General features: G+C 40.5%; 56 protein-coding genes. 44 read left to right on the forward strand and 12 right to left on the reverse strand.

Going from position 1 to position 57671, the window contains the following annotated elements; translation table 11 throughout:
* Positions 1-272: 272 nt before the first annotated feature.
* From AOG27_RS05785 to asd, 13 genes are all read left to right on the forward strand, one after another.
* Entirely contained in the window at positions 273-2171 is a 1899-nt protein-coding gene (locus AOG27_RS05785) for a methyl-accepting chemotaxis protein (RefSeq protein ID WP_054552065.1), read from the forward strand.
* Positions 2172-2190: 19 nt separating this feature from the next.
* Complete coding sequence (locus AOG27_RS05790; protein WP_235523677.1) at positions 2191-3270, forward strand: diguanylate cyclase; 1080 nt, start codon at positions 2191-2193, stop codon at positions 3268-3270.
* The gene (locus tag AOG27_RS05795) at positions 3271-3876 is read left to right on the forward strand and encodes a DsbA family protein (RefSeq protein ID WP_054552067.1); all 606 of its coding nucleotides are present in this window, start codon (positions 3271-3273) and stop codon (positions 3874-3876) included.
* A gap of 176 nt (positions 3877-4052) precedes the next feature.
* A complete protein-coding gene (locus tag AOG27_RS05800) occupies positions 4053-4805 on the forward strand; it encodes a DUF3450 domain-containing protein (protein ID WP_054552068.1) in 753 nt (250 codons plus the stop codon).
* Between the two features lie 10 nt (positions 4806-4815).
* Entirely contained in the window at positions 4816-6183 is a 1368-nt protein-coding gene (locus tag AOG27_RS05805) for a MotA/TolQ/ExbB proton channel family protein (RefSeq protein WP_054552069.1), read from the forward strand.
* Positions 6184-6186: 3 nt separating this feature from the next.
* Positions 6187-6714 carry a MotA/TolQ/ExbB proton channel family protein gene (locus tag AOG27_RS05810; protein WP_054552070.1) on the forward strand — a complete coding sequence of 176 codons (528 nt, stop codon included), beginning with the start codon at positions 6187-6189 and terminating at the stop codon, positions 6712-6714.
* 45 nt (positions 6715-6759) lie between these two features.
* Positions 6760-7173 (forward strand): ExbD/TolR family protein, encoded by a 414-nt coding sequence (locus AOG27_RS05815; protein ID WP_036971869.1) that lies wholly within the window; start codon positions 6760-6762, stop codon positions 7171-7173.
* Positions 7174-7185: 12 nt separating this feature from the next.
* Positions 7186-7791: an energy transducer TonB gene (locus AOG27_RS05820; protein WP_054552071.1), complete on the forward strand. Its 606-nt coding sequence runs from the start codon at positions 7186-7188 to the stop codon at positions 7789-7791.
* Positions 7792-7808: 17 nt separating this feature from the next.
* Positions 7809-9116, forward strand: a complete 1308-nt coding sequence (locus AOG27_RS05825; protein ID WP_054552072.1) for a tetratricopeptide repeat protein — start codon at positions 7809-7811, stop codon at positions 9114-9116.
* Positions 9117-9407: 291 nt separating this feature from the next.
* Entirely contained in the window at positions 9408-12161 is a 2754-nt protein-coding gene (locus AOG27_RS05830) for a hypothetical protein (RefSeq protein WP_054552073.1), read from the forward strand.
* Positions 12162-12239: 78 nt separating this feature from the next.
* Positions 12240-14873, forward strand: coding sequence for a TonB-dependent receptor domain-containing protein (locus tag AOG27_RS05835; RefSeq protein WP_054552074.1), 2634 nt, complete (start codon positions 12240-12242; stop codon positions 14871-14873).
* Positions 14874-15261: 388 nt separating this feature from the next.
* Positions 15262-16158 (forward strand): lipid kinase YegS, encoded by an 897-nt coding sequence (yegS, locus tag AOG27_RS05840; RefSeq protein ID WP_054552075.1) that lies wholly within the window; start codon positions 15262-15264, stop codon positions 16156-16158.
* A gap of 129 nt (positions 16159-16287) precedes the next feature.
* Entirely contained in the window at positions 16288-17424 is a 1137-nt protein-coding gene (gene asd / locus AOG27_RS05845) for an aspartate-semialdehyde dehydrogenase (RefSeq protein WP_054552076.1), read from the forward strand.
* Positions 17425-17558: 134 nt separating this feature from the next.
* Here asd and AOG27_RS05850 read toward each other — a convergent pair whose 3' ends face one another.
* Positions 17559-19607, reverse strand: a complete 2049-nt coding sequence (locus AOG27_RS05850) for a TonB-dependent siderophore receptor (RefSeq protein WP_235523678.1) — start codon at positions 19605-19607, stop codon at positions 17559-17561.
* A 608-nt stretch (positions 19608-20215) separates the two neighbouring features.
* Between AOG27_RS05850 and AOG27_RS05855 the strand changes: the two genes are divergently transcribed.
* The 4 genes from AOG27_RS05855 to AOG27_RS05870 all read left to right on the forward strand — a co-directional run bounded on the left by AOG27_RS05855 (position 20216) and on the right by AOG27_RS05870 (position 24294).
* Entirely contained in the window at positions 20216-20827 is a 612-nt protein-coding gene (locus AOG27_RS05855) for an FMN-binding negative transcriptional regulator (RefSeq protein WP_054552078.1), read from the forward strand.
* Between the two features lie 285 nt (positions 20828-21112).
* Complete coding sequence (locus tag AOG27_RS05860; RefSeq protein WP_054552079.1) at positions 21113-23071, forward strand: methyl-accepting chemotaxis protein; 1959 nt, start codon at positions 21113-21115, stop codon at positions 23069-23071.
* Between the two features lie 122 nt (positions 23072-23193).
* Positions 23194-23628, forward strand: a complete 435-nt coding sequence (locus AOG27_RS05865) for a GNAT family N-acetyltransferase (protein WP_054552080.1) — start codon at positions 23194-23196, stop codon at positions 23626-23628.
* Between the two features lie 273 nt (positions 23629-23901).
* Complete coding sequence (locus AOG27_RS05870; protein WP_054552081.1) at positions 23902-24294, forward strand: VOC family protein; 393 nt, start codon at positions 23902-23904, stop codon at positions 24292-24294.
* Between the two features lie 53 nt (positions 24295-24347).
* Here AOG27_RS05870 and AOG27_RS05875 read toward each other — a convergent pair whose 3' ends face one another.
* Entirely contained in the window at positions 24348-25154 is an 807-nt protein-coding gene (locus tag AOG27_RS05875; RefSeq protein ID WP_171041553.1) for an ion transporter, read from the reverse strand.
* Positions 25155-25242: 88 nt separating this feature from the next.
* Here AOG27_RS05875 and AOG27_RS05880 point away from each other — a divergent pair, with 88 nt between their 5' ends.
* The 7 genes from AOG27_RS05880 (at position 25243) to AOG27_RS05910 (ending at position 28001) form a co-directional block, all read left to right on the forward strand.
* Positions 25243-25449: a hypothetical protein gene (locus tag AOG27_RS05880; protein WP_054552083.1), complete on the forward strand. Its 207-nt coding sequence runs from the start codon at positions 25243-25245 to the stop codon at positions 25447-25449.
* Complete coding sequence (locus AOG27_RS05885) at positions 25442-25714, forward strand: hypothetical protein (protein WP_054552084.1); 273 nt, start codon at positions 25442-25444, stop codon at positions 25712-25714. The genes AOG27_RS05880 and AOG27_RS05885 overlap by 8 nt, the downstream gene beginning before the upstream one ends.
* A 2-nt stretch (positions 25715-25716) precedes the next feature.
* Positions 25717-26163, forward strand: coding sequence for a hypothetical protein (locus tag AOG27_RS05890; protein ID WP_054552085.1), 447 nt, complete (start codon positions 25717-25719; stop codon positions 26161-26163).
* A gap of 59 nt (positions 26164-26222) precedes the next feature.
* Positions 26223-26417: a YwbE family protein gene (locus AOG27_RS05895; RefSeq protein WP_036971837.1), complete on the forward strand. Its 195-nt coding sequence runs from the start codon at positions 26223-26225 to the stop codon at positions 26415-26417.
* Positions 26414-26941, forward strand: a complete 528-nt coding sequence (locus AOG27_RS05900; RefSeq protein ID WP_054552086.1) for a DUF4240 domain-containing protein — start codon at positions 26414-26416, stop codon at positions 26939-26941. The genes AOG27_RS05895 and AOG27_RS05900 overlap by 4 nt, the downstream gene beginning before the upstream one ends.
* A gap of 186 nt (positions 26942-27127) precedes the next feature.
* Positions 27128-27544 carry a DUF805 domain-containing protein gene (locus AOG27_RS05905; RefSeq protein ID WP_082389207.1) on the forward strand — a complete coding sequence of 139 codons (417 nt, stop codon included), beginning with the start codon at positions 27128-27130 and terminating at the stop codon, positions 27542-27544.
* Positions 27545-27593: 49 nt separating this feature from the next.
* Entirely contained in the window at positions 27594-28001 is a 408-nt protein-coding gene (locus AOG27_RS05910) for a DoxX-like family protein (protein WP_054552088.1), read from the forward strand.
* On the opposite strand, the gene AOG27_RS05915 is transcribed toward AOG27_RS05910, so the two are convergent.
* A complete protein-coding gene (locus AOG27_RS05915; protein WP_054552089.1) occupies positions 27979-28875 on the reverse strand; it encodes a LysR family transcriptional regulator in 897 nt (298 codons plus the stop codon). The two genes, AOG27_RS05910 and AOG27_RS05915, sit on opposite strands and share 23 nt — an antisense overlap.
* Before the next feature lie 120 nt (positions 28876-28995).
* On the opposite strand from AOG27_RS05915, the gene hutH reads away from it, so the two are divergent.
* Together hutH and AOG27_RS05925 are read left to right on the forward strand one after the other, a co-directional pair.
* Complete coding sequence (gene hutH / locus AOG27_RS05920; protein WP_054552090.1) at positions 28996-30489, forward strand: histidine ammonia-lyase; 1494 nt, start codon at positions 28996-28998, stop codon at positions 30487-30489.
* Positions 30490-30500: 11 nt separating this feature from the next.
* Positions 30501-32501: a urocanate hydratase gene (locus tag AOG27_RS05925; protein ID WP_054552091.1), complete on the forward strand. Its 2001-nt coding sequence runs from the start codon at positions 30501-30503 to the stop codon at positions 32499-32501.
* 289 nt (positions 32502-32790) lie between these two features.
* On the opposite strand, the gene AOG27_RS05930 is transcribed toward AOG27_RS05925, so the two are convergent.
* Entirely contained in the window at positions 32791-33222 is a 432-nt protein-coding gene (locus AOG27_RS05930; RefSeq protein WP_054552092.1) for a hypothetical protein, read from the reverse strand.
* Positions 33223-33403: 181 nt separating this feature from the next.
* Here AOG27_RS05930 and AOG27_RS05935 point away from each other — a divergent pair, with 181 nt between their 5' ends.
* Both AOG27_RS05935 and AOG27_RS05940 read left to right on the forward strand, forming a co-directional pair.
* The gene (locus AOG27_RS05935) at positions 33404-33859 is read left to right on the forward strand and encodes a hypothetical protein (RefSeq protein WP_054552093.1); all 456 of its coding nucleotides are present in this window, start codon (positions 33404-33406) and stop codon (positions 33857-33859) included.
* A gap of 59 nt (positions 33860-33918) precedes the next feature.
* Positions 33919-34392 (forward strand): mechanosensitive ion channel family protein, encoded by a 474-nt coding sequence (locus tag AOG27_RS05940; protein ID WP_054552094.1) that lies wholly within the window; start codon positions 33919-33921, stop codon positions 34390-34392.
* Between the two features lie 57 nt (positions 34393-34449).
* Here the strand turns inward: AOG27_RS05940 and bfr (AOG27_RS05945) are convergent, their stop codons facing one another.
* The 6 genes from bfr (AOG27_RS05945) to AOG27_RS05970 form a co-directional block, all read right to left on the reverse strand.
* Positions 34450-34914 (reverse strand): bacterioferritin, encoded by a 465-nt coding sequence (gene bfr, locus AOG27_RS05945; protein WP_054552095.1) that lies wholly within the window; start codon positions 34912-34914, stop codon positions 34450-34452.
* Positions 34915-34925: 11 nt separating this feature from the next.
* On the reverse strand, positions 34926-35399 hold the full coding sequence (gene bfr / locus AOG27_RS05950) for a bacterioferritin (RefSeq protein WP_054552096.1): 474 nt from the start codon (positions 35397-35399) through the stop codon (positions 34926-34928).
* Positions 35400-35609: 210 nt separating this feature from the next.
* Positions 35610-37745 (reverse strand): TonB-dependent receptor, encoded by a 2136-nt coding sequence (locus tag AOG27_RS05955; RefSeq protein ID WP_054552097.1) that lies wholly within the window; start codon positions 37743-37745, stop codon positions 35610-35612.
* 353 nt (positions 37746-38098) lie between these two features.
* Complete coding sequence (locus tag AOG27_RS05960; RefSeq protein ID WP_054552098.1) at positions 38099-38434, reverse strand: DUF3703 domain-containing protein; 336 nt, start codon at positions 38432-38434, stop codon at positions 38099-38101.
* A 28-nt stretch (positions 38435-38462) separates the two neighbouring features.
* Positions 38463-39533, reverse strand: coding sequence for a PepSY-associated TM helix domain-containing protein (locus tag AOG27_RS05965; protein ID WP_054552233.1), 1071 nt, complete (start codon positions 39531-39533; stop codon positions 38463-38465).
* Between the two features lie 64 nt (positions 39534-39597).
* Positions 39598-40464 carry a cation diffusion facilitator family transporter gene (locus AOG27_RS05970; protein WP_054552099.1) on the reverse strand — a complete coding sequence of 289 codons (867 nt, stop codon included), beginning with the start codon at positions 40462-40464 and terminating at the stop codon, positions 39598-39600.
* A gap of 170 nt (positions 40465-40634) precedes the next feature.
* Between AOG27_RS05970 and AOG27_RS05975 the strand changes: the two genes are divergently transcribed.
* The 10 genes from AOG27_RS05975 to AOG27_RS06020 all read left to right on the forward strand — a co-directional run bounded on the left by AOG27_RS05975 (position 40635) and on the right by AOG27_RS06020 (position 50680).
* Positions 40635-41012 carry a hypothetical protein gene (locus AOG27_RS05975; protein ID WP_054552100.1) on the forward strand — a complete coding sequence of 126 codons (378 nt, stop codon included), beginning with the start codon at positions 40635-40637 and terminating at the stop codon, positions 41010-41012.
* 57 nt (positions 41013-41069) lie between these two features.
* Complete coding sequence (locus tag AOG27_RS05980; RefSeq protein WP_082389208.1) at positions 41070-42197, forward strand: efflux RND transporter periplasmic adaptor subunit; 1128 nt, start codon at positions 41070-41072, stop codon at positions 42195-42197.
* Positions 42198-42206: 9 nt separating this feature from the next.
* Positions 42207-45317, forward strand: a complete 3111-nt coding sequence (locus AOG27_RS05985) for an efflux RND transporter permease subunit (protein WP_054552101.1) — start codon at positions 42207-42209, stop codon at positions 45315-45317.
* Positions 45318-45484: 167 nt separating this feature from the next.
* The gene (locus AOG27_RS05990; protein ID WP_054552102.1) at positions 45485-45970 is read left to right on the forward strand and encodes a GNAT family N-acetyltransferase; all 486 of its coding nucleotides are present in this window, start codon (positions 45485-45487) and stop codon (positions 45968-45970) included.
* A 122-nt stretch (positions 45971-46092) separates the two neighbouring features.
* Positions 46093-46599: a hypothetical protein gene (locus tag AOG27_RS05995; RefSeq protein WP_054552103.1), complete on the forward strand. Its 507-nt coding sequence runs from the start codon at positions 46093-46095 to the stop codon at positions 46597-46599.
* 15 nt (positions 46600-46614) lie between these two features.
* On the forward strand, positions 46615-47226 hold the full coding sequence (locus AOG27_RS06000) for a superoxide dismutase (protein ID WP_054552104.1): 612 nt from the start codon (positions 46615-46617) through the stop codon (positions 47224-47226).
* A gap of 87 nt (positions 47227-47313) precedes the next feature.
* Positions 47314-48663, forward strand: coding sequence for a DNA-3-methyladenine glycosylase 2 family protein (locus AOG27_RS06005; protein ID WP_054552105.1), 1350 nt, complete (start codon positions 47314-47316; stop codon positions 48661-48663).
* Positions 48664-48665: 2 nt separating this feature from the next.
* Positions 48666-49133 (forward strand): methylated-DNA--[protein]-cysteine S-methyltransferase, encoded by a 468-nt coding sequence (locus tag AOG27_RS06010; RefSeq protein ID WP_054552235.1) that lies wholly within the window; start codon positions 48666-48668, stop codon positions 49131-49133.
* A gap of 159 nt (positions 49134-49292) precedes the next feature.
* On the forward strand, positions 49293-50030 hold the full coding sequence (locus tag AOG27_RS06015) for a hypothetical protein (RefSeq protein WP_054552106.1): 738 nt from the start codon (positions 49293-49295) through the stop codon (positions 50028-50030).
* Between the two features lie 65 nt (positions 50031-50095).
* Positions 50096-50680 (forward strand): thymidine kinase, encoded by a 585-nt coding sequence (locus AOG27_RS06020; RefSeq protein WP_054552107.1) that lies wholly within the window; start codon positions 50096-50098, stop codon positions 50678-50680.
* Here the strand turns inward: AOG27_RS06020 and ltaE are convergent.
* Positions 50663-51670, reverse strand: a complete 1008-nt coding sequence (gene ltaE, locus AOG27_RS06025; RefSeq protein ID WP_054552108.1) for a low-specificity L-threonine aldolase — start codon at positions 51668-51670, stop codon at positions 50663-50665. The genes AOG27_RS06020 and ltaE overlap by 18 nt on opposite strands.
* 10 nt (positions 51671-51680) lie before the next feature.
* The gene (rlmF, locus tag AOG27_RS06030) at positions 51681-52586 is read right to left on the reverse strand and encodes a 23S rRNA (adenine(1618)-N(6))-methyltransferase RlmF (RefSeq protein ID WP_054552109.1); all 906 of its coding nucleotides are present in this window, start codon (positions 52584-52586) and stop codon (positions 51681-51683) included.
* Positions 52587-52815: 229 nt separating this feature from the next.
* Here rlmF and AOG27_RS06035 point away from each other — a divergent pair, with 229 nt between their 5' ends.
* The 6 genes from AOG27_RS06035 (at position 52816) to AOG27_RS06055 (ending at position 57284) form a co-directional block, all read left to right on the forward strand.
* Positions 52816-54015, forward strand: a complete 1200-nt coding sequence (locus tag AOG27_RS06035; protein WP_054552110.1) for a DUF642 domain-containing protein — start codon at positions 52816-52818, stop codon at positions 54013-54015.
* A 276-nt stretch (positions 54016-54291) separates the two neighbouring features.
* Complete coding sequence (locus AOG27_RS06040) at positions 54292-54750, forward strand: hypothetical protein (RefSeq protein WP_054552111.1); 459 nt, start codon at positions 54292-54294, stop codon at positions 54748-54750.
* Between the two features lie 64 nt (positions 54751-54814).
* The gene (locus tag AOG27_RS21570; RefSeq protein ID WP_165385119.1) at positions 54815-54982 is read left to right on the forward strand and encodes a hypothetical protein; all 168 of its coding nucleotides are present in this window, start codon (positions 54815-54817) and stop codon (positions 54980-54982) included.
* Between the two features lie 116 nt (positions 54983-55098).
* Entirely contained in the window at positions 55099-55563 is a 465-nt protein-coding gene (locus AOG27_RS06045) for a hypothetical protein (protein WP_054552112.1), read from the forward strand.
* Positions 55564-55832: 269 nt separating this feature from the next.
* Entirely contained in the window at positions 55833-56687 is an 855-nt protein-coding gene (locus tag AOG27_RS06050; RefSeq protein WP_054552113.1) for a DUF6236 family protein, read from the forward strand.
* A 123-nt stretch (positions 56688-56810) separates the two neighbouring features.
* The gene (locus tag AOG27_RS06055; RefSeq protein ID WP_054552114.1) at positions 56811-57284 is read left to right on the forward strand and encodes a hypothetical protein; all 474 of its coding nucleotides are present in this window, start codon (positions 56811-56813) and stop codon (positions 57282-57284) included.
* Positions 57285-57671: the final 387 nt, after the last annotated feature.

The following is a 57671-nucleotide window of genomic DNA, read 5'->3' on the forward strand; positions in this document are numbered from 1 at the left end:
TAGATGACAGAATGATTTAATGAATACGTATTCAGGGGGGATTTAAGCGGTAATTTATAGGAACGTTCCAAAGAGTGTTTTGCTGCTTTTTATTAATGTGGCTTTAGAAGTTGAATGTGCTGCCGTTAATAAAGTAATTGATTTATAAAGAAAGCGTACTTTAATTATAAGTAACGATTTCCTAGTTTTAGCTTAATTTTATAAGACAAATGGCTTTAAATTTGTTAAATATAAAAGTGCTAACAACGAAAAAAATAACAAATAGGTTTGTCATGCAAAGCTCCAAAAGCACTTTGAAATTTACCACCAAGGTAACTGCGGCTGCATCACTGGTTTTAGTGATTGTGCTCGGATTATTTACCGTCAATAACTTCGTCTCTATGCGCAGCCAAACGCAGGAGCAGCTTTCGCTTGTTCTGCAAGAGATTTCTCAATCAGTATCGCAAAATATAGCTAACTGGTTAAACGCTAAATTAGCGATTGTTTCGTCTGTCGCAGACACCTATCAGCTAGGTGATAGTAAAGAGTTAACACTTAAACAACTAAACACAGCCGACAAAGCAGGTGATTTTAAAAATACCTATATTGGTATCACTGATGGCACTTTTGTATTGAATGATCAATCGGTTGTTTTACCACCTGATTACGATGCTACCAAACGTCCATGGTACAAACTTGTTGAAAATAAAAGCAGTACTGCGTTTACAGCCCCTTATATTGATGTAACTACCAATGAACTAACTATTTCTGCTGTAGCGCCAATGCAAGCAAACGGTGTGTTTAGTGGTGTTGCGGGTGCCGACATCGACATGAAAACGATTACCAAAATCGTCAACGAAATTGACTTTTTAGGGTTTGGTTATGGCTTTTTACTTGATAGCGAAGGGCATATTTTAAGCCACCCAGAAACGAAGTTTATCGATAAAAACATGCGTGACTTATTTGGCAAAGACTTATCGCTTCAATCTGAGTTCGTTGAAGTTCAAATTGATGACTCAGACAAATTAGTATCGTTTACCAAGGTTAAAGGTATTCAAAACGTTGATTGGTATTTAGGTGTAGTTATTAACGAGGAAATAGCTTATTCATCGGTTGCCTCATTTAGAAATATGGCAGCTATTTATATGCTGTTAGGTATTGTCGCGATTGTACTGATGATGCAGTTTTTACTTCGCTACTTAATGCGCCCAATGCAGCGCTTGAACGATGCAATTAAGGATATTGCACAAGGCGAGGGGGATTTAACCCGTCGTCTTGAAGTTGAAAATAATGACGAGTTTGGTGAGTTGAGCCATTACTTTAATGCGTTCATCGAGAAGATTCATACATCAATAGAGCAAGTTAAAAATACCACCGTTGAGCTTGAGCGCTTAGTTGAGAGTTTAGTTAATCAAACGCAAGGCACGCTCGACATGTATGCTGACCAAACAAAGCGTACAGATAACGTAGCAACTGCAATCAATGAACTGACATCGAGTGCGGTAGAAATCTCAAATAGTGCAAGTAATGCGTCAACCTTAGCAACCAGTGCTAACAGCCAATCATTACAAAGCCAATCCGCATTAGCTGATAATTTAACGGCAATTAATGCCTTGTCTCGTAATATGGAGCAGGCGCAAAAAACCATTAATAGTTTAGATGCACACACCGTAAGCATCGGCCAAGTGCTTGAAGTGATCAAAGGGGTTAGTGAGCAAACTAATTTACTAGCCCTTAATGCCGCAATTGAAGCTGCCCGTGCGGGTGAAGCGGGTCGAGGCTTTGCGGTTGTCGCCGACGAAGTACGCCAACTTGCGCATCGTACACAGCAATCAACGCAAGAAATCGAAGACACCATTTCGCAATTACAACAAGGCTCTGCGTCTGCGGTTGAAGTAATGACTGCAAGTATTCGCGACAGTGAAAAGAGTGTTGAGCAAGCTCATGTAGCTGGCGATAAAATGGCAGAGGTAACCCGTGCCATTGAGTCAATTGATGAGGTGAACCACAGTGTTGCTAATGCCACTACTGAACAAAACCAAGTCATTCAAAGCCTAGACAGTGACATACACTCAATTAGCGAGCTTTCTAATCAAGGCCAGAGCAATCTGAATAACACCTTAAACGAGTGTACAAAATTAAAAGCCCAGTTCTATGAGCTAGAACAATTGGTACTTAAATTTAAAGTTTAGTTGTTAAGAGACTGCAATTTTGGATCAAAACTGGCTTAATGCCATTACTTTAAACAGTGTCGACACGGCGGATAAACAGCGCCGTGCCTTCACCTTATTTACCATGGCTTTTTTTGCCATTGTTTTAATCACTTCGTTGGTGTTATCTAACTATCAAATTTACGCCTTACCATTAACTATTATGTTGGTTGTGAGTGATGTAACCATCGTGCTGTGCATGCTGTATTACTTTCGCACAGGTGCTCTTGTGCCTGTTAGCTGCATTATTTTATCTATTATCTTATTGCTTTGTATGGCCTTAGTGTACACCGGCGGTAAAGAGAATACCGCTTTATATTGGCTAATGTTTTACCCCATTGTGGCTTATGTCACCTTAGGGTTAAAAGTGGGCAGTGTATTGGTTGCTATTATGTATTTTAGTTCTCTAGCACTGCTGTTTAGCCCTAATTTTGGTCAAGCACACTATGGGCAAGTTGAAACTTCACGCTTTTTAGCGTCCTTTAGTTTAGTAATTTTGTTCGCTGCGATTAGCGAATATTTTAGACAAAAAAGCCATCAAAAAATTGCTGGTATTACCTTAATAGAAAAACGCGATGCATTGACTGACCCACTTACAGGTCTTGCTAATCGTCGTTACATTTATGAACATATTCAACCCCGCCTTGAAGCTGAAGCGGCAAACTACTTACCTATGTCAGTATTATTAATTGATTTAGATAATTTTAAGTCACTCAACGATAGTTATGGCCATGATTTTGGTGATCAAGTACTTATTGCATTTACTTCTATGTTGCACGATAAACTGCGAGGAACCGATATAAAAGCACGCTATGGTGGCGAAGAGTTTATTATTTTGCTACCTAAAACAGGGCTAACAATTGCACACTCTGTAGCTGAAAAGTTGCGCGCTTTTGTTGCTCAAAAACAGATCCCCTATGATGTTGGGCAATCTATATCTATAACTTGCAGTATTGGTATTGCCAGCCTCGAAAGGGGAAGCCAATTTAGTAAAGCAATTAAGCATGCTGATGAAAACTTGTATAAGGCCAAAGCAAAAGGGCGCAATCTAGTTGTGTCAGGTTTAAGTGAGGTTAATTAAATGGCAAAGCTAATTTACGTTTATGACCCAATGTGTAGTTGGTGCTGGGGCTTCAGAGAAACTTGGTTAAAGCTTCAAGCAGCCATTGGCGACAAACTTGCTATTGAATATAAAGTGGGTGGCCTTGCGCCTGATTCAGATGAGCCAATGCGAAAAGAAATGCAGCAGTTTTTACAGCAAACATGGCAGCGCATTGAGCAGCAACTTGGCACACCATTTAATCATGAGTTTTGGCATACCGCGCAACCGCGCCGTTCTACTTACCCAGCATGCCGTGCAGTGCTTGTTGCAAGGCAGCAAAATAAAGAGCAAGAGATGCTTTATGCCATTCAAAAAGCCTACTACCTAGATGCACAAAATCCATCTGACATCAGCACCCTTGCAAGCCTTGCTGAGCAAATAGGGTTAGATAAAAATGCATTTATTCACGAAATAGAAAGTGAAAAAATAAATTCATTACTTATGGACGAAATAAACCAAGCGAGAAGCTTACCTATTCAAGGTTTCCCGTCTTTAGTTCTTGAAAATAAAGGGCTCTATGCTGCTGTCCCTGTTAATTATCAAGACTGGCAAAGTACTTATCAGCAAATCCTATCCCATATTTAGTTCCCGAAACCCTGCAACTTTTGCCTTATCTTTGCACAATATAAACTAATTGTTACAGCTGTCATATTTTTGTATTTTTTGCGCAACATGCTTGTCATTTTTCATCGTTATCCTTTCGCACAATAAAACAACCCAACTAGCAAATTAAGCTAACTTAACGAGTAAAGGTGTATGCGATGAAAGGCGTTAAACCACTGATTTTAGCAGGTATTGTAGCGGCATCTGCAGCAGTACATGCAAACGATCTAGATAAAGTAATTGATAAAAGCAGCGAGATAAACAAATCTGCGGCGCAATCACAAACTAAAATCGACAAGATTGCAGATTCAATGCAAGGTCGTTTACAACAATTCAAAGCCCTTAATAAAGAAATTGACGGCTTAACTGTTTATAACGCGCAACTTACTAAGCAATTAAATAACCAAATTGCAGAAATGGACGCGTTAAACGAGTCAATGGATCAGGTATCGGTTATTGAGCGTCAAATTACGCCGTTAATGATGCGAATGATTACAGGTCTTGAGCAATTCGTTGCACTAGACGTTCCTTTCTTAACTGAAGAACGTAGCAAGCGTATTGCATCATTAAAAGAAATGATGGACCGCGCAGACATCACTTCAAGTGAAAAATTCCGCCGCTTACTTGAAGCTTACCAAGTAGAAGTAGATTACGGTCGCACTATCGAAGCGTACACATCATTACTGAATGTAGATGGCCAAGAGCGCGAAGTAGATTTCTTACGCATCGGTCGTTTAGAACTTATTTATTTAACACGCGACGGCAAAAAAGCAGGTAGCTGGGATAAAGAAACAAAATCGTTTGTTGAATTACCAGATTCTGCAATCAGCCAAATCAACAAAGGTTTACGCATTGCACGTAAGCAACTTGCCCCAGATATGTTAACACTGCCAGTCCACGCTGCTGAATAAGAGGTTTGAGATGAAATTATTAACGAAAATGACAAAAATGGCCGTGTTTGCAGCTGGCCTTGGTTTTGCTGGTAGCAGCCTAGCGGCTGAGCCAATGGATTTAGACTCATTACTAAAAACATTAGAGCAAGGTAAAGCACAGCAAAGCGCCGAAAATAAACAACGTGAACAAGAGTTCATGGCGCGTCAAAACGAACAAGTACAAATGCTTAAAGATACGCAAGCAAAACGTACTGCAATGCTTAACGAGTCTGAGCGTTTAGAAACTCAGTTTGAAGAAAACGAAGTAAAGCTAGCTAACTTAACAGACACGCTTTCAAACCGCATGGGTTCACTTAAAGAGCTATTCGGTGTGTTACAACAAGTAGCGGGTGATTCAAGCAATAAATTTATGACGTCAGTTGTTTCTGCAGAGCTTCCTGGTCGTAGTAACTTCATGGATGAACTAGCACAAAAAATGGGTTCAACGTCAAAGCTTGCTTCAATCGATGATATCGAAAAAGTATGGTTTGAATTACAACGCGAAATGACTGAGCAAGGTAAAGTATCTCGCTTTACAACCGATGTAATCGTTGAAGGTGGCAGCAAAGCACAAAAAGAAGTGGTGCGTGTAGGTGCATTTAACTTAATTGCTGATGGTAAATACCTAGAGTACACACCGGCTACAAATACAATCAGCCAGCTTACACGTCAGCCTAGCAGCCGTTACACAGCAACTGCAGCTGACTTACAACAAGCAAATTCAGGTGTTGTACCGTTCGCACTTGACCCTACAGGTGGTTCAATTTTAGGTCTTTTAGTACAAGCACCAGATACTGAAGAGCAAGTTCACCAAGGTGGTACGGTTGGTTACATCATCTTAGGTGTTGGCTTAATCGCTTTACTAATCGCACTTGAGCGTTTTGTATCTCTGATGATTATGGGTAGCAAAATCCGTCGTCAACTTAAAGACACAGTGGCACGTGATGACAACCCTCTTGGTCGCGTAATGAAAGTGAAAGATCAGTACCCAGATGTAGCGTACGACACGCTTGAGCTTAAATTAAGCGAAGCAATCATTCGTGAAATGCCAAAAATTACTCGTAACCTGACGCTAATTAAGATTATCTCTGTGGTAGCACCACTACTTGGTCTACTAGGTACGGTAACCGGTATGATTAACACCTTCCAAGCAATTACCTTGTTTGGTACAGGTGACCCTAAACTAATGGCGGGTGGTATTTCTCAGGCACTTGTAACAACGGTACTTGGTCTGGTTGTGGCTATCCCTACAGTATTCTTATACACACTTCTTAACACGCGCTCTAAAAACATGCTGTTGATTTTACAAGAGCAAAGCGCAGGTATCATCGCAGAGCGAAGCGAGAAAGGAGCATAAATCATGGTGCTATTGATTGATGCAATCAATGCTCTACGTGATTTCCTCGACACAGGTGGCCAAGTTCTCTTGGTCATCGGGGTCCTCATCTTCGCGATGTGGTTATTGATACTTGAGCGTTTTATGTACTTCTTTGGTGGCTTTAAACGCTACAAGAAAGACGTAAAAAGCACTTGGAGCAATAGAGCAGAGCGTAACAGCTGGAACGCAGAGCAAATTCGCCAAGCGATGATTTCACGCGCTGGCATGCAACTAAATAATAACCTTGCGCTAATCAACGTAATGGTTGCGTTATGTCCACTTTTAGGTCTGTTAGGTACCGTAACCGGCATGATCGAAGTATTTGATGTAATGGCAATCACAGGCACAGGCAGTGCACGTTCGATGGCATCAGGGGTGTCTAAAGCCACTATTCCAACAATGGCCGGTATGGTGGGTGCACTTTCAGGGGTTTTCGCATCAACGTTCTTACAACGTCGTGCAAAACGCGAAGTGCAATTACTTGAAGACAACATGGTCTTAGACCACTAAACGAATTTTAGGGTGATGTGAGCATCACCCACTAGGAGACTAACAATGAGAGCGCCACTAGGTAACCTATTTCAAGAAGACGACGCTGAAGAAATCAACATGACGCCAATGCTAGACGTTGTTTTCATCATGCTTATCTTCTTTATCGTAACAGCATCATTCGTAAAAGAAGCCGGTATTGATGTAAACCGCCCTGAAGCAGCAACAGCAGTGAAAAAAGAGCGTGCCAACATATTAGTTGCTATTTCTGACAAAGGTGAAATTTGGATCAACAAACGCCAAGTAGATGTTCGTGCAGTTCAAGCAAATATCGAGCGCTTAAAAGCTGAAAACCCACAAGGTAGCGTGGTTATTCAAGCTGATAAGAAAGCCACAACCGATGTACTTATTAAAGTAATGGATGCATCGCGTGCTGCAGGCGCATTTGATGTGTCGATTGCTGCGCAAGAAGCATCATAAGGAATGTGAGCAATGCGTTATATAGTTGCATTAATCATCGCTGGTATCGTGACTGTTATGCTGTTTTTAGGCATGCAGGCACTGATCACCGGTGGTGAAGGGGCCATGTCTGAGCCCGTAAAAGGAAACGTACTTGATTTTGTTCGTCTGAAAAAAGAAGAGACAGTGCAAAAGAAAGAACGTAAACCGCAAAAGCCACCAACGCCAAAAGAGCCACCTCCGCCAATGGAATCACCGCAAATGCAAAACAGTGATCCTAACGCGAGTAATGCCAACTTTGACTTTGGTGCCAGTGTTGAAGCCGACGTTAACTTAGCTGGCGGCTTAGCCCTTGAATCAAGCGATGGTGAATACCTACCGATTGTAAAAGTAGCGCCTGTTTACCCGCGCCGAGCTTTATCGCGTGGTATCGAAGGCTATGTGATTGTTGAGTTTACAGTAACCAAGCAAGGCACAGTTCGTGACCCGAAAGTGATTAAAGCTGAACCAGAATCACTGTTTGACCGCGCTGCGATGGATGCAGCACTTAAATTTAAATATAAACCGCGCGTTGTTAACGGTGAAGCTGTTGAAGTAGCGGGCGTACAGAACAAAATTTCTTTCCAAATTAACGGTTAGAAAAGAGGAATGCGATTATGAAACCTTTAAAAGTTGCCGTGATTTGCGCGGCTGCTTTCACAAGCAGCCTTGTAGTCCCAAGCGTTGTTAGCATGTTACCAGGTGTGACACTTGCAACAGTTTACGCTGAGGAGCAAAAAACCAAACGAGTACCTGCACTGCGTGAAAAAGTGTATAGCCAATTAGCACGAGCACAAAAGCTGGCTGATGATGGTGATGCAAAAGCAGGGCTAGAAGCACTTGATAGTATTCAAGAGCGCTCTTCAAGCATGAACTCGTATGAAATTGCCATGATGCATAATTTCTACGGTTTTATTTACTACAACGAAAACGACTTAGATAAAGCAATTGCCTCGTTTGAAAAAGTAGTAAACGAAGATGCGATTCCAGAAACATTACGTGTAAGCACCACCTTTAGCTTAGCGCAACTTGCCATGGCTAATAGCGATTACGAAAAGGTAATCAAATATTTAGCACAGTGGGATGTGATTAACGACAAGCCGAAAACAGATGCTTATTACGTATTAAAATCTCAAGCGTATTATCAGCTTAAAGATTACCAAAAAGGCATTGAGAACATTAACCTAGCTATCGCTGAAGCCGACAGCAAAGGTGAAATGCCAAAAGAAAACTGGTTAATCTTACAGCGTGCTATGTACTACTCACTTAATCAGTCTGACAAAGTGGTCGAGGTACTTGAGCGTTTAGTTAAGCTTTACAACAAGCCTGAGTACTGGGTTCAGTTAGGTGGCATGTACGGTGAAACGGGCGCAGAGAAAAAGCAATTAGCGATTTTGGAAGCGGCATACCAACAAGGTTTCATGAAATCTAAATCAGATTTACGTCAATTATCACAAGTTTATTTATACAACGGCCTGGCTTTTAAAGCGGCGAACGTGATGAGTAAAGCTATGCAAGACGGTGTCGCTGAAAAATCAGCGAAAAACTATGCCTTTGTTGCAGAAGCAATGGTACAAGCAAAAGAGGGTGAAAAGTCACTTGCTTATTTTGCAAAAGCCGCTGATTTAGTGTCGCATGGTCAGTACGAACAACGTATTGCAGAGGTAAGCATTAACCTTGAAAAATATGAAGAAGCAGCGGATGCAGCACGTAAAGCCCTAAATAAAGGTGGCTTAGAGTTTGAATCAAATGTGTATGTTGCCTTAGGTATGGCGCAGTACAATTTACAAAACTTTGATGCCTCGATTCTAGCGTTTGAGCAAGCGGAAAAACACAAAAAGTCGCAGCGTTTAGCTGAGCAATGGATCAAGTATGTGAAGCGTGAAAAAGTGCACGCCGAAACATTACGTACCGCTTTACTCTAAATCGTATTCAACAGGTAAGCGTACAAAAGAACTAATTTATAATCGCAACACCAAAGCTGCCTTCGGGCGGCTTTTTTCCGTTCCTAAAATTTACTAACTTACTCTTTTTTAAATAATTAATATTGTCATTTTATGTTTATTAAAGTGTAACTAGTTTGTCATACAGCTCCCGTAAGGTAGTCGCAGTTTAAAACTCAAGTGACCCAAAAGCATTAAGTTTTAGTGCTTTTTCGGTGACTTGAGTTTATGCGCTAACACAATAATTAAATATCTATCTTAACGGAGTGAACAATGAAATTATCTGGCTTATTCAAGGTTAGTCTTGTAGCTACAGCAATCTCTTTAGCAGGTTGTGGCGGTGGTGACATCAACATCAACGTGGACGAAACAGTTGAGCAACCAACTACACCTACTAACCCAACTACACCACCAACAACTGAAGAGTTACCAGGTGTATACAGCCAAAGCCTTTCGAATGAAGTATCTGCTGCATTAGGTCGTGATGTAACAGTTCAAGTTCTTTCAGGCGTAATTACAGAAGATACAACATTATCAACAGACGCATTCTGGGCACTTGATGGTGCAGTATTTGTTGGTAACGATAAAGCAGACAGTGCAACATTAACAATTGAAGCAGGTGCGGTAGTATTCGGTAACAGCGGCTCTGATTACCTAGTTGTTAGCCGTGACTCTAAAATTGAAGCTACAGGTACTAAAAACGACCCTATCATCTTTACTTCTAAGCAAGATGTAGTGGGTGATGAAACATCTGCAGGCCAATGGGGCGGTATGGTGCTTCTTGGTAATGGTATTTCTAATAAGTGTCCTGCTGAAGGCGATTGTGCTCTTCAAGTTGAAGGTGTTGAATCAGGTGCTGTATTTGGCGGTACGGATAACACAGATAATTCAGGTACACTAAAATATGTTGTTGTTAAAAACGCTGGTTATGAAATTGCACCAGACAACGAACTAAATGGTATTACGTTTGGTGCTGTTGGTTCTGGTACTACAGTTGAATACTTACAAGTTCACAATAATTCAGATGATGGTGTTGAATTCTTCGGTGGTGCAGTAAACCTTAAGCACGTTGTATTAACAAGCATCGATGACGATAGCATCGACTGGGACAATGGTTACCAAGGTAAAATGCAATTCGTTTATGTTGAACAAGATCCTGATTCAACAGATGCAAACCGTGGTATTGAAGCAGATAACGACGGTAGCACACCTTCTAAAGAACCAAAATCATTACCAATCATCTCTAACTTAACAATCATCGGTAACAACTTTGATGGTGAAGATGATGCTGAAGGTATCTACCTTCGTGAAGGTACAGGTTTACACCTTTATAACTCAGTGATCACTGGCTCTGATGAAATGGGTGAGTGTTTAGAGATTGAAGGTGCAGAAGACGGTGCTAGCGAAACAGTAAATAACGCTAACGATGGCACTATCTTAATGCAAAACACGTTTATGTCGTGTACTAATGGCGAAAACTTCAAAAATCCAGTTGATGGTAGCGGCAACACGTTACTTGAGCTTGAAACATGGTTTACAGCACAATCTGGTAACGTAATCAATGACAAGCCAATGCTTGGTGCAAACGGTCAACCAATTGCAGGCTCGCCATTACTAGGTGCTGGCCAAGATGTAGCAAATACTGTTGATGCGTTCTTCGATACAGTTGACTTTGTTGGTGCATTAAATGACTCAGATGACTGGCGTGAAGGTTGGGCATTTGGTTACGGTGGCGGTGAAGTAACGGCACCACCAGCAGTAGCAGGTTGTCCATCAGGTACAACGTCAATTTCTCCAGTTGATGGCAGCACAACAACATGTGAAGTGTCTGGTCGCATTACTGCAGATTTAACACTTACTGCGGGTAACTACTACGCATTAAGCGGTGCAGTATTTGTAGGTGATGATAATGCAGATTCAGCTACTTTAACAATCGAGCCAGGCGTAACAGTATATGGCCGTACAGGTGATGATTACTTAGTAATTAGCCGTGGTTCAAAAATTAATGCTAACGGTACTAAAGATGAGCCAATCTCGTTCACTTCAAGCCAAGATGTTATGGGCGGTACTGCAGCTGCGGGCCAATGGGGTGGTTTAGTTCTTCTTGGTAATGCGCCATCGAACAAGTGTCCAGCAGAAGGCGATTGTGCACTTCAAGTTGAAGGTGTGGAGTCAGGTGCCGTGTTCGGTGGTACTGATACAACTGACAACTCAGGTACGCTGCGTTATGTTCGTGTGATGAATGGTGGTTACGAAATCGCACCAGATAACGAATTAAACGGTATTACGTTCGGTGGTGTTGGTTCTGGTACTACTGTTGAGTATGTGCAAGTTCACCAAAACGCGGATGACGGTGTTGAATTCTTCGGTGGTAACGTACAAGCGAAGTACTTAGTACTAACAAGCATTCAAGATGACAGCATCGACTGGGACAATGGTTTCCAAGGTAAAATGCAGCATATTCTTGTTAAGCAAGCAGCTGATAACTCAGACGCGAACCGTGGTATTGAAGCAGACAACGATGGTACTACACCGTCTAAAACGCCTAAGTCAAACCCAACAATTGCTAACTTAACAATCATTGGTAATACCTTTGACGGTGAAGATGATTCAGAAGGTATGTACTTCCGTGAAGGTACGGGTGCGCAAATCTATAACACAATAGTAACGGGCCCTGAAGGCATGGGCGAATGTCTTGAGATTGAAGGTGCAGCTTCTGGTGAAAGTGAAACAGTGAACAATGCTCAAGATGGCACCTTAATGATTAAATCATCAGTGATTGCATGTTCTGAAAACTTCAAAGACCCAAGTGGTGTAGATTTCAGCGTTGAGAACTGGTGGACAAACACATTAGGTAACTTAGTTGCTACAGGTCAAACGCAAGTTGTAAATGGTATCTTTACTATCGATACAACAACAGCGACAGACGTTAAAGCAATCGACGGTTTCTTCGATACAACAACGCACATTGGTGCAGTATCTGCTGATAACAACTGGACTGAAGGTTGGACGGTAGGTCTGGAATAACACAGTAAGCGAGGTGCTAAACAACGTGTTTAGCACCTTTAAACAACTTTCTGTAACTTATTTCAGATAGAGGTAAACATGAAACAATATTCAAAACAGTTCAGCTTAACAGCACTAAGCGTAGCTATCTTATGCGGCTTGAGTGTCTCAGCACACGCAGCTGAAGCAGACGAAGAAGCTGTTCTTGAAGAAGTTGTTGTTAGTGCAAGTCGTTTAAAAGGCACTGCAACAGCTGTTCTAGAAGAGCGTAAACAGCAAGCATTCGTTGCTGATATTATGGGTGCAGAGCAAATTTCACGAAGTGGTGATAGTGACGCTGCTGCAGCGCTACGCCGTGTAACAGGCTTAACACTTGTTGATGGTAAATTTATTTATGTACGTGGTCTAGGTGAACGATATTCAAGTACACAGTTAAATAATTCTGCTGTACCAAGCCCAGATCCAACGCGTTCTGTATTACCACTGGATTTATTTCCATCAGGTATTATCGAAAGCTTATCAGTACAAAAATCATATTCACCGTCAATGCCAGCATCTTTTGGTGGTGGTAACGTTGATATTCGCTTGAAATCAATTCCTGATCAGTTTGTATTTGATGTGACGGGTCAGCTTGGTTACAACACTAATAACTTTGATGATGGCCTTGAATACAACGGTGGTTCGGACGATTGGTACGGTGTTGATGATGGCACACGCGAAATTCCGCGTGCTATTCTTGATGTGTACCAAAGTGGTCAATCGCTTGATGATTTAACGCCAGAGCAAAGCCGTGCTTTAGCCCTATCGTTAAATCGTGATTATGATCCAAAATCAGCAAAGGTTGACCCGAATACGAAGTTTACTGCCACATTAGGTAACAGCTTCGAATCAGATAAATGGCGCTACGGTTTCTTATCGTCGCTTAGCTACGATAATAAGCATGTTGTTGCAGATGAGTATCAAGGTCAAGGTTTCTTGATTGGTGAAAACTCAACAACCATGATCCGTGGTTATGACCAAGTACTAAGTACAGAACACACGGTTAAGACATCAGGAATGGTTACGGTTGGTGTTGAGTATGACAAAGCGCATAAAATTGACTACACGGCTTTAATATTACGCGATACTGAAGATAAAATTTCAGACCGTTTAGGTATTGACCAAAACAACAACACCTCAGATAACAAGCGTGTACGCTCGTACGATGTTCGTTATGAAGAGCGTGAGCTGATCGTTAATCAATTAAAAGGTATGCATACTTTTGATTGGTTGAATTACGCGGGTTTTGACTGGAAGTATTCAATTGGTCGCTCAAACCGTTACGCACCAGGTAACATGGAAACTCGTTTCATTGTTACTGATGCCAATGAAGATGGGTTTTACGATACAGTAAACGAAAGCGCATTAACCAATGCAACAACAGCTGCACGTTACACTTTCCAAGATTTGGATGATGAAGTAGAGAACTACGGTTTTAACTTTACGTTGCCTATTATGCTAGATGGCGTGGATGTTGAGCTTAAATCAGGTGCTGACTTTATCTCTAAAGAGCGTTCAGCAACTAACCGTCGTTTTGATATCAATACACGTGCATTCTCAGATGTTGACTTAAACGGAAATGAGTTAAACACTATTTTGTCTGATGATGTACTCTCGAACGCGACACTAACGCAACCAATCTTGAACGACACAACGGTTTCAGGCGATGACTATAAGTCAGCGCAGAAAGTGGATGCCTATTACTTCGAAGCAGATTTCTTCTTCAATAATACATGGCGTATTACCGGTGGTTTACGTTGGGAAGATTTCCGTCAAGTATCTGTTCCTCTTGACCCATTTACTGGTGGCCTTGCATCTTCAATTGATTATGATGAGTTAGATCAGCTCGCATTCCGTGAAGACGACGTTTATAGTGCACTTGCTTTAACTTATGTGCAAAACGACGAAACGCAATGGCGTTTAAGCTATGGTGAAACAGTTGTTCGTCCAGATTTACGTGAGATTTCTGATGCAACTTACATCGATCCGCTTACTGAATACCCTGTAGGTGGTACGCCTGGTTTACGTACAACGCAAATCAAAAACTATGATTTCCGCTGGGAAAACTATTTTGATACGGGCGAGAACTTCTCTGTTGGTGTGTTCTATAAAGACATGGTTGACCCAATTGAGTCTGTTCAATCACCTGCACAAGATGGTCCACCATTGGTACGTATTGCTAATGCAGAAGATGGTTATGTTGCGGGTGTTGAATTTGAATACCTGAAAGATTTTGCTTTCTTAGGTGGATTCTGGCAAGACGTGTTCATGACAGGTAACGTGACGTTAAGTGACTCAGAAATCAACATGGACCGTCAGGCGATTGTTGAACAAACAGGAGTTTCTGCAGCGGTTACAAATACAACACGTCGCATGACGGGCCATTCAAAATATGTTGTGAATATGCAGTTAGGCTATGACGCACCTAGTGGGCAGCATGCTTCAACGCTAATCTATAACGTATTTGGTGAGCGAATTATTATTCCTGGCATTGAAGGTCAAGAAGATTGGATGGAGCAACCTTTCCACTCTCTAGACTTTAACTACACCTATTTCCCTGATTTCAACTCAAGCTTGAAGTTCAAAGTGACTAATATCTTGGGCGCAAAATCTGAAATAGAGTCAGCGGGAACTTTAACTCGCTCCAAAGAGAAAGGCACTGAGTTCTCAATTGAGTACAAATACCAGTTCTAATACTCTGACCAAGGAAGGATACAATAATAAATCCTAACGTTGATTTAGCCCTGCACTAGCAGGGCTTTTTTCTATACCCAAACCACCTCAAGATGCAGAATTCAGCGTTTCACAGGTGCTTAATATCAAGGCGTTACTTTGCAAGAATGGCAGTCCCTTTTAAGAAGTAACAACGATGAGAGTAAGTGCCTGTGAAGCGCCCAAAGGGTTGGTTTAAAAGCGATTTATACTGCGTTATTGATTTTAACAATAGAACCACTATTACTTGCAATCAATGCCTTGCCTAAATCGCTTTTAATTCCAACTGAAACTCGCATCTTGAGGTAGTTTGGGTATATTAAACCATTGCGTGTTATGGTAGTTCTAAGTGTTAAAACAGGGATTAAAAATGGACTTACGGTTAATTATAAATGGCAAAAAAGCGGCTGATGAGCAGCTTCGTGACGCCATCGGTCAATTTCGAACTCGTCAGCCACTTGCGGTGCGTGTTACCTATGAAGGCGGTGACATTGAGCGTTTTATTAATGAAGCCGTCGCAGAGGGTGTAAAACGTGTTGTTGTGGCTGGTGGCGATGGCACCGTTAATGAAGCCGTTAATGCATTAATGAAACTGGAAAAGTCACAACGTTTAGAGCTTGCAATTTTACCTATGGGCACAGCAAATGATTTTGCTACAGCCGCTAATATTCCTCACGGGTACTTGCCAGCACTGAAACTTGCCGCACAGGGTCAGCCGCATGCAATTGATACGGTAGAGGTTGATAAGCGTTATTTTGTGAACGTAGCCAGTGCAGGCTTTGGGGCAAAAATTACCGCAACCACACCGCCAGCACTGAAAAACTTACTCGGTGGTGGGGCGTATACCTTGGCTGGTCTTGTACAAGCGCTGAGTTTTGTACCTTACAGTGGCGAGTTAACGCTGCCTGATGGTGAACGTACTTCGGGCGATATTATTGCCGCTGCCGTATGTAATGGCCGCCAAGCGGGCGGTGGCCAGCCACTTGCGCCACATGCCTACATAAATGATGGTTTGGTTGATCTAGTGGCGTTTACATCATTTGCAATCTCAGATGTACCAGCGGTTATCGAAGAGCTAAGTAATTACCCTAACTCTTCACAACAGTGGGTAAAGCGCTATCAAGTGCCTTGGCTTGAATGGCAAACACAAACAGAAATGCCAATAAACTTAGATGGCGAGCCAATCACCTCAAAACAACAACGTTTTGAAGTGCATGCTGGCGCGCTAAACATGGTACTACCAGACGCTTGCCCATTACTTAAATAAGCGATGATGAAAAATTTTGATGTTACTCGGTTTACGCTGGTTTTGCTAAGACCGCAATGCTAGATTACTTCTGTAAAAATTAAATTCTCACGCAATGGACTTTAATTTTTAACAGTTTAGGTAATTTGAATGAATCAAACAGTGGAACAAACAATGAAAAAAGTAGGATTAGTCGGTTGGCGGGGCATGGTTGGCTCTGTGTTATTAGAACGTATGCAGCAAGAAAATGATTTTTCTAATATCGACACGACTTTTTTCACCACCTCACAAACCGGTCAATTAGGCCCTGATCTTGCTGGCCCAGCTAAACCGCTTTTAGATGCTAATGATATCGCTGAGCTTGCGAAGATGGACATTATTGTCACTTGCCAAGGCGGTGACTATACCAAAGCCGTTTACCCGCAATTACGTGAATCAGGTTGGCAAGGTTATTGGATTGATGCGGCATCGGCACTGCGTATGAGTGACGACAGTATTATTGTGCTAGACCCAGTAAACAAAGACGTTATCAGTGCAGGCTTAGAGCAAGGTGTTAAAACCTATGTGGGCGGAAACTGTACCGTATCACTAATGCTATTAGCACTGGGCGGTTTATTTGAGCAAGACTTGATTGAGTGGGTAAGCCCAATGACATATCAAGCGGCTTCTGGCGCAGGCGCACGCAACATGAAAGAGCTAATTGCGCAAATGGGTGCAATTCACGAAACAGTGGCAGACAAACTGGCAGATCCAAATGCTGCGATTCTTGAAATTGATAAGTTAGTCACCGAAAAAATTGCCTCAAGCGATTTACCACAAGACCAGTTTGGTGTTCCTCTAGCTGGTAGCCTTATCCCTTGGATTGATGTACCAATGCCAAGCGGTCAAAGTAAAGAAGAGTGGAAAGCGCAAGTTGAAGCGAACAAGATTTTAGGCAGCAGTGAACAACCTATCCCTGTTGATGGCTTATGTGTTCGCATTGGTGCAATGCGTTGTCACTCACAAGCAATGACAATTAAGCTGCGCAAAGACATTAGCGTTGAGCAAATTGAAGAAATTCTTGCTTCTCACAATGAGTGGGTCAAAGTGATCCCGAATGATCGCGACATTACCGCTACAGATTTAACGCCTGTAAAAGTAACTGGCACGCTGTCTATTCCGGTAGGTCGTATTCGTAAATTAGCGATGGGCCCAGAGTATATCAGTGCGTTTACGGTTGGTGACCAACTGTTATGGGGTGCTGCTGAGCCACTGCGTCGCATGTTACGTATTATTGTCGATGGCTAGAACTGGTTTTACTTGGGTAAAAAAACCTTATTCAACTAACTCAGAGCTTCTGTTGAAAACTCAGCTGATTTTTACTCTGTTTCTAAATTCGCCTCGTATATAGAGGCGAATTTAGTTATTACTCGTGTATGTTATTAAAAACGATATTGAGCAGTGATACTAAAGTTTCTCGGTGCGCCATATTGAAACTGGTTATAAAACCCAATTTGGCTGTAATAACGTTTATCAAATGCGTTCTCTAAATTAGCGCGCAATGTAAGTTGTTCGTTTACGTTGTATCTTGCCATTAGTCGAAAAAGCGCATAACTTTGCTGACTAACCTCAACTGAACTTCTATCAGGCTTAGTGACATTTCTATTGATTTCACTTTGCCAATTAAAACCAGCTCCCAGTTGTAGACCACTTAGTATATTATTTAATTCATAAGTACTGAAAAGCTTTACTTGGTGTTTTGGGCTAGTGGTCGTTATCTTTTCTCCATCAGGGTCTTTTGTTTCAAATTGGCTATATCCAAAATAAACATTCCAATGCTCATTAATTGAACCATTTGCTTCAAATTCGAATCCTTGCGTTTTGGTGCCATCAATACCACGGTAAATAGGCACAGTAGTACCAGGTAATGTTTCTCCTGTTGCTTCGCCAACATTATCTTGACGGATCTTAAACACTGAAAATGAGGTGTCTAGCGCTTCTTCAAATAGGCTTGCTTTAACACCTGCTTCGTAGTTTTTTCCCTTAACAGGATCTAGGTAGCTGCCATCGGATTGAACTCTACTTTGTGGTGTGAAAATATCGGTGTAGTTAGCATACAAAGATACATTTTGCCCAACAGTATAGGTAGCGCCAATATAACTGGTAAATTCATTATCAACTTCGTAATTATGAACGGTTCCGAAATTGTCTTGCTCAGTTTCCCAATTATCAATCCGTCCGCCTATAACCATTGAAAGCGCGTCAGTTACTTCAATATCAGAAGCAAGATATATTGCTTGTTGCTTTGTTTCTCCCCATGAGCCATACAAGATTTCATCACTCCATTGAGGGGTGGGATAAGTAAAGTTTTTATCTCTAAAATCACCCAAAGGCGGTGCTTCATTTAAAGAGCCATAATATGGGTTGGCAAACTCTTGTTTCTGCTGATTTACACCAATTAGAACTTGTTGAGAACGATCGAGTAACATAAAACGGCCCGATAATTTTAAGTCGTATGTATGTTGAGTGCGATTGCCATCAATAAATGCCAGTGAGCCAGGTATCATTCCTTCATTGGTTATTGGGTCTGGGTTACCCGTTGGCCATAACACATCATATTCTAAATCGTTATCGCCATAGATGTAGCTCGCTTTAACTTGCCAGTCATCACTAAAGTTATGTTCAATCGTGGCAAAGCTGTTCAACGCTTTGGTTTTAGATGATGCCCAGCGAGGAGCAGTTGATGTGTGGTGACTGTAATTAGTTCTATTACCTTGGTTGTCAAATAGCGGTAATCCACCAGACATTGAGCCTTCAGGCTTGGTATCTTGATAATCAGTTCCTAAGGTTAGTAATGTGTCACGCCCTAAATCTGCTTCAATAATACCGTAAAGGGTTTGTCTTTGTTGCTCGTAACGATGCTGATAACTTTCGCGATCTTGATATGCTATGACGACTCGACCTCGAACGCTTGCGTCTTGATTCAAGCCTCCCGATAAGTCAACAATACCGCGTAACTGTTGCCATGAACCAATACTTAGACTTACGTTTGCTTGAAATTGTTCTGTCGGACGCTTACGCACTAAATTGATAGCTGCCGATGGACTGCCCGCACCTAACATCAAACCAGTTGCTCCGCGAACAACTTCTATGCGCTGATAAATTGCGCTATCCATTAAGTTGTCACCATAGTTAAAGCGTGTATCGTAGGTTGTCGCCACACCGTCATACAAAATACTACTTACGCCAATACCGCGGGCACTGATTGAGTATCGGTCGTTGTCAGAAGGGCGGGTATTAATCCCCGCTACGCTGTTCATCACTTCAATAACAGAGTTTAGTTGTTGATCTTTTATCGCTTGCTCAGTCACGACTGTGGTTGATTGTGGTGTTTCAAGAAATGATAACTCTAAACCCGTTGCGGTACTCATTTGCTCAACTTTATAGCTTTGAGCATTGTTTTGTTCACCCACGACTGTGAGTACTTCCATATCGTGATGCTTTTTTTGCTCAGCCTGTAAAGATTGACTAAATATCGCTAAACAAGAAAGTGCGACAGGCGTGAGTTTAAAGTAGTTAGTCTTTGTCATTTTTTATCCGTAGTCCTATTACGTCTATAAGTAGTGAGGCCTATGCTTAGGCTATTGTTGTGTCATGTTGAAAGTCATGACGAGTGGAAAATCATGGAGTGGGCTTATGATATCCCCAGCAAAACGGAGATTTTTCTTTTTAGATAGTTGGAATCATTAATCCATAGATATTGCGGCAGTTTAAAAATTTCCATTGTGTATATCCTTTAACATTGATTTAGTAACCAAGAGACAAGAAGAGTTTTTCTTCAGTCTCCAATTAATTAAAATCCGCAACACCCTGTACCGATTAATGGGAATATATCACTTAATAAATGGTAATGTAAATTATTATCATTTATTAAGTGTGCAGTTAAAAGGCCTTTTGATTTGTTAGTTTTTTCGAATTGGTTAAAGGACATAACATTATTTGTGATTTAAGTCGTGGCTAAAGGCTAGTAGAAAACTCTTGATCAATTACAATGTTAGATTCAAGCAATCGGAGCAATTTTTAATAAATTGAGAAAAGCATGCACACACCCAACAAGTGGAAAATGACACCAGAGCGAGTATCGCAGTTTATCAAAACCTACAGCTTTGCATTAATGGTTGATAGTGAGTTTGAGGCAACCCATCTACCATTAGTGTATAAACCCGATGAGGGCGAGTTTGGTACCTTATATGGTCATGTGTCACAGGCTAATCGTCATGGCAAAAGCTTGCAAGATACCCGTGTATTAGTGGTTTTTAATGGCCCACATAGTTATATTTCACCCACTTGGTATAGTGAGAAGCCAGCTGTATCGACCTGGAACTACGCTGCGGTGCATGCCCAAGGCATAGTAGAATACCTTGATGATGACAACACCTTAGCCTGCCTAAATGAGTTAATTAGCCAATACGAGCCAAGTATTTTAAACGACACCAGTTTGTTGCCAGCTGATTATCAAGCCAAATTACTGCGTGGCATAGTGGGTATTAAAATCGAACTTGACTCAATTCAGGCAAAAGAGAAGTTAGGCCAGCATAAGTCGGCGGCGGATCAACAAGGTGTTTTAACAGGGTTAAAAGCAGATAAACACCCTGATGCCCAAGCTTTACTTTGCTATATGCTTAAACATGAAGTAGGAATAGGCAGCTAATTTGCATCCAGCAAATGCTGCCAATTGGTTGGAAAGTATCTAGCAACACTTTGTTAAAAGCATGTTAATTACTAAAACTAAAGTTAGTACATTCCACGTGTCTGTCAACTAAATGTCATATTTTTAACAGGTAAGTTTTGAGTAAAAGCAAGCATAAGGGGTATAAATTTCACGTTAACTTTATGTGGTCAAGCTTGCTTTGCCCCATAAAAATAAACACTTAATTATTTGCTGAACTTCCGAGGTCTCACTATATTTTCTTAAGTGCTTAGTTGGAAGTTGGCTATGAACATTTCAAAAAAATTAAAACTCGCCTTTGCGTCAGCAATTGCGCTGCCGTTGATCATTATTGCTGTGCTTGTAATTACACAAACAAGACAACAAGCCCTCGATAGTTTCGCCGAGCTTAGTCAAAGAGAAGCGAAACAAGTTGATAACGGTATCAGTATGTTTTTTGCTGAAATAGAGAAAAACGTCAATTATCTTGCATCCCATTCCGCTATCTTAGACGCCAAGCAAGGTGTTAAAACCCATATGCAATCACCTAGTGCAGAAAAGCTTGATCATCTAAGTGGTAGTAACATCGAAAAAAACGCCTTTCGTTTATTTGATCACTTTGGTGCCACCCATCCGGGACTTGCTTATATCTACATGGGGAATGAGCAAGGTGGTTATATTCAATGGCCAGAGGGTGAAGTTACAGCGAATTATGACCCAAGAGTAAGGCCTTGGTACGAAACTGGCAAAGCAGCAAATGGTAAAACGGTAAGAACCAATGCCTATTATTGGGCAGCAGATGACATGGTAATTGTTTCTACTGTTAAAGCGATTAAGGAAGCGGGGGAGCTTATTGGTGTACAGGGCATGGATGTATCCTTGCAGGGCCTTACCGATATTATTGCGAACATTAAACTTGGTGAAACTGGCTATTTAATGTTGATTGAAGATAGTGGCAATGTACTCGTTGACGTTAAAAATGCTGATTACAGGTTTAAGCAGCTAGCACAAGTCAATAACGGAAAATACAAACAGCTCGCTGAAAATAATCAGGGTCAATTTGAAATCGACATTAATGGCAAAGATTACTTAGCGAATATTTATACCTCGCAAAAACTAGGCTGGAAATTTATAGGCTTAGTAGAAAAATCTGAAGTGATGAGTGGCGCAAATGCAATGACGATTACTATTTTAGTCATCAGTGCAATCTTGATTGCTGTGTTCATTTTAGTTGCTAGCTATATTTCTAAATTAATTTCTGCACCTATTGTTGAAGTGAGTGATGGTCTAACTGAAATATCGCAAGGTGGTGGTGACTTAACAAAGCGGTTAGTGATTAAAACACGCGATGAAACGGCCAAACTGGCTAACAGCTTTAATTTATTTTTGAATTTGATTTCTGATTTAGTCACGCAAATTAATGAGTGTGCGCAAAATGTGAGTGATACCTCGGCGCAAACGTCATCACAAGCGGCGCAATTATCTGGCTCAACATCTCAGCAACAACAAGCCCTCGAAATGGCGGCCACAGCGATTAATGAAATGGCAGCGACTGCCAATGAAGTCTCTGCCAGTTGTGCCAATGCAGCCGAACTTGCATCGCAAACACAACAGGCCTCTGAGCTTGGACAAAGTGTTATATCTAAAACGGTTGATAGCGTTGTATCTCTATCTAAGGTGATCACCAAAGCAACTAAAGATATAAACCAACTCGATGCTGAAAGTGAAAATATCATGTCGATTTTAAGCGTGATAAGAGGCATCGCAGAGCAAACCAATTTGTTAGCTTTAAACGCAGCAATTGAAGCGGCGAGGGCGGGTGAACATGGTCGAGGTTTTGCAGTTGTCGCAGATGAGGTGCGTGCGTTATCACAAAGAACCTCAGAATCGACAGAAGAAATAGCAAGTCAGTTAGATACGTTGCGCAGGATGTCTGATCAAGTGTCAAAAGAGATGACAACCAGCTTAGATCGCACAAACAAAACAGTGGAGTTAGCCCATTCAGCACAGCAACAATTTAGCGAAATAACTGCGTCTATCGTCAATATCAGCGATTTAAATACACAGATTGCCACTGCAGCTGAAGAGCAACAGCATGTAGCAGAAGACATTAACCGCAATGTTGTTGAAATAAAAAATGCGGCTGATGATGTAAGCGAAATTGCCCATAGTGCCAGAGGCAATGGTGACAAACTAAACCTGTTATCGAAAACTCTAAATGATTTAGTGGGTAAGTTTAAAGTGTAAAATACTCTTTGTTTCATATACTTTGCATGCTTTAATGGAATAAATAACTAAAGCGTGTAACGAATCATTTTGTTATTTGATTAGAGAACACAAGGCACAAAACTCCTATAAAATGGCAAATAATGAAAATAGATAGTGTGAACGCTGAAGATTACCCAGAGCTACTTGCTGTATGGGAAAACTCAGTTCGAGCAACCCATGATTTTATAACAGAAGACGACATCGCTTTTTTTAAGCCAATTATTATCGAGCAAGCGTTTCCGAATGTGACTTTAAAGTGCATTAAGGATGAGCATCAGGCAATTTTAGGCTTTATAGGCGTACATGAATGCAAAATAGAAATGTTGTTCATTTTAGATGCCGCAAGAGGTAAGGGCATAGGTAAAGCACTACTCAACTATGCAGTTGAGCAATTAGCTGCCAACAAAGTGGATGTTAATGAGCAAAACCCACTTGCGGTTGGATTTTATCAACATAGGGGCTTTAAAATTGCCTCACGCTCGCCCTTAGATGATATGGGCAAACCATTTCCAATATTGCACATGGAACTCGTGTAGGAACGGCTTCTGCCGTGAAAGTCGAAATTTATAGCGACAAAACTTTAAACATTTTTCTAAATACGCGCTAAAGCACGACTTACAAACGCGCGGAACAAGTTTCACGGCTACGATGAATCCCGTAGGAACGGCTTCAGCCGTGAATTTAGATGTTCGGCGTTGAAACGCCTCCTACAAACTCTTACTAACTTTACTGTCGTCACTTATCTTTTGCTTAATTTAATGAACACGATATGCTGAAGCAGCGAATAAATCATTACATGGGAGTAGCAAATGAATCTCAATCAGGTGACGTTACCTGTAAAGGATATGAATGAAGCGGTGGCTTTTTACTTAACATTGGGAATGATTCAGATAGTAGATACTCCGCATTACGCACGCTTTCAATGCCCTGATGGTGATGCCACATTTTCGCTGTCATTAGAAACCGGTAATTATAATAATAGTGCGGTAATTTATTTTGAACATGAGCAGCTCGATGAGCTCTATGCAAGCCTTGTTGAAAAAGGCATTCGCTTTGAGCAGCCGCCTACTGCACAGCGTTATTTATGGACGGAAGCAATTCTAAAAGACCCATCAGGGAATAAAATTAAATTGTATTGGGCCGGAGAAAACCGCTTAAACCCGCCATGGAAAGTAGAAAAAGAGGGTAGAAAAAGAGGGTAAAAAAAGGCGCTAAGGTCTAGCGCCTAATAGCTAAAAACAATTATTTAAAAACCTTACTGCTTTTCTTTCAGTAGTTGTTTTAGTTCGGCCATTTCAGCTTGCAGCTGAGCTATTTGCCCTTTGGTTGCGGGCATGTCGGCATCAGATGTTTGCTCTTCACGGGCGTTACGATGCTCTTCAGACATAACTTCTAAAATCGCACCAACCATCATGTTTAAAAATACAAAGGCTGTTAAAAAGATGAAGGTTAGATAAAAAATCCAGCTGAGCTCATATACAGCCATCGTTTCATACATAACATCGGTCCAATCCTCAAACGTGGCAATCCTGAATAGGGTGAGCATCGAAATAGACACATCGCCCCACAGTACTGGGTTGATGTCAGCAAACAGCATGCTACCCATGGCGGCATAAATATAGAAGATCACGAACATGAGCAGGGCGATATAGCCCATTTGCGGAATAGCTTTTAGAAGCGAGTTAACCAGCAGTCTAAGCTCTGGGATCATGGATACAAGTCGCAATACGCGGAAAATACGCAGTAATCGAGCGATAAAAATTGTTGAGCCTGCTGCAGGGTAAAGGCTACCCACCACGATTATAAAATCGAAGATATTCCAACCTTTGCTGAAAAAGTCTTTAAAGCCTCGGCTTGCGATAAAGCGGATCACCAGTTCAACTAAAAAGAATACCGTGATACCTAAGTCCATCCAATGTAAGGCAAGCTCAACTGTTGGATGTAACGAATAGGTGTGTGCCCCCACAGTTAGTGCTGAAATAACAATGACAGCAATAACAAATGATTGAAAAATTTTACTTTTATCGATACGCTGAAACAGCTGTTGTAACTGCGACAACATCATATAGAACCCTTTGGTTGTAATATTTAAACCCACGCAATATACAGGAAATTGCAGCACCAATGTATAACTACATGAAGGAAATTTAATGTTTTTTAACGCTTTAAAATTAGCCGTGATTGCAACGCTTGCTGTGGCTTTATCAGCGTGTAGCTCTGATGCCCGTTATCATGAAATTCAATCAGCACGTTTAAGTGAATGCAATTATTTGGCAGATAAAGAATACCATGAGTGTGTTAAACGCCAGCAAGACAGTTACGAAGAATTTAAAAAACAACAAGCAGAACATGACTAAAACAGAAAAGCGTCTAGATAAAGTTATTCGAGTTGCTTTAACGCAAGCGTGCGAACTAGCAAAAGAGCACGTACACGAATTTTCATGGTTAACGCATACTGCTGATCTAAAAAAGCTACCGCAATCACTAAAAGTCAGTTGTTATTGTAAAGAGCTGCCGATAACCGCTGAGCAAACCCAGTTAATTAGCAGTCTAATTATCAAAGAATTGAGTGCAAAAGATTTAACTATCAATGTAAAAGCAATTTCATTTTTAAAGGAATAATAATGTACTTAAATTTAACCCCTAAACAGATGGTTAGATTAAACCTGGCTCTTGCTGTGTTATTTATTTGTGTAGGTGTGTACAGCTTGCAATCAGATTCATTACCTATTTCAAGTTTTACCGGTTTTATATTTGCAATTGCTTTTATGGTGCAAGCCTATCGCTCAACAGAAAAATTTGCAGCCAAATCAGCGCTTAGTAAAACACTCACGGCAACAGACACGAGTTTAACGGTTAAGCAGGTTTATTATGGCGAGCAAGAAAAGACTCTTGAATTAAGCCGTATTACGCAACTGAAAGTTGCTGATAACTATTTAGCCGTCATATTAGATAACAACGGCCAAGGTTATGACTTTCAAATAAAAGGTAAAGCTGAAGCCATCACTGAACGTTTAAATGAGATATTGCCAAAGGCGCTGCTTAAAAACAGCCCAATCAAACAGGTTTAATTTGGTAAGCCAGCTGCAAATGGCTATAATCGGCAAAAATTATTGAAAGAGATATAGCAATGGCAGTGCCTACGCGTTCACAAATTTCAATTGGCTGCGAAGTCAACATTGTATTAAAACAAGATCAACGAACAGGTCAGTTAACTCAAGGTGTGGTATCACGTATTTTAACTAAATCACCAAATCACCCGCATGGTATTAAAGTACAGCTTGATGATGGTCAAGTAGGGCGCGTGAAAGAGATTTTATCATGAGTGTTTTAAGCGAAAGTGAATTTTGGCAACTCGTAACCGCCGAAGATAAAACTGCCGAGCCTGAGTCTGTTTGTAATGCATTAAAAGCAAAGCTGACTGATTTATCTGACCAACAGCTGATGGAGTTCGATAAGCAGTTTAACCTACGTATGCGCAAAGCTTATACCTGGGATTTATTTGGCGCTGCATATGTGATGGCCGGATGTAACGACGATTATGGTTTTTCTGAGTTTTTATGTTGGCTTATTTCACGTGGTGAACAGGCTTTTTTGAAAGCGCTTGAAAACCCAGACTCAATTGCTGAGTGTACGCCTGTTTATCATTTAAACGAACAGCCTTACCCGTATTTAGATGAGTACGATTTAATTGCCGGTATGCTTTACGAAGAGCGTAATGATGACGAATTACCCTTTGTACCATCAGGCCTTGAGCAACCAAAAGGTAAACGCTTTAAAGATAAAGCTAAGTTTTTAAAGCAAACTTACCCAAATTTATACGCCAAATATTGGCAACAACCGAACTAATTAAAAGCACCTAAGGGTGCTTTTTTATGCGCTAATACTTACTTTTCTATAGCTTTCAGAAATTTTTAGTACCTATATTTAATCATTTTGTGGTATCTTATTCACGCTATATTCAGCTAATTTAACAATATAAATCAGCAAGCTAAGTTTAATTAGTTTGCTTAACACATATCAAAGGAAATGACAGTGTCAGAAAACGTATATCAAGCACCAGAAGCAAACCTTGCTACAGCGTCAACAGAAACAACTACCTTAAGCATGAAAGAAATCTTATTTTCTTTTAAAGGACGTATTCCTCGTAAGACTTATTGGTATTCTTTCTTAGGTATTATTGTAGCTTCATTTGTTTTTATGTTCGTAGTTGCATTATTAACAGGTGGTAATGAAACAGCAATCTCTGTAATCACACTAATCTTTTATATCCCGCTTATGTGGGTTTCGCTTGCGGTTCAAGTTAAACGCTGGCACGACCGTAATAAATCAGGTTGGTGGGTACTGATTGGCTTAGTTCCACTGATTGGTGGTATTTGGGCGTTAATCGAAAATGGCTTTTTAGCAGGTGATGAAGCTGAGAACCGTTTCGGTAAACCTACTAGCTCATAAGCTTTACTGTGTGCTCTGAATATCAGAGCACACAAAACAAACGTGTCTCATGAAGCATTTAACAACGATTCAAATAGCTAGATTTATTATCAGCTTTAGTTGGCTTTATCATGGGCTGATGCCAAAACTAATTCATATTGCTCCTCTTGAATTAAAAATGACGGCCAGTTTTGGTTTTAATGCTGAAATCTCAACGCTCATCACCCGAGCAGCTGGCATAGGTGAAATTATATTTGCCGTGCTGTTCTTTATTTTTTATCGTTCAATCTTTATCAATATTCTCAATATCGCCGCTTTAGTTGGGCTAGCGCTGTTTGTTGCCGTTTTACAACCCGCACTTTTAATCGAAGCGTTTAATCCTGTGACCACAAATCTTGCCATGATCGCCTTTAGTCTTGTACTCATTAAAGAGCAAAAAGCTTTAAACAAAAACACTAGACCGAGTAACAACGCTTAATTTCGTCAATCATGGCATTTGCTAAAGGCGAGCTGGCATTTGTTTTTGAGGTGATCAATACCACAGGAATATCGTAGTGATATTTACTCGGTTGAATAGCTTTAAAAATACCTTTATCGACCCAGAACTGTGCGTAGTGATCGGGTAAATAACCAATAAACTCACCCGATAAAATTAAATGTGCAATACCTTCATCATGATAAGCAACAGCACTATTTTGATAGTTTAAACCGTCGTTTCGGCTTTCTTTATCACGCATGTAGTTACTGGTAATGACTTCGGCTTCTTTAATGAGCTTATCTATTTGTTTGTCTTCACACTCAAATAATGGGTGACCGACTGCGCAATACAAAAAGTTAGTTTCGTTATGTAGGGCTGTGTAATTAAGTCCGCGAATATGATGGCGGCTAACACCAATCCCCACCAACGAGCGGCCATTGGCTACTGCGGTTTCTACCTCTCGTGCCTCGCACACATTAATATCGAACTGAATGTTTTTACCTTTGCCTTTTAATCTTGCTATCGCGCGGGGAATGGCACAACGCGGGTCGCTGACCATGGTATCTATCATGGCAATACTTAAACGTCCCGATAACTCGTTTTTAGAGCTTGCTACGGTATTAGCAAAGGCTTCGCATTGCTGAAGCAGTTCTATCGATGCCTGATAAGTGATGGCGCCAGCGTCTGTAATTTCAAAACCACTGCGGCCACGTTTACATAATTTAATACCAAGCCTTACTTCTAAATCTGATAAATGCGCACTGATGGTGGAGCGGCCAATATTCAAACGTGACTCTGCGGCTGAAAGCCCGCCACACTCAACAATTGCTACAAAAACGCGCAATAAGCGCAGGTCTACGTCATGAACTTGCATAGCTCTTCTTTAAGTTCGATAAATCTGGAATGAATAACGATAATTATGCATTTGTAAAACAACTAGAGCAAGCTAGACTCCAACTAAATAAAACTTAATCCTGTTCTTTAGGAGTTATAAATGACATTTAAGTATGGTGTTGACCAATTAACGTTAGACAGCGTTAATGCTATTGCAGCCGGTACGTTACAGGCAGAGCTTTGCCAAGAAGCAATTGATAAAATTAATAAAAGCCGCCAAAACGTAGACAAAATGGCTGCCTCAGATAAAGCCATTTATGGTATCAATACGGGCTTTGGCCCATTATGTGATACACAAATTTCTCCAGAAGAAACTAACCTTTTACAAAAGAACTTATTGATCACACACGCTGTTGGTGTGGGTGAGCCAATCGCTAAACCTATTTCAAAGCTGATGCTAATCACCAAAGTACATGCATTAAGCCAAGGTTTTTCAGGTATTCGTTTAACCGTTGTTGAGCGTATGCTTAAGTTTATTGAACTTGATATTATCCCAGTTGTTCCAGAGCAAGGCTCAGTAGGCGCATCAGGCGACTTAGCACCGTTATCACACTTATTCTTACCTCTTTTAGGTGAAGGTGAGTTTTGGGTAAACGACACAATCAAACCAGCAGCAGACGTATTAAAAGAGCATGGTTTAGCGCCTTTAGATTTACATGCTAAAGAAGGCCTAGCATTAATTAACGGTACTCAGTTTATTTTATCGCATGCCATTACTGCGCTTACTAAAATGCGTTACTTATTAGACCTTGCAGATATCGCAGGTGCTATGAGCATTGAAGGTATGCAAGGTAGCGAATCACCGTTCCGTAAAGAGTTACATGTAATTCGTGCTTTTAAAGGTAACGTAGAAGTTGCAGCGCGCATGCGTAGCTTTTTTGCAGGCTCTGAAAACATGGCTTCACACACTGATTGTGACCGTGTTCAAGACCCTTACTCATTACGTTGTATTCCACAAGTTCATGGTGCATCGCGTAACGCGTACTACCATTTAAAAGAGCTTGCTGAAACAGAAATGAACTCTGTAACAGATAACCCAATTGTGATCAGCGAAGAAGAAGCCATTTCGGGTGGTGGTTTCCACGGTCAACCACTTGCTATGGTATTAGATTACGCATCAATTGCAGCGGCAGAGCTTGGTAACATTGCTGATCGTCGTTGTTACTTACTGCTTGAGGGCTTACACGGCTTACCACGTTTGTTAACGACATCGGGTGGCTTAAACTCTGGCATGATGATCCCGCAATATGTGACTGCGGCATTGGTAACAGAAAATAAATCATTGTGTTTCCCACCATCAGCAGACAGCGTACCAACATCAATGGGGCAAGAAGATCACGTATCTATGGGTAGTATCTCTGGTCGTAAGTTAAACCAGATTTTAGGTAACCTTGATAAAATCTTTGCTATTGAGCTGATGTATGCAGCGCAAGCAATCGAATTTAGACGTCCTAACAAGTGTTCAGACATCATTGAAGAAAACTTTGCGCTAATTCGCAGCAAAGTTGCCAAACTAGAAGAAGATCGCTTACTTAAGCCAGACATTGATGCCATGGTAGAACTTGTTAAATCGCAAGCGTTTAAAGTTAACTAAGGGAGCAAATAATGACTTTTCAAGAACAAATTAAGCAAGGTATCCCAAGCGTATTACCAGAGCCAAAACCGTATCCAAGTGATGCAAACCGTGCTCCAAAACGTAAAGACATTTTATCGGCTGACGAAAAGCAATTAGCGATTCGTAACGCATTGCGTTATTTCCCTAAAGAATGGCACACCGAATTAGCCGCTGAATTTGCCGCTGAGCTTAAGCAATTTGGCCGTATTTACATGTATCGCTTTAAGCCTAACTATGAGCTTAAAGCGCGCTCAATCAGTGATTACCCGGCTAAATGCGAACAAGCTGCCGCTATCATGTTAATGATCGACAATAACCTTGATCCTGCAGTAGCACAGCATCCTGAAGAGCTAATCACTTACGGTGGTAACGGTGCGGTATTCCAAAACTGGGCGCAGTACTCATTAACTATGAAGTACTTAAGCGAAATGGAAGAAGACCAAACGCTACACATGTACTCGGGTCACCCTATGGGGTTATTTCCATCATCAGTTGAAGCACCGCGCGTGGTTGTAACGAACGGTATGATGATCCCGAACTACTCAAAGCCGGATGACTGGGAAAAATTCAATGCACTGGGTGTAACTCAATACGGTCAAATGACTGCGGGTTCATTTATGTACATTGGCCCACAAGGTATTGTTCACGGTACAACCATTACGGTAATGAATGCGTTCCGTAAAGTGCTCGAAAAAGGCGAATCACCAAAAGGTAAGATCTTCTTAACTGCTGGTTTAGGCGGTATGAGTGGTGCTCAGCCTAAAGCGGGTAACATTGCTAACTGTATCACCGTATGTGCTGAGGTTAACCCTAAGGCGGCTATTAAGCGTCATCAACAAGGTTGGGTTGATGAGCTAATTGATAACATGCCAGAGCTTGTTGAGCGTGTACGTACGGCTCAACAAAATGAAGAAGTGGTTTCAATTGCCTTTATCGGTAACGTGGTTGATGTATGGGAAAGCTTCTTAGCTGAAGATATTTTCATTCACTTAGGTTCAGACCAAACTTCACTTCATAACCCATGGTCAGGCGGTTACTACCCGGTTGATATCAGCTATGAAGAGTCAAATCGTTTAATCCGTGAAGAGCCAGAAGTATTTAAAGAAAAAGTACAAGCGACGCTTAAACGCCACGCCGATGCTGTTAACAAACACACGGCAAAAGGTACTTACTTCTTTGATTACGGTAATGCGTTCTTGCTAGAAGCATCACGCGCTGGTGGCGATGTAATGGCTGAAAATGGTATTGATTTTAAATACCCATCTTACGTACAAGATATTCTTGGCCCAATGTGTTTTGACTACGGCTTTGGCCCGTTCCGCTGGGTATGTACGTCAGGTAAACCTGAAGATCTTGATAAAACAGATGCGATTGCTGCAGACGTTTTAAATAAAATCATGGCAGACTCGCCTGAAGAGATCCAACAGCAAATGCAAGACAACATCACATGGATCAAAGATGCGAAGCAAAACAAACTGGTTGTTGGTTCGCAAGCTCGTATTTTATATGCCGATGCACAAGGCCGCGCTGAAATTGCTAAAGCGTTTAATGATGCTATTAATCGTGGCGAAATTGGTCCGGTTGTTCTTGGGCGTGACCACCATGATGTAAGTGGTACTGATTCACCTTTCCGTGAAACATCAAACATTTATGATGGTAGCCGCTTCACAGCAGATATGGCGATTCACAATGTAATTGGTGATGGTTTCCGCGGTGCTACTTGGGTATCTATCCACAACGGTGGCGGTGTTGGCTGGGGCGAAGTGATCAACGGCGGTTTTGGTATGCTACTCGATGGTAGTGAAGCTGCCGAGCGTCGTTTGAAATCTATGCTCTTATTTGATGTAAACAACGGTATTGCTCGTCGTAGTTGGGCGCGTAACAAAGAAGCTAATTTTGCGATTAAACGTGAAATGGCTCGTACCCCTAAACTTAGAGTGACCTTGTCTAATAACGTTGATGATGAAGTTTTATCAAACTTAGATTTCTAAGTTGTGTCAATGCAAAAAGGCCATGTTGTAAGCGCAACATGGCCTTTTTTATTGCCAAAAATTATTAAATAGCGCATCGTTTAAGAGGCGTTTTTACGCCGAACATCTAAGGTTCACGGCTGAAGCCGTTCCTACGTGAAAATATCTACGGTTTTTGTCGCCATAAATGACGACCTACATGGGCACTCGTAGGCGTGAAACGTGTTTCGCGCGTTTGTATTTAAAAAGTAGCAGTATAAAGCTGCTGCTACTTAAGGTGCATGGTCTCAAACATCATTGACTCGCAACTTTAATCATCTTTCTTAGCTTTTTTCGCGAGAATTTCGACTTCGGCTTTTTCGGTTACACCTGCCATACTCAGGGCTGTGCTGCCTACCGATTCATATTCAAGTTTGATTTTATCGAGTTTGGCGTCGTTTTTGTCAGGTAAACTTAAGCTACGTGATGACATTCCTTTGGTTAAAACACCAAGATTATCAAACACCTTTTCTTCACCGGTATTCATAATAACTTTAATTTTCTTAAGATTCACTGTGCCATGAGTACATTTAATTTTAATATGGCTGTAACGACTGCTAGTGATTGGGTTAACAGTATCGGTTTCGCTTTTGTAGCTGACCTTTTTCTCTGCAATTGTTTTCCATTCGTCATCACTCGCTAGGCTTTGCATGCTTGTTAAAGCAAGAAATGTCGTTAAGGTAATTAGTTTGATTAATTTCATAAGATTCCCTCCAAAGATGTCACTTTAAAATTTATAGCATATAAACAGCTTTGTTTCCTATGAGAAGTTAAATCACAGAACTAATTTCATGTTTTAGTCGTATTAAGTAGTAGGTAATTAATTCACCAACCATAATCAGCATGCTATGCTAGTTAAGTGTCTATAAGTTTATGGATTTTCAATGAGATATTACTTTTGTTTAGTGTTTTTTTTGTTTTCAACATCGTCTTATGCAAGTGCTTTGCTTGATGTAAAGCCAAGCAATAAAACGCAGTTTTTGGCTTTGATAAAAGATAAACAAGGCAATTATAAAGTAAAAGAGGGTAGCGATGCGGTTTGCCAAAACGCATCCTTTGCATTGATAAAAGAACCTACGCAAGGCTTTAGGTTAGGAACGTTAATCGACTTTAGTGACTTACATAACGGAACCCAGGTGAAGAAGATCCCTAACTACTGTGTTGTCAGTTCGAAGTTAAAATACTTTGTAAATGGCATTGTTAGAACTAAGCGCTATTTTCGCTGTGATAATGAAGGCGACAACGGTTCAACAACAGAAGATCTGCGTTTTAAAGATAATGCCGATATTACTTACACGCTGAGTAAACCTGACGTTTCTTGTGTGTTTGAAAAGCAATAATAGTTTCCCTCACACAATTTTAAGCCTATGATGGGCTTTATTTTTTAACTGATAATTCTATGACTAGCCAATTTATTCAAGCATTTTTAGTGCTTGCTGCTTTTTATATAGCAAGCCTTATTATTGACCGCGCTATTAAACAGTTTCAACGTCGCTTTGATTCAACCGCTCTTGAAACTTTTCGGCTGATTTCTAACTCGCAGCGCGCTATTTTATTATTCATTGGTATTGTGCTGGCGTTATCGAAACTGGGTTTTGACGTAGCCGCGTTAGTTGCTGGCTTAGGCCTAACAGGCTTTGCTTTGGGTTTTGCGTTGAAGGATGCTATTTCAAACCTAGTCGCAGGTGTCATGATTGTGCTTTATAAACCCATTAAGCTTGGTAATTACATTGAAGTGAGTAACTCAAAGGGCACTGTGATTGATCTTAATTTGCGCTATATCACAATTAAAGGCGAGGGAGCGGTGCATTTAATTCCTAATTCTTTAATTTTAAGTAATAAAGTGTCAATCATTGATCGCGAAGACGATTAATCACAAATTTTAGCCATAAAAAAAGCAGCCTAGGCTGCTTTTTTAAGTTTTAGCAAATTACATTTGAGATTGCAGGTAATTCTCAAGCCCTGCGGTTTTGATTAACTGCTGCTGTGTTTCAAGCCAATCAATCTGTTCTTCTTGCTCATTTAAGATGTTATCTAGCGCTTCACGGCTGATGTAATCTTTTTTCTCTTCAGCAAGTTTAATTGCCGCTTTGAGATCAGGTAATGAATCAAGTTCAAAGCTCATATTCGCTTCGATCATTTCTTCAGAGTTTTCACCTATACGTAGGCGGCCTAAATCTTGTAAATTTGGTAAACCTTCTAAAAACAAAATACGCTCAATTAAACGGTCGGCGTTTTTCATTTTTTGAATAGATACTTTGTAATCAGCTTTGTCTAATTTTGAAAAACCAAAATCTTTAAACATACGAGCGTGTAAAAAGTATTGGTTAATACCTACTAATTCATTCGCTAATACTTTATTAAGTGCAGCAATGACGCTTTTATCACCTTTCATACAATTAGCCTCTATTCGCCCATTTGAGATTGATGGTAGTTTTGGCTACCAATTTTGTCGATTAGACCAAGCTGTTGTTCTAACCAGTAAACATGATCTTCTTCTGTATCAAACAATAGCTTCTCAAGCACTTCACGTGATTGATAGTCTTTTTCTTGTTCACAGATGGCAATGGCTTCTTTAACACAGTCAACCACTTCTAGCTCAAGTGTAAGGTCATTTTGCATCATGCTCTTTACGTCTGAGCCAATTAATAGGTCACGACGCTTAGTCATGTTTGGTACGCCTTCTAAAAACAGAATACGTTTGATCAACCAATCAGCGTGATCTTTTTCTTCTTCCATTTCGTGGTTAAGGCGCTCATACAGCTTATTTAGGCCCCAATCGTCATACATACGAGAATGAATAAAGTATTGATCTATAGCAGCTAATTCGTTTGCGAGTAGTTTGTTAAAACTATCTATGACTTTTTGGTTACCTTTCATAATGCTATCCTCAAATTCCAAGTTGCGGTAATTGTAGTATATAAAAACAAGATTGCAAACTTTTTCCTTTGTAAATCAGTTGTTTACTATTGATTGTGATTCTCGTTTAAGTTTGCGTTAATGGTTGATAAATGAACAGTTTATCGTTTCTATTCTTAAATGAAAAAAGCCCTTACTAAGAAGGGCTTGTTGTTCTAAACAAAGTTTAATTTAGAAACTATAGGTTGCACCAAGTGTCACAGTGGTACCTAAACCTTTAATGTTATAGCCACCGTAGGTGTATGACTGGGCACGGGCAGGGTAGTAATCATTGTTAAATAGGTTTTCTACCCCCATAAACGCTTGCCAGTTATCGCTAAAGTTATAGCGACCGCTTAGGTTAAATAGGTTGTAACTGCTAATTGGCCCTTGGTCGCCAACATAGTCGCCGTCTGCATTTGGTTCAAAGCGTTTGCGTGAACCCACATATAAATAACTCACCGTCAGTGATAATTCATCATTAGGTTGCCAGTTTAAGTTAGCAGTGCCTTTTGGTGGGCTTATTTGGCGCGAACCTAAGTAAATGTCGTCTTCGGTGTTTTTACCTTCAACATAGCTGTAAGTTGCAACCAGTTTTAGAGTTGGATTAATTTTATAATCAATTAATGTTTCGTAACCCCAAATCTCTTGCGGTGCACGTACCGGCTCATAAACACCGGTTACTTCATTAAAGCTGTTTGTGGTGCCAAACTCTGATGTACTGCGATAGGCTGCAAATTCAAAACGTAAGTCATCAAACTGTGAGGTAAAACCAATTTCATAGTTATCGATGATTGATGCTTCTGTTTGAATTAAGCCAATATCATTTACCGTTGCTGCACGTAATAGGCGGCCAATATCTGAGATATCAGAGCCTTGTGAATAATTGGCAAACGGGCTGAAGGCCTCAAGTAAATTGTATTTCACACCTACATTATAAGTGGTTGCATCATAATCTATGGTGTCACCCTTTACACTAAGCGGCACTGAGCACTGTGTTTCTGAGCGGCAAAGCTTTAAGGTTTCATAGTCATCAACGGTTAAATCAATGCTCTCTTGGCGCACACCCGCTTTAATAACTAAATCATTATTGATAACCCATTTTGTTTGTAAAAAGCCAGCAAGGCTTTCCATATCCATTTCTGGTACCCAAACACGGCCATCTACAAGTGGCTGAGACGTCACATCATTCAGTGCATCTAGGCCATAAATGAAGGTAGCTTCAACATTGTCAAAATCAACAAGGGTATTAAAGGTAGCGCGCGCCCCTTTCTTTTCAGAGCGAATAATTGATTGGCCGCCTTCGTAGCCTTCGTCTGGGTTAGCTAGGTTGGTAGAAAAGAAAAACACGTTCTCGATGTCTTGCATGTAAAGATCGAGCGTCATTTGGGTATTAGTAAACAGGGCATAGTCTGTGTATTTTAAGGTAATGTTTTCGTTACCATCTGGGCCTTGTGGTTTACCTTTCTTTTGCAGCTCTTTAGGTACATGAATGGCATAGGTTTTTTCGCCATCGTTTAGGTTACCAACTACGTCACCTAAATCGGTTTTTTGTTGAGAGCTAAAGTAGTTATAGCTAAATTGCAGTTGCTTCTCATCGTCAAAATCATAACCTAGTTTAGTGAAGTAGTTTTCGGTTACTGCATCAGATAAACCATACTGTAAGCCAAGAATATCGCCTTCTGCATCACGTTGAACACCATTTTCTTCGTAACTTGCGGTAAATAAGTAGCTAACTTTATCAGCTCGGCCGTTAATCGCTGCAGAGACACGGGCACCAGCGCTTTCTTCAAGTTTTACTGCACTAAAGCGTGAAGATAGGCTAATTTCACCTTCAGGCTGACCATCACTTGTTGCTTGTTTTGTGATGTAGTTAATAATACCGCCCGATGCACCATTACCATAAACAGAGGTAGCCCCTTTGATCACTTCAATACGTGCAATGGCACTTGGGTCGAGTGTTTTGACCCCTAACGAGCCGTTTCTGAGTGGTGTAGATTGTGGCACACCATCAATCATCACAAGTGGTGCACGGCCACGTAAACTCTGACCTGTATTACTCGAACTACCTGTATCAGGTGCAAGACCAGGTACCATTTGCGCAAGTAAGCTTTGTAGTTCTGGATTAACTTTTAAATGCTCTTCAATTTGCTTTTGGCTAATAATCGTGACAGAAGCGGGTACTTCATCAATGCTTTCAAATACACGGCTGCCCGATACAACAACGTGTTCCATTTCTTCTGCGGTAAGTTTTTTATTGATGGCATCATCAGCAAATGATTGGCTGCTAATTGCAAGAGCGACCAGAGTAAGTGAGGTTTTTAACATGCTTGTCCTTGTTAAATCGGTATTTATTATGTGATTGTGCGGCAGTCTAAATGTAAAGAAGTGTAAAGGCAAGGCTAATGATAATTGTTTGCAATAATTAACTGTGTTGTTTTGTACCTACTTTTTAAATTAGTTATTAAGCAAATAGCTATTAGGTTTAGCAGGACTGTAGCTGTGTTTTTATACTAATCCGCTTAATTAAGTAGTCTATTTTGAGGCAATAAAACCTCGTTGATAACAAGGCAAAAATTTCGTTATTTAGTTGTTCTAAATGAGAAATTTTTAACGCAGTTAGCGACAGGTTTAATCCCTCAAAATGATTAAGTATTATTGCGGGTTGGTATTAGCTAGCGCTAGTTTAAAAAGCGTTTTAAGTCGTCAGGTATAGGCATTGGTTTGAAAGGGCTAACATTAGTGCCGCCGGTGTTACCGAGTGGTACCCAAATACGCGAAAATACAATTGAAGCAGCCATACGAACAAACTGACCAATTATTTCCTTGGTATTATGGGTTTTAAAACCAATTTTACACATCCACCAATGTGAGTAAGTGTGCGGAATAATATAGCTTTGACCGAGAATATGAACCCGCTCTAAGTGATAAAAAGCGGTTGTGTAATCTGCTTTCTTATAACTCGTTTTAGCCAATATCATTTCGGTGTTAAAGGCATTTTTGAGCTCATTATTCATGGCGAATGGTATGTTTAGTAATAGTTGTTTATTTGTAATGCCGTTTGTACCAAAAGTAAACACCTGAAATCGTGAAAAACAACGGTGATAAAGCAAATAGTAACCACAGTAATTGCACGATAGAGCCTGCAAAATCACCAATATGAAACTTATATTTAAAGTTCCATGTTTGCGTGGTCCATGAGCTTTGGCTGGCATCATAGCTTGCAACAATATCTGCTGAATATGGGTTCGCCCATACCCAACTATAAGCATGGCTTTCACCCGGGTTCTCTATTCTAAAACCTATGTTATCAGTTGGTTTTTTCGGTAAATAAATTCTAAACAACTTACCCTCAGGAAATACAGTTTGTGCGTTATCAAACGCTTTTTGCACTTGAAATGGCGTAGCATCTAAAGGGGGAATAACGGCTGGTGGTTTTGGTCTATCTTCAACTGTACCTTGCATCACAAATTCTAATACGGCTTTGGTTTGTGGCTTCCAGTTAAACGCCATACCTGTGTAAGCAATTAAAATGAGTGGAATTAAAAAATACACACCCAGAACGGTATGTAGCTGATACATTAACACTCTGAATTTTGCTTTACGCTTAATAGCCAAACGTTTAATACGATTTTTTGGCTTAACCCAAATATAAAAACCGAGCAGAATCTCAAAAATGAGTATTAGAGCACATACCGAAACCCAATTTCTTAGCGGGCGGTTCTTATCGGCATCTTCATAAAGCAACCAGCGGTGCAAAGCCATGGTAAAACCATAAATCGTGCTGTAGTAATCGTACTCATGTAGAACTTGACCATTGTATGGGTTAACACTGACATAGCGGTTATTAGCTAACTGTAATTGCCAGGCAAGATCACTGCGCTGCTCAGGCATTAACAGGGTAACCGGTTGTTTAGTTGAAGCTGAAACATGTTTTATGAGGCTATCAAAATCAAGTGCTGAAGCCGCTGGTGTTACAGTCCATTTATCGCTTTGAGTAAGGTATTGAATGTCTTTTGCGTAAATAAGCAACGCACCGGTCAAACTTAAACAAATCAAAAATAAACCGCTTACTAAGGCAAGCAATAAATGCGTACGACGTAACCACAACTTCAACAAGGTTTGTTCCTTCAGTTTGCTGTTAAAACAAAACTGAATAGTAAATGATAACGCGTAACATTTACACTAAAACTTGTTCAATGGTGCAGCTTTCAATTGCAAAGTTATCATGCAAAAAGTGACGTATTTCATCGTTATTGATGTTGTGCTTGGCACTAAACTTTAGCTCGCAATGAACGTGATGATCGTCTATTTGCCACGTTTTGAGATAATCAATATCAGTAATTGCAAATTGGGTTTTGAGCTCAGTAATAGCTGCTGTTAAAGCAAAATTATCAGGGGCTGCCTGCATCAATATTTTACTGCTCGCTATTAACAGCAAAACACCATGGTAAATGACATACAAAGAAATCAGCATAGTGGCAATTAAATCAACAATATACCATTGATAAAGAATAATTAAGGTACCTGCTATGATCACCACCACTGAAGCTAATGCATCAGACACATTATGTATAAACGCAGCACGAATATTCATGCTGTCTTTAGCACCTGCTTTGTAAGTTAAAAGAGCGGTGACAAGATCAACAACTAGCGCAAAACCCGCAACCCAGATGATGATCCAGCCATCAATGGGCTCAGGATTTAAATAGTTGGAGATAGCTTCAACAATTAAGTAACCACCAATCACAATTAAACTTAAACTATTAAATAAGGTTGCTAAAATTTCAGCGCGTTTATAACCGTATTGATAACGATCATTGGCAGGTTTGGCACCAATTTTTCGGGCAATTAGGGCAATGAATAACGACGAGGCATCACTTAAATTATGCAGTGCATCAGCAATTAACGATAAACTGCCAGAAACAAGGCCGCCAATCACCTGAGCGACAGTTAATAACACATTGATTGCAACTGCCAGCATGAGTTGGCGGGTGCTTTGGTTATTTGTATCGTGATGATGGTGGTGGTGGTGTCCGTGTCCCATAAAAATACCGAGTTATTGATTTGCTTTATTTTTATACCATGCGTGCCGTGGTATTGAAATGTTTGTAATGCATTGTTCGTGTACAGATTATAATTTACTGTTCAAATGCCGGTGGATTTGTTAATTTAGCGCCGTTGTACCAATTTTTAGTTCTAATTTTTAGGCTCAATGTGAAAGCTGCATTTATTATTTTGATTAGCGTATTATTGCTCCAGCCACTGCTGGATAGCTTTGATGTGGCCGATCATAATGCTGCGTTTAATCACACCTCGGTACTGTTATCAGAAGAAATTGACCTTGAAGCCCATTGCGCAGCCAATGGCGATCACCAGTTACATCAATCAGAGCATGCCGAGCTTAGCAAACAGTTGTCTGACTCAGCCGAGAAAGGCCATTGTCATGTTTGTCACAGCCCTGCGTTTGTTGATTCGCTGCAATTGTCTGAACCTACTGATGTTTATTTCGCTAAAATTGAATCACTTGATTTCAACTTCAAATCGGCTGACTTAGCACCGCTACATCGCCCACCTATTTTAGCTCTTACTTAATCAAAAACCCTTTTTTAGATTTTTTGGGCTTAGCCCATTTTAAGTAAGAGACACTCTATGTATTTAAGAAATTTTATGCGTTATGCATTGCTGTGCGTATGCTATATGACTGTGACAAATATTTATGCGACAGAACAAGCGCATAACCACCAAGAAAATGAGCAAGCTGAGCATGCTAATGAAGTCATTTTAACTGAGCAGCAACAGCAACTCGCTAATATTAAGGTTGAGCGCCTTGTACTGAAAAAACACAAGCAAACCTTGTATGCACCGGGCGAAATTAAAGCCAATGGCTACGCCAGTTATGTGGTGTCACCACGTGTTGATTCTATCGTTGTAAAACGCCATGCCTTATTAGGGCAGCATGTAAATAAAGGAGACTCTTTAGTCACTTTATTTAGTGGCGAAGTGGCTAGCCAGCAAACAGAATTTAGATTAGCAGAAGCCGAGTGGCAACGCGTTACTAAAATGACCGCAGGCACAGTCAGCGAAAAACAAATCTTAACTGCCAAAGCCGAGTATGAAGTGGCTTATAGCCGATTAGTTGCCTTTGGTTTATCAAAACAAGCTATTGTACAAACACTCACCATAAGCCCAGAAAAACTCGGTGAATACACCTTGTTTGCACAAACATCTGGGGCTGTTTTAACCGATAACTTTGCCCAAGGTCAGCGAGTAGATTCGGGGATTGAGCTAATGCTAATAGCCGATGAATCTGCGCTTTGGGTTGCTGCTCAGCTTTCAGCTAATCAAGACCGTACTATCAGTAATGGCTCTACGGCGCTGTTAGAAGTTAACGGCAATCGCTATCAAGCAAGGGTTATTCAAGAAGCACATACCATTGATGAACAAACACGTTCACGAACTGTTAGGCTCGAGGTAAAAAACACCCAGCATAGTTTGCACCCAGGCATGTTTGCGGATGTGTATTTTCATTTTGAAACAGACCAAGAGGTACTTGCCGTACCTGAAAACGCATTAACACGGAGTGCAGATGGTGACTGGCAGTTATTTGTCGTTGATGACGATGGTGGCTTTGCTGCCCATGAAGTAACCCTTGGCAGACGTTTTGGTGATTATCGCGAAGTGTTAGGTATCAAAGCCGGGCTTGAAGTTGTCACCCAAGGTGCTTTTTTTATTGCATCACAGCTAGCTAAAGGCGGATTTGATCCGCATAACCACTAGAGGTGATATATGTTTAATTTATTAATAGAGGCGGTGATAAAGAACCGTTTACTGGTTGTATTGGCCTTGCTTGCAGCGATTGCAGTGAGTGCATTTATGATCCCAAAACTTAATTTAGACGCCTTTCCTGATGTGACGAATGTGCAAGTTGCAGTGAATACCGAAGCGCCAGGGCTTGCGGCTGAAGAAGTTGAGCAGCTGATCACATACCCGATAGAAGCGGTTATGTATGCGCTGCCCGATGTAGAGCAGGTACGCTCTATTTCTAAAACAGGGTTATCGGGCGTCACTGTGGTGTTTAAAGAAGGTGTCGATATTTACTTTGCTAGGCAACTGGTTTTTGAACGTTTGCAGTCTGCTAAAGAGTTGATCCCAGCTGGTGTGGGTATGCCAACCATGGGCCCTAATACATCAGGACTTGGACAAGTCTATCAGTATTTACTTGAAGCAAAGCCAGATGCCAACATAGATAGCATGGCATTGCGTAGTTTAAATGATTGGGTGGTTAAATTACTTATATTACCTATTGATGGTGTGACCGATATTCTGTCATTTGGCGGTGAGGTAAAGCAGTATCAAGTGAACATAAACCCCAATAAGCTCCTTGCTTATGACTTAACACAGCAAGATGTTAGTAACGCACTAGATGCTAACAACAGTAATGTGGGTGGCTGGTATATGAACCGTGGTCAAGAGCAGCTTGTTATTCGTGGTACAGGTTGGTTTACCCCAGGCGAAAAAGGGCTTGCTGAGATTGCACAAACACCTATCAAAACCATTGATGGGACGGTTGTTCAAGTGGCTGATGTTGCGAATGTTGAGCTTGGTAGTGAAATTCGCCAAGGCGCTGTCACCTTATCTAAACGCAATGAACAAGGCGAAATAGTCAATCGTGGTGAAGTGGTGACTGGTATAGTGCTCAAGCGAATGGGCGCTAATACCAAGCAAACGATTGATGGCATTAACGCGCGTGTCGAGATGATAAATCAAGCACTGCCAAAAGGGGTTGAATTTAAAGCCATTTACGACCAAGCAGAGCTTATAAGCCAAGCGGTACAAACGGTTATTGACGCACTGCTTTTAGCTTTTGTATTTATTATCATTGTATTAGCGCTATTTTTGTTGGATTTAAGGGCAACATTTTTGGTGTTGTTGTCGATCCCTATCTCGATAGGCTTAGCACTGAGTGTAATGGCATGGCTTGGCTTGTCGGCAAACTTAATGTCGTTAGGTGGGATTGCTGTTGCAATCGGTATGCTGGTAGATGGCTCTGTTGTGATGGTTGAGAATGTATTTAGGCACTTAGGGCTTAAACATAATCAACATAAGCCTTCTTCGCAGCTGGTGGCTATTGCTGCAAAAGAAGTCGCACGGCCTATCTTTTTTGCCTCTTTGATCATACTAACGGTATTTTTACCGCTGTTTAGCTTTGAAGGCGTTGAGGCGAAGTTATTTCAGCCAATGGCTGTAAGTATTATGCTTGCGATTATTAGTGCTGTGTTCGTTGCCTTGGTTGTGGTGCCAGCTCTGTGTGTGTACTTATTTGCTAAGGGCGTGACAGTAAAGAAAAGTATTCTGTTAAAACCTATCGATATGCTTTATCAACGGGCTTTACAAAAAGCATTGCAGGCTAAACGCAGCGTTTTAGCGATAGCAGGGTTATTACTAATTGTAGCGGCCGTTATGCTACCAAGGCTGGGTACTGAATTTGTGCCAGAGCTTGAAGAAGGCACTATTAACCTACGTGTGACACTTGCTCCATCAGCAAGTCTCGATACGGCAATCTCAGTGGCGCCTAAGCTTGAAGCCATGTTGCTTGAATTTAGTGAGGTGGAATATGCGCTGAGCCGAATCGGTCGGGCTGAAGTGGGGGGAGATCCTGAACCGGTTAATAACATTGAAATCTATTTAGGCTTAAAACCTCATGAGCAATGGGTAAACGCGAAAACGCGGGTCGAATTACAGCAACTAATGGAAGCCAAGCTTGAGCAGTTCCCAGGGCTTTTGTTTAACTTTTCGCAGCCCATAGCAACCCGAGTCGATGAGCTTTTATCCGGTGTTAAAGCGCAATTGGCCATTAAATTATTCGGCAGTGACCTAGGCGTTTTAACTGAAAAAGGCCAACAAATTGAGCAGCTAGTTCAGCAAATATCTGGTGCAAAAGATGTTGCTATGGAGCAAATAGGCGGTGAAGCGCAGCTGATAGTTAAACCTAACCGTTTGGCATTGTCGCGCTTTGGTTTATCGGTGTCTGATTTGATGGATGTAGTTCAGCACGGTATTGGCGGGCAATCTGCAGGGCAAATCATTAATGCCAATGAGCGCTATGATATTTATGTGCGTATAGCAAAAAGCTTTCGGCAAAACCCAAATGTGATCGCTGATCTTCGACTGCGAACCCCTGCGGGTGCCATTGTTAGGGTGGGGGATGTAGCCGATGTACAAATAGAGTCTGGCGCTCCACAAGTTCGTCGCGATGATGTTCAAAGGCGGGTGGTTATTCAAGCGAATGTGCAGGGGCGAGATATGGGCTCTGTAGTTGCCGATATACGCGCTGCCATAGCCGATAAAATACAGCTACCAAGTGGTTACAGTGTAGCCATTGGTGGGCAGTTCGAAAACCAGCAAAGGGCACAGCAGCGGCTGATGATAGTAGTGCCAGTAGCCTTATTACTCATTGCGTTATTGCTGTATTTTGCCTTTAGTAACCTATCGCAAGTGGTACTTATTCTTGTCAATGTTCCTTTGGCTGTGATTGGGGGAGTGATTGCATTGTATGTCTCTGGGCAATACTTGTCTGTACCCAGCTCAGTAGGGTTTATTACACTATTTGGTGTTGCGGTATTGAATGGTGTGGTGATGGTCGAAAGCATTAATCAAAGGATTAGTGCGGGAGATAGCAAAGACAAAGCAGTATTTGAAGGCGCTGTTTCAAGGCTTAGACCCGTACTCATGACTGCGCTTACTTCAATGCTTGGGCTAATTCCAATGCTACTTAGCACTGGCATAGGGGCTGAAATACAAAAGCCCCTTGCCACGGTTATTGTTGGCGGCTTGGTTAGTGCTACCTTTTTAACTTTATTTGTACTTCCGGTACTTTATAAGTCGATGAGTAAATAAAATAAGTCGATGAGTAAATAAAATAAGTCGATGAGTAAATAAAGCATATGGGGCTAACTTTTAGTAGCCCCTTTTTAATGCCGTGTATTTCTGTAAAGGGCGTTTACACCATGCTAAAGCCCTTATAAACTGGGCGTTACAATAATGATGTAAAAAAGGAATACAGAGTGAGTAACGCAATTACAATTCGTCCGGCAGTCGCAAGTGATGCTGCAACAATCCTACATTTTATTACCGAACTTGCTATTTACGAAAAAGAACCTGACGCAGTTAAAACAGACGAGCAAGCTATTTTAAAAACGTTATTCAGTGAAGGTGCTACAGCTCACAGTGTTATTTGTTTAGAGGGCGACACACCAATTGGTTTTGCAGTTTATTTTTATAATTACTCTACATGGCTTGGCAAAAATGGTTTGTATTTAGAAGATCTTTACGTCAGTGCAGATAGCCGTGGTAAAGGTGCTGGTAAGCAAATTATGCAATATCTAGCTAAGCAAGCACTCGAAAAAGACTGCGGTCGTTTTGAGTGGGTGGTACTTGATTGGAATAAACCAGCCATTGATTTTTACGACAGCATTGGTGCTAAACCGCAAAACGAATGGATTATTTACCGCCTAACAGGCCAAGAGCTTATCGACTTTGCGCATCAATAACTAATGTTGTTATAGCTTAAAATTAACAAATAACAATATAAATAAAAATCATTTGCATTTGATCTTTTCTGTGTGTAGTTTAAATACACATAGAATGATTGGTATAAGTGCAGGTGATTTTTATGACTCAAACAACAGGCCACACACCGTTAACTTCGAACGCCATTGATGATGCGCTGGCCCCTTGGCAAAGTGCAATTTATCAAGGCAACTTAGCATTTGAATCTGGTGAGCTCATTACTGCGCGTGATCATTACACGGTTGCCAGCAGCTGCGCTGAAACACTACTCGCACAGTTTTCTAATATCCCAATCAACCAGTCGGTAACACGCTCGTTAGAGCATTGTATTGCAGCATTTGTTGTTGCCACTTTGAATCTTGCCGACACCTTTAAGGTAATGCAAAAACCAGATAAAGCCTGCACCTGGCTTTGTCATGCTCATCAGCGATTAAGCGCGCTGTTAAATCACCCAGAGCAGCAGGTCCGCATCTTGGTGCTGCACCATCATCACAAAACCTATTATGAACTGGTTAAGTTTGCCAGCATGGCATCGGCATTTCCGACACTCATTAACCGAATCAACCAGCTATTAGCTGACCATCCCCATAAAACGCAGTTATTACATTAACGATAAGGAATCAGTATGCCTTTTACATTACCCGATTTAGCTTATGACTATGATGCACTTGAACCGCACATTGATGCGAAAACCATGGAAATACATCACACCTTGCATCATCAAACCTATATCAATAAAGCGAATGCTGCACTCGAGGGCAGCCATTACTCTGAACAAGATGCTGAAACATTACTACGCACTATTTCATCAATGCCTGAGTCTTTACAAAAAGCAGTACAAGAGCATGTGGGTGGTCACCATAATCATTCATTATTTTGGCAAATAATGACACCAAACGGCGGTGGTGAGCCAAGTGCAGAGTTAAACACCGCCATTGTTGATACATTTGGCAGCTTTGACGCATTTAAAGAGCAATTTACGAATGCAGCGGTAAGTCGCTTTGGCAGTGGCTGGGCGTGGTTATGTGTTGATGAAAATAACCAATTGATTGTTGAAAGTAGCCTCAATCAAGATAGTCCACTTATGCAAAATCACATACCTATTTTAGGGCTAGATGTGTGGGAGCATGCATATTACTTGAAGTATCAAAATCGTCGCCCTGAATATATTGCGGCATTTTACGAAGTGATCAATTGGCCGGAAGTTGAGCGCCGATATTTAGCTGCAATTAAATAGCTGTTTAATTAGTTAAGGTCCGAAACTGGCTAGTCAAAAAATAATATTCAGTTAAGCTAACGGTATTAGCGTGTAACGAGAAAAATTATGACTAGCCAACAATGGCAAACTGCGAGGCAAAGCCGCGACCCACGCTTTGATGGGGTGTTTTTTGTGGCGGTAAAAAGTACTGGCATTTATTGCAGACCCATTTGCCCCGCACCAACAGCACAAGAAAAGAACGTTGAATACTACCAATACGCGCACTTGGCTGCGCAGGATGGTTTTCGACCCTGTATTCGCTGTCGCCCAGATAGCGCACCGAATAGCCCTGCTTGGTTAGGTACTAAAACCACCGCATTACGCGCCAAACAACTGATTGATAAAGGCGAGGCCTACGATTGTGAGGTTTTAGCCGACAGACTCGGCGTGTCGAGCCGCTATTTACGCCGTTTGTTTAACCAACACTTTGGACTCTCGATCACCCAATATCGATTATTTAACCAATGTAATTTTGCTAAACAGTTATTACAAGAAACAGATTTGTCGGTGGCAGATATCGCATTTGCTTCTGGCTTTAATAGTATTCGTCGTTTTAATGATGCTTTTTTAAAGCAGTTAAATATTGCCCCTTCAAAGTTACGTAAGACAGATAAAAAACCAGCCTCAACATTAACTCTAACACTGGCATTTAGGCCGCCTTATAACTGGCAAGCACTCCATGATTTTTTGCAGCGCAGATTAATCAGTGGTTTAGAATGGTTGAGCGCAACAAGCTATGGACGCACTTTTAAAGACAAATATTGCCAAGGGCAATTCACAGCGCATTTTGTTGAGCATAAAAATCATTTTAAAGTGGTTATTGATATCGATAACACCCGCTATTTACAGCAAGTGATCCATAACATTCGTCGTGTGCTTGATTTAGACGCCGACACGCACACTATTGAACAGCATTTAGATGCAGAGCTTAAAGGCGCAATGCCGCTTTGTGTTGGGCTTCGTTTGCCGGGAATTTGGTCAGACTATGAAGCGGGCATACGTGCGGTTCTTGGTCAGCAAGTGAGTGTTACTGCGGCTCACAATCTCGTAACTCAGCTTGTGAATGAATTTAATCAGCAAAGTACTAACCACTATTTTCCAAGCCCTGATTGGGTTGCCAATTCTGAACTCGATTTTTTTAAAATGCCACAATCACGCAAAGATGCGCTAAGGCGTTTAAGTGCTTATTGTCAGCAAAACCCAGATAATCAAGAGCTTGATAATTGGCTTGAGCTCAAAGGTATTGGCCCGTGGACAGTTAATTACGCCAAACTACGCGGTCAAAGCCACCCCGATATTCTATTGGCGGGCGACTTAGGGGTTAAAAAAGCCCTCGCTGGAATAAGCGAATTTAATAGCGAGCACTGCGCGCCATTTCGCTCTTATTTAACTTTTCAACTATGGCAACAATTATGAGTATGCAACAAGTTATAATGCCAAGCCCGATTGGCGATATTACCATTCAAAGTACATCAAAAGGCGTCAGTTACGTTGGCTTTTATCCGGTGGTTGCAATGCAAACAGAGGTTGTTGATGAGCACACCCTTACACCCATTTTAATTTGTATAAGTGAGCTTAATGAATACTTTAACGGTGAGCGTACACGTTTTACAGTACCCCTTGATACCCAAGGTACCCACTTTCAAAGGCAAGTGTGGCGTGCGCTGATGGATGTTGAGTTTGGTCAAAGCAAAAGCTACCAAGATATTGCACTTGCGATTAATAACCCAAAAGCGGTGCGTGCAGTGGGGGCTGCAAATGGTAAAAACCCGATTAGCATTATTGTACCGTGCCATCGGATTATTGGCGCAAACGGTAAACTCACAGGCTATGCGGGTGGCCTTGAAAGAAAAGAGTGGTTACTGAAACACGAAGGAATTTTGTAAAAAGTTAAATTGCCATCTACACTATTTAAAGCTTAACTAAATTAGTAACTTATTATGACAGTGATGTTGTTTTTTACTAGAGTATTTTTGTGTACAGGGTTGTTTTTTACTTTTACTTGTTATGCGAAAGAGGCGTCTCCCTTACTAATTAAAATTTGTGTGGCGGATCATAATAAAGCGCCGATGTTTATCGATGCTAAAAACGAAATCCCCATTATTAATAGCCAAGCACAAATTAATACTCTAAAGGAATTAGATCTCGCAATAGATGAAGTTCAATTTCAATACCAACAAATGCCTTGGCAAGAATGTATATCATCAATAAAGCACGGCACTGTTGATGCATTTATTTCTGGTTTTAACGCGCTTAAAAGTGACTATGCTGTTTTCCCTGTTAATAAACAGGGCAAACCTCTCGATAAATATTCATTCGCATCTTTGAGCCAATGTTTAATCGGTAAACGACGTTTTCATTCAAAGTGGAATTCACGTGAGGTATTTCAATCAAAAGCATTCTCGTTAGCTGTTGCTAATGGCCATTTTGTTGGTGATGCCGCAAGTGAAGATGCGTTTTTTATTGAGCACACATTTACGCTACAAACTGCGATTGAACGAGTTGCTCAGGGAAATGCTGATGCAGCACTTGTGATTTGTGAGATTTCTAAGAATAAAGTCGACCTTAGTCAGTACTACCAATTTAAACTTGCTCCACTGTTCCCACCGATCAATACCTCAATAGCATATTTGGCTTTTTCAAATGAGTTTTTCTATAAGCATAAACTAGATGCAAACCTAGTTTGGGAGCAGCTCGCTAGTAAAAAATTGGCAGGGGTTTATGCAAGAATGTTGCAAAATATGAGCTCAGAACAAAACACTCATTATGGGACAAAAGAATAAGGTAAAGGATGATGTTGTCGTTCGATTAGGGTAGCATATTGCGACTTTAAAATTTGGGCAACATCATGGCACAGCTGTACTTTTATTATTCTGCAATGAATGCAGGCAAATCTACCACACTTTTACAATCTGCATTTAACTACCGCGAACGTGGTATGGAACCGGTTATTTTAACAGCGGCTATTGATGATAGAGCAGGTGTTGGTAAGGTGTCTTCACGTATTGGCTTACAGGCTGATGCGCATATTTTTGATGCAGAGAAAGATGTATTTGAGCTAATCAAATCTTTAAATGCAGAGCAAAAGCGCCATTGTATTTTAGTTGATGAATGCCAGTTCTTATCAAAAGACCAAGTAATGCAATTAACGGATGTGGTTGATGAGCTTGGTATTCCAGTGCTGTGTTATGGCTTACGTAACGATTTTAGAGGTGAGTTATTTAGTGGCTCACAATACTTACTTGCATGGGCTGACAAACTAATTGAGTTGAAAACAGTATGTCATTGTGGTCGTAAAGCTAATCATGTACTGCGTACCGATGAGCATGGCAATGCGATTGCAGACGGTAATCAGGTAGAAATTGGCGGCAACGACCGATATGTATCAGTGTGCCGCAAACATTATAAAGAAGCGTTAAATCTCGGCCGCTAAAGCCGAAATAAAACTATCAATATCTTGCTTAGTGACGCCTAAATGGGTCACTAATCGCAGTGGTTTTCCTGGCGAAAATAACATATTTTGTTCTTTTAGCGCATGTGCCACTGCTTTTAAGTCGATATGTTCGGCAACGTTTGCGTAAACAATGTTGGTATCGATTTGAAAAGGTGATGTATCAAAACCAGCTAACGTGTTTAATTGATCTGCTAAATACGCCGCGTTATCGTGATCTTCAGCAAGTCTTGTTACGTGATGCTCAAGTGCATACTGACCAGCGGCTGCCAGCATACCCGCTTGGCGCATACCACCACCAAGTACTTTACGCCAGCGGCGCGCTTTATCGATCAGTACTTTGCTACCTAGTAATAGGGAGCCAACCGGCGCACCGAGTCCTTTTGATAAGCAAATAGATACAGAATCAAAATACTGGGTGATCTCAGTAATATCAACACCTAACTTAACCGCCGCGTTATACACGCGGGCACCGTCTAAGTGCAGAGCAAGGTTATCTTTATCAACACACTCTCTGGCTTGTTTAAGATAACTTAGCGGGAGAACTTTGCCACCAATGGTGTTTTCTAAGCTAAGTAGTTTGGTTTTAGCAAAGTGAAAGTCATCAGCTTTAATTGCAGCCACAACTTTGTTTAAATCTATGCTGCCATCGGCATTATTTTCAATTGGTTGCGGCTGAATAGAACCTAATACAGCGGCACCGCCACCCTCAAATTTGTAGTTATGCGCTTGTTGACCACAAATGTATTCGTCGCCACGTTCACAATGTGCCATCAATGCTAGTAAGTTTGCTTGCGTGCCTGAGCTACAATAAAGGGCGCTTTCGAAGCCATGACGCTCAACAGCAAATTGTTCAAGCTGATTAACGCTTGGGTCGTCACCATAAACGTCGTCGCCTACTGGGGCGTCATTCATGACCGCGCGCATGGCTGCTGTTGGTTTTGTAACTGTGTCTGAACGAAAGTCGATCATCTTATTATCCTTATACTAGTTCGTTAAGAATGGCTTCGCGGTCGGCTTGGTCAAAATAGCTCCAAGCAATAAAACGACTATTTTTTTGGCCTTGTGCCATTTTTATAACTTTTACTTCTTTCACATCAAGTGTGCTAAGTAGCTTTTTTATATGCGGTAAAGTGTCAGACTTTGAAACAAGCGATGTAAACCAAATACATTGCTCTGCAAACTCTTGGCTCTCAATGCACATTTTACTGATAAATTCTCGTTCACCGCCTTCACACCAAAGCTCATTTTGGCGGCCACCAAAATTAAGCGCTTTTTGTGGTGTTTTGTTTAAGTTTTTCCATTTACGTTCAGTACCTGCATTTGCCTGTTGCTCGCTGGCATGAAACGGTGGGTTGCATAAAGTTAGGTGAAAGACATCTTTATTCGATATTACGCCCGTAAACATTTTATTGGCGTTACTTTGCTGCTTAACATTAATTTTCAGGCGGTTAAATTGCACAATTTGCTTAGCAATTTTAACAGACAATACATCAATATCTGAGCCTGTGAAGTGCCAGCCATATTCGTGGTTACCCGTAAGCGGGTAAATCACATTTGCACCCGTGCCTACATCAAGCACTTTTACTTGCTTACCCGTAGGAATATGACCTTGGTTATCGCTTGCTAATAAATCGGCCAAATGATGAATGTAATCCACTCTGCCAGGAACTGGCGGGCAAAGGTAGTTGTCGGGTAAATCCCAAAAATCGATTTTATAATGGCTTTTTAATAACGCTTGGTTGAGGGTTTTAACCGCTAACGCATTGGTGAAATCAATGGTATCAGTGCCCGCTGGCGTTTGTGTTATATAAGGTGTTAGGGCAGGAGTATCTTTGCATAGCAAAGTAAAGTCGTAGCCATTTAAGTGGCGATTTCGCGGATGCATTAAGGAAAACCTATCTGTTAGCCATATCAAAGGCTGATTGTACCAAATAAATTTTAAATTTTGGCATCATTTGTGCTTTCTCTTATGTACAGTCCATTTCAAAGCGCTCAATTGCAGAGAGAAGTTAGTTTTTTATCAATTAACTTTTTCTACTCATAAGTAGTTTAATGATTGAGGTGGTTTGTTTTTTCACAATGCAGTGAATACAACTAATCTGGGGAATTATTATATGAAGTTATCTATTTTAGCAATGTCTTCGCTTTTTGCTTCGCAAATTGCAATTGCAGACAATTTAATTGCAAACGGCTCATTTGAACTGGATGTCGTAAATTCAACATGGACATTGTTAGATGAAGTTAACGGATGGCAAAGTGAAGGTGCAAGATTTGAAATTCAAACATCGCGTCTAGGTCTTATTACTGCTCAGCAAGGTAATCAATATGTCGAGCTAGACTCTACTTCTAATTACAGCATCTTTCAAACAGTCGCAACTGAGGCTGGAAAAACTTATGAAGTTTCATTTTACTACTCGCCTCGTATTAACGGTAACAATGATACAAATAAAGTTGATGTGAAGTGGAATGGAACAACAGTACTAAACGTAAATGCGACGCAAAGAGGCTGGCAATCATTTACATTATCTGTAGAAGCAGATTCAAACTCTTCAGAAATTCGTTTTAGCGGCGCAGGTGCGAGTGATAGTCTAGGCGGTTTTATTGATAACGTTGTTGTCACTCAAAAGCAGGCTTGTCATTCTGGTATATTTGGTATTAACAATTTTGGTTCTTCTGAAACGGGTTATGTTTATAAATTTGACCTAGAGACAAATACTTACAGTGTTGTCGCAGGAGCGCAAAATACGGCCTCAAACATTGCAAGTTATGATGGCAAACTTTATTTCATGGAACAACTTGATTCGGGCACGAAAGCGTCAAAACTTTGGTCGTTAGATTTAGAAACGGGCGCTCAAGTTGCGGAGGCTGATGCTACATCTTGGCCAATTTATCGTTCAGCAGTCACGGCAGACGGACAATCTTTACGTGCGACAAGTAAAACCTATATGTATGACTACAACTTGCAAACTGGAGAAAAAACAGTACTAGGCAAGATGCGCTATTCAGGAGATTCTTTCTCACATGGTGATGTAGCATATTCTGCTGATAATAATGTACTTTACGTATTAACAGGTCAATCACTCTATACCATTGATGATGGTTCGATGGAGTTAACCTTAATTGGTGAACACGGCATTAATTGGGCTTCAGGATTAGCGATTGCTGATGATGGAACATTGTATGTTTCAGGAAGAAAAGCAGGCGAAAATGCTAAGATTTACAGTGTTAATCCTCAAACGGCTGACTCTAGTTACGTTATGGATGCACCAGAGCACATTAATGATTTAACTTTCGTAGATAACTACTGCGAATAGGCGGTGTTTATAAAAATAGCCAGTGGTTCTGGCTATTTTTATTTAGTCTATTAAACATGGTAAGCAAAATTATTTGTTAACTGATAGGTTGCTTTGCTTAAAGTATGGGCTACTTGAGGTTAAGAGCGAAAGAACGGGTATATTGGCCATGATACAAGCAACTAAAATTAGTGTTTAAAAATTTCTACTCAAATTGGGTCACATTGGGTACTACCATAAGACATTTAAAGCTGATAAATTCTAAGGTATTCAATTAAGGAAAGAATAATAAAAATCATGGTTAAAAAGATACTTAAAGGAATTGGTATAACATTTTTAGTGTTAATTAGCTTATTTGTACTCTTAGCAATTTGGACTGCGAATAAATCCTCTGCTTACAAAGAAACTGCTATTCCTTACCTAAATTCAGCAATTACAGATATCTCTCAATGGGACCCTCAAATTCTCAAAAACTATATGACCCCATCATCAATTGAAAATGCCACAGATGAAGATATTTCTAAAATCATGCGTGCATTCTCAAAGTTGGGCGAATTAAAAGAACTAGGTGAATTTGAATTTATAAATGTTAGCTCTAAAGCTGTTACCGGAGGTGGTTCTGGTACTTATGTTACTTATTTAATTCCCGTTTCATACACGAATGGAGACGCACAAATAACCGTCACGTTAAAAGAAGAAGGTGAGTCATTCTCTATTTATAACTTCAATTTAAATTCGATGGCGCTTATTGATTAAGTTTTATCAAAAATAGCAAGCGCAACTGTTTGTATTTAAATAGTTTATTTTCAAAGGAATGTTTATGTCTAAAATTAAAAAAATAGTGATAGCTGTAGTAATTGTGCTAAGCCTTGGCGCAATTGCTAAACAATACAATGAGCACAATCACACAGAGATGGCAATTAAAGAGTGTGGCAATAAAGACAACATCGCTAAAGTCGACTCTAAAGGTTTTGAGTGTAAAGACTAATAGAGATTAGTAAACATATACTTCACCTGAAATTATCATACTTGGTTTAAACAGCAACCTAACCACTCAACAGTAAAATAATCATGCAGGGCTTTTAATAACATAAAGGGAAAGAATTGAAAAAAGAACAAAGCAAGGAAAGTGGTATCTTATATGCTGTATTTACAACCGTTTTATTGTACTTCCTTTTTAAAATTACGTTAATTTTTTCTATGCAGTTAAATTGGCATTCAACCTGTCTAAGCTCACTTTGGGATAATGCCAACTCTGTAGTGACACCTTTTTTAGGGTTTTCCATTGTTGCTGTACTAAGTTGTATCTGGTTTTTTTATTGCGCCATAAAATACAAACAAAAAGCAGGTAAAGCGGTATATCTTTTATTAGGCGTAGGAGCTGTGTTCTATTATTTTTGGTTTAGAGGCTTTTACGGTTTTTGGCAGTTATTGAACTACGAGCAAAAAGAAATCACAGTACAAGAGTTTTATGAAAAAACAGGTGGTACAGATAGACTCACTTCGTTGTTTGGTAACCGCCTCAGGCATCATGAATTGTGTAAGTCACTACATGACAAGATTAATTAAAATACAGATGAGACGTTTTGTGAGGTACCAATATCGGTTGCTGTAAAAATACACAGCATAGTTATTTCGCTCCCATATTCAAGAAAATTAGCGACGAGCGCATTTTCTTTTTCTGAATACCTTTAGGATTAATTAAAAATACGATTTGGCAATGCTTTTCGTTATTTGTTACTAATAGATTGATTAATACCTGAGCGTGACATTGGCAGAAAGATTCGTGACGCGCGCACTATTAAATTGTTATGGGCACTGAGCAAGGAGTGTGCAAGATGGAAAGAGGTGTAATAGCGTCTCCAGGCATCATAAATAGGTTACCCAAAGGTTTTCAAATGGAGCGTAGTCTTTCGATTGATGAACTACGTTATTATATTCTTTATTGGGATAAAGTTGTCATTCCCGGAAATAATCTTGTTTATATTGGTTTGCCTGAAGAAGAACAATTAATTAAATCAGGTGCTGTTGAGCGACCTAGTGTTGGGTTTACAGGTCGATTTGAGGGCGACCAAGTTACAAACGCCATTTTGTCTTGCCAGAGTGTTGTAGCACAAGAATTAGTCAAAGATAAAACTACAGACTGGGTTATTCACCAGCTAGGGGGAGAATGCCAATTCCCTTATGGATTCAATCAAAGAAGAAATATTATTCGTGTGGATCTTGCTTCCTCATTACCTGTCCCAACTGGTGATGTAGATATATATGAACTTTTAGAGTTTAAAGAAAAGCGTAAAGATGAGCTTTATTTTCTTCATGCACACTTAGATGATTTATATGAGCAAGTTTTAAGTTCGGCTGATCAAGATTTAGCATCCAAAAGAGCAATTTCAGATTTAGCGAAATCAATAGCTGATTTGGATTATGTAACCAATGAGCACTTTGATAAAACTGGAAAGTTTGATTTATCAGCAGAACTGAATTTAAGTGGTAAAGATATTTCTGTTGGTGCAGCATCTGGAGCATTAATAGATTTCTTTGCAACAGGTATGACATTACCAATTGCGACTATAGCAGGTGCTTTAATTTCAACAATTAAAGTGCAATCTAAGGCCACAAATACTTTTCAACCTGCAAGTAAAAATTCAAAACTTGCTTTTTTAGCAAATGCGAAAAGAGAAGTGTTGGTGTAATGTGCACATAACATGTGCCTAAACCAAGGGACGCAAAAGAGCAGGCTTGCGCTCCTTCATCGCTAATTTTACCCTGCAATTTTACGCCGCTAAGGGGGCGTTGGTATTTTCTGGAGTGTGGTGATGTTAAATCAAATTGAACAATGGATTGATCAAAAAAATATTGAATTCAAAGAGCAAAGGGTTTGTTGCTCTCAATTTTTTGACGATTTTGAAGGTTTTTACTCTTTGTCATTTTTAAAGCAAGCGTACTTTGTAGTCGTAGATAAGATTCCAAAACCAAATTTTCCCAAATTACGACAAATGGGGTTGGGAGATTTTATAGATATGGAAGTCGATGGCATCACATATAAAGACACTTATTATGTCCTTCCACACATAGCTTCAAATTTACGTATACATTTTCATGAACTAGTTCATGTAGCGCAATGGAACTATTTAGGAGCTGTTCCTTTTATGGAACGTTACATTAGTGAAATCCAAACATTAGGTTACGAGGGCGCACCCTTAGAAAAAATGGCATACGCCTTCGAACATCACTTCAGCAATGGTGGCGAGAAGATCGATGTACCTAGCTATGTAGCAGAAAAAATATAACAAGCCATTGCAGTGCGGGATTTTTAACAGTTTGCTTTCCATACAGCGTTCGTTATTTTAGCCAACTATTAATAGTCCCTGAATGGTTCGTTAGGCTGAATCGTTCTCGCCAAAGTAGGATATAATTTGAATATTTAAGATGAAATGAATATTTACTATGAGACTTTGAACGAAAGACCTGATATTGATTGGTTTCTTCAAGGTCACGTGGTGATTGAGTACATGCTTTGAAAGCGTCTAGAAGTATCAAACCCAAGTCTTGGCTATGAATTACGGAAAAGTAGTTTTCATCGCATACTTAATGCAGCATATATCAATGGGATTATTCATTTAAAATCAAAAGAGGTTATTGAACAAATCAATAAAATTAGAAATAAATATGCACAC

Origin of the sequence: Pseudoalteromonas lipolytica, from assembly GCF_001306915.1 — a bacterium.
Classification (GTDB): Bacteria; Pseudomonadota; Gammaproteobacteria; order Enterobacterales; family Alteromonadaceae; genus Pseudoalteromonas; species Pseudoalteromonas simplex.

What these genes read in the sequence shown, in the direction of transcription:
- AOG27_RS05985 (WP_054552101.1), top strand. Translation starts at nt 42,207, where the DNA reads ATGTTTAATTTATTAATAGAGGCGGTGATAAAGAACCGTTTACTGGTT.
- AOG27_RS05930 (WP_054552092.1), bottom strand. Translation starts at nt 33,222, where the DNA reads ATGAAATTAATCAAACTAATTACCTTAACGACATTTCTTGCTTTAACA.
- AOG27_RS05890 (WP_054552085.1), top strand. Translation starts at nt 25,717, where the DNA reads ATGTACTTAAATTTAACCCCTAAACAGATGGTTAGATTAAACCTGGCT.
- AOG27_RS05785 (WP_054552065.1), top strand. Translation starts at nt 273, where the DNA reads ATGCAAAGCTCCAAAAGCACTTTGAAATTTACCACCAAGGTAACTGCG.
- AOG27_RS05940 (WP_054552094.1), top strand. Translation starts at nt 33,919, where the DNA reads ATGACTAGCCAATTTATTCAAGCATTTTTAGTGCTTGCTGCTTTTTAT.
- AOG27_RS06055 (WP_054552114.1), top strand. Translation starts at nt 56,811, where the DNA reads ATGTTAAATCAAATTGAACAATGGATTGATCAAAAAAATATTGAATTC.
- AOG27_RS05885 (WP_054552084.1), top strand. Translation starts at nt 25,442, where the DNA reads ATGACTAAAACAGAAAAGCGTCTAGATAAAGTTATTCGAGTTGCTTTA.
- AOG27_RS05915 (WP_054552089.1), bottom strand. Translation starts at nt 28,875, where the DNA reads ATGCAAGTTCATGACGTAGACCTGCGCTTATTGCGCGTTTTTGTAGCA.
- AOG27_RS05835 (WP_054552074.1), top strand. Translation starts at nt 12,240, where the DNA reads ATGAAACAATATTCAAAACAGTTCAGCTTAACAGCACTAAGCGTAGCT.
- asd (WP_054552076.1), top strand. Translation starts at nt 16,288, where the DNA reads ATGAATCAAACAGTGGAACAAACAATGAAAAAAGTAGGATTAGTCGGT.
- AOG27_RS06035 (WP_054552110.1), top strand. Translation starts at nt 52,816, where the DNA reads ATGAAGTTATCTATTTTAGCAATGTCTTCGCTTTTTGCTTCGCAAATT.
- AOG27_RS05935 (WP_054552093.1), top strand. Translation starts at nt 33,404, where the DNA reads ATGAGATATTACTTTTGTTTAGTGTTTTTTTTGTTTTCAACATCGTCT.
- hutH (WP_054552090.1), top strand. Translation starts at nt 28,996, where the DNA reads ATGACATTTAAGTATGGTGTTGACCAATTAACGTTAGACAGCGTTAAT.
- AOG27_RS05955 (WP_054552097.1), bottom strand. Translation starts at nt 37,745, where the DNA reads ATGTTAAAAACCTCACTTACTCTGGTCGCTCTTGCAATTAGCAGCCAA.
- AOG27_RS05995 (WP_054552103.1), top strand. Translation starts at nt 46,093, where the DNA reads ATGACTCAAACAACAGGCCACACACCGTTAACTTCGAACGCCATTGAT.
- AOG27_RS06000 (WP_054552104.1), top strand. Translation starts at nt 46,615, where the DNA reads ATGCCTTTTACATTACCCGATTTAGCTTATGACTATGATGCACTTGAA.
- AOG27_RS05865 (WP_054552080.1), top strand. Translation starts at nt 23,194, where the DNA reads ATGAAAATAGATAGTGTGAACGCTGAAGATTACCCAGAGCTACTTGCT.
- AOG27_RS05805 (WP_054552069.1), top strand. Translation starts at nt 4,816, where the DNA reads ATGAAATTATTAACGAAAATGACAAAAATGGCCGTGTTTGCAGCTGGC.
- AOG27_RS05970 (WP_054552099.1), bottom strand. Translation starts at nt 40,464, where the DNA reads ATGGGACACGGACACCACCACCACCATCATCACGATACAAATAACCAA.
- AOG27_RS05830 (WP_054552073.1), top strand. Translation starts at nt 9,408, where the DNA reads ATGAAATTATCTGGCTTATTCAAGGTTAGTCTTGTAGCTACAGCAATC.
- AOG27_RS05850 (WP_235523678.1), bottom strand. Translation starts at nt 19,607, where the DNA reads ATGGAAGTACTCACAGTCGTGGGTGAACAAAACAATGCTCAAAGCTAT.
- AOG27_RS05960 (WP_054552098.1), bottom strand. Translation starts at nt 38,434, where the DNA reads ATGAATAATGAGCTCAAAAATGCCTTTAACACCGAAATGATATTGGCT.
- AOG27_RS21570 (WP_165385119.1), top strand. Translation starts at nt 54,815, where the DNA reads ATGTCTAAAATTAAAAAAATAGTGATAGCTGTAGTAATTGTGCTAAGC.
- AOG27_RS05925 (WP_054552091.1), top strand. Translation starts at nt 30,501, where the DNA reads ATGACTTTTCAAGAACAAATTAAGCAAGGTATCCCAAGCGTATTACCA.
- AOG27_RS05825 (WP_054552072.1), top strand. Translation starts at nt 7,809, where the DNA reads ATGAAACCTTTAAAAGTTGCCGTGATTTGCGCGGCTGCTTTCACAAGC.
- bfr (WP_054552095.1), bottom strand. Translation starts at nt 34,914, where the DNA reads ATGAAAGGTGATAAAAGCGTCATTGCTGCACTTAATAAAGTATTAGCG.
- AOG27_RS05810 (WP_054552070.1), top strand. Translation starts at nt 6,187, where the DNA reads ATGGTGCTATTGATTGATGCAATCAATGCTCTACGTGATTTCCTCGAC.
- AOG27_RS05895 (WP_036971837.1), top strand. Translation starts at nt 26,223, where the DNA reads ATGGCAGTGCCTACGCGTTCACAAATTTCAATTGGCTGCGAAGTCAAC.
- bfr (WP_054552096.1), bottom strand. Translation starts at nt 35,399, where the DNA reads ATGAAAGGTAACCAAAAAGTCATAGATAGTTTTAACAAACTACTCGCA.
- AOG27_RS06020 (WP_054552107.1), top strand. Translation starts at nt 50,096, where the DNA reads ATGGCACAGCTGTACTTTTATTATTCTGCAATGAATGCAGGCAAATCT.
- AOG27_RS05910 (WP_054552088.1), top strand. Translation starts at nt 27,594, where the DNA reads ATGAAGCATTTAACAACGATTCAAATAGCTAGATTTATTATCAGCTTT.
- AOG27_RS05870 (WP_054552081.1), top strand. Translation starts at nt 23,902, where the DNA reads ATGAATCTCAATCAGGTGACGTTACCTGTAAAGGATATGAATGAAGCG.
- AOG27_RS05800 (WP_054552068.1), top strand. Translation starts at nt 4,053, where the DNA reads ATGAAAGGCGTTAAACCACTGATTTTAGCAGGTATTGTAGCGGCATCT.
- AOG27_RS05855 (WP_054552078.1), top strand. Translation starts at nt 20,216, where the DNA reads ATGCACACACCCAACAAGTGGAAAATGACACCAGAGCGAGTATCGCAG.
- AOG27_RS05860 (WP_054552079.1), top strand. Translation starts at nt 21,113, where the DNA reads ATGAACATTTCAAAAAAATTAAAACTCGCCTTTGCGTCAGCAATTGCG.
- AOG27_RS05980 (WP_082389208.1), top strand. Translation starts at nt 41,070, where the DNA reads ATGTATTTAAGAAATTTTATGCGTTATGCATTGCTGTGCGTATGCTAT.
- ltaE (WP_054552108.1), bottom strand. Translation starts at nt 51,670, where the DNA reads ATGATCGACTTTCGTTCAGACACAGTTACAAAACCAACAGCAGCCATG.
- yegS (WP_054552075.1), top strand. Translation starts at nt 15,262, where the DNA reads ATGGACTTACGGTTAATTATAAATGGCAAAAAAGCGGCTGATGAGCAG.
- AOG27_RS05875 (WP_171041553.1), bottom strand. Translation starts at nt 25,154, where the DNA reads ATGTTGTCGCAGTTACAACAGCTGTTTCAGCGTATCGATAAAAGTAAA.
- AOG27_RS06050 (WP_054552113.1), top strand. Translation starts at nt 55,833, where the DNA reads ATGGAAAGAGGTGTAATAGCGTCTCCAGGCATCATAAATAGGTTACCC.
- AOG27_RS06005 (WP_054552105.1), top strand. Translation starts at nt 47,314, where the DNA reads ATGACTAGCCAACAATGGCAAACTGCGAGGCAAAGCCGCGACCCACGC.
- AOG27_RS05820 (WP_054552071.1), top strand. Translation starts at nt 7,186, where the DNA reads ATGCGTTATATAGTTGCATTAATCATCGCTGGTATCGTGACTGTTATG.
- AOG27_RS05795 (WP_054552067.1), top strand. Translation starts at nt 3,271, where the DNA reads ATGGCAAAGCTAATTTACGTTTATGACCCAATGTGTAGTTGGTGCTGG.
- AOG27_RS06010 (WP_054552235.1), top strand. Translation starts at nt 48,666, where the DNA reads ATGCAACAAGTTATAATGCCAAGCCCGATTGGCGATATTACCATTCAA.
- AOG27_RS05900 (WP_054552086.1), top strand. Translation starts at nt 26,414, where the DNA reads ATGAGTGTTTTAAGCGAAAGTGAATTTTGGCAACTCGTAACCGCCGAA.
- AOG27_RS05815 (WP_036971869.1), top strand. Translation starts at nt 6,760, where the DNA reads ATGAGAGCGCCACTAGGTAACCTATTTCAAGAAGACGACGCTGAAGAA.
- rlmF (WP_054552109.1), bottom strand. Translation starts at nt 52,586, where the DNA reads ATGCATCCGCGAAATCGCCACTTAAATGGCTACGACTTTACTTTGCTA.
- AOG27_RS05880 (WP_054552083.1), top strand. Translation starts at nt 25,243, where the DNA reads ATGTTTTTTAACGCTTTAAAATTAGCCGTGATTGCAACGCTTGCTGTG.
- AOG27_RS06040 (WP_054552111.1), top strand. Translation starts at nt 54,292, where the DNA reads ATGGTTAAAAAGATACTTAAAGGAATTGGTATAACATTTTTAGTGTTA.